Source organism: Trichocoleus sp. ST-U1, from assembly GCF_039961835.1.
In the GTDB taxonomy this organism is placed as follows: domain Bacteria; phylum Cyanobacteriota; class Cyanobacteriia; order Cyanobacteriales; family FACHB-T130; genus FACHB-T130.
The window spans coordinates 1-57,671 of record NZ_JAMPJZ010000021.1; the positions used below are offsets into that span (position 1 = coordinate 1).

A 57,671-nucleotide genomic window follows, 5' to 3' on the forward strand; every position below is an offset into this window, starting at 1 on the left:
ATTGAGTCCTCTGCTTCGCTTAAGATAATCCGAATGGGAGCAGGCATAGATTAATGGAAAACTTCGTTTAGGGGCTTTATGCCATCTTATATTTAATTAGTCCCAGCTACTTAACTGTATTTGGATAGACTGATTGCAGATAAAGAGATGTTAACGATGAGTCAAAATCGCCAGATATTAGATGGCATTGCCGAACGCATCCAAGTACTTGTCAATGCTGAAACAGCCAGCGTGGTGCTAGCTGAGTCCGAAGGGGAAACCGTCTACTATGCGGCAGCAATAGGCAAGCACGCTGAGTGGGTGTTGGACAAAAGGGTTGCGGCAGCGACTTCCGGATTGTGTGGTACGGCATTTCAGAGCGACAAACCCGTGTTAGTTTGTCGTACTGAGGGCGATCTCCGAGTTCGGCAAGATTATGCTAAAGCGTTGGGAATAGAGACAGCTTTAGCCGTGCCTCTCTACTACGAAGGCAAGCTTTTGGGAGCGCTACAAGCTTGGAATCGTACTGACGGCAGCTTATTTGACGAAGAGGCAGAAAGTGTTTTGGCGGCTTACGCCTCTGAAGTTGCTCCACTGGTTTATCAATACCAGACAACTATGAAGTAGAGGATAATTTGCAGGAAAAAGCGATCGCGCTGGCTTGAAATAAGCAACGAATCAAAGATGAGCAAATGACCCAAGATGAACCCATAGAACCAAAGCTTCTACGCCACTCCAATCCCCTCTCTTCTTCCAATCCCCTCTCCCCATCCGATTCCCCCTTCTGCTCCTATCCCCTCTCCTCGCTTGCGGGCTATCCATTATCCGCATCTTTCTTAACAAAGGGACAAACTCCTTAAAATAATACTCAAAGGCTTGATAGGTATAGTTTTGAGGGAACACAAAAGTAGCGGGTGATGGCAACATGGAAAAGTGGGCAGCCAAAGAATTGTCCCAGGCCAACTTAGGAGACGCGCGTCGAAACAAGCGTCTTATACGCATCGTCGAAGATTTGGCAACACAACCAGCAAGTAGCGTCCCCCAAGCCTGTGGAAATATAGCAGCAACCAGCGCCGCATATGATTTTTGGAAATCACCTTATTTTCAGCCGCGTGATATTCGCAAGGCGCATACAGCCAGCACAATTGAAAGAATCAAAGAACATCAAGAAATCTTGGCAATCCAGGACACGACCAACATAGATTTAACAGACCACCCAGCCACCAGAGGGACTGGTTATCTGGACAACCGAAAATCATCGGGATTAAAAGTACATTCAACACTGGCAGCGACAAGTAATGGAGTCCCACTGGGAATTATTGACCAGCAGGTGTGGGTCAGAGAACTCGAAAATCTAGGCATCGCCAAAAAACGTCGTCAACGGGAAACACAACAAAAAGAAAGCCAACGCTGGTTAGATGGATTAGAAATCACCCAAAAGTTGATCCCAGCAGATATTCAAGTGGTGACAGTTGCCGACTCAGAAGCCGATATATTCGACTTATTTAACTAGAAACGTCCGGAAAATTCCCATTTATTAATTCGCGGGACTCATAATCGAAAAGTAGACCATTGTGCCAAATAGCTTCATCTTGCCATTCGTCAAATTCCACCTGGTGGTCAACTCACGGTCGAAGTTAAACGTAGTCCAGAATCTAGAGCAAGAAAGGCCATACTCACACTTCGGTTCACAAGTTTCGATATCCTTGTCCCGTTACATTACATTGGGCGTTCCCGGCTCAAACCTGTGAAGTTACAAGGAATTCTGGCATCAGAAGAAAACCCGCCATCCGGAATTCAGCCAATTAGTTGGTTATTGATGACTAGCCTGGAGATTAATCGGCTAGAGGAGGCAGCCCGTTGCGTTCGCTGGTACACTTACCGTTGGTTGATAGAACGCTATCACTACGCATTAAAAAGTGGTTGTGGAATTGAGAAATTACAACTGGAAACGGTTCGGAGAATTGAGATGGCACTAGCCACCTATACAATTGTAGCGTGGCGTTTGTTATGGCTAACTTATGAAGCCAGATGCAATCCAATGCAGCCCTGTGAGACAGTTTTAGAAACCTATGAATGGCAGTCTTTGTGCGCCACTATTAATAAAAATCCCATTCCACCCACCCAGCCACCTTGTTTGCGAGAAGCCGTGCGAATGATTGCAATGTTGGCTGGCTTTTTAGGACGAAAAAGCGATGGGGAGCCGGGAATTCAAACCATTTGGCGAGGATTGCGGCGATTACATGATATCGCGGCTACCTGGAAATTACTCCATTAAGTTTTCTATTCATGCTTGTTGTCCTCCATTCAAATCTTGTAGCACCATGAATTTCCTGAATTGTCACTATCTCTACCAACTTACTTCTCGGAAATCCCTTCCTATCTTGTTTGTCCCTTTGTTAAGAAAGATGTGACTAATGGATAGCCGTTGACGGAGAGGGGTTGGGGGTGAGGTTCCGAGTTCAAGTCAGAACCGTACTAATTTCTCGATCCCCGCTGTGCAGAAACCGCTGGCACCTTGACGCCCAACTTTTTAAACATCGCTTCTCGCCCCTGCATTGCCAAGATATCATTCAGCGGTTTTAAAGAAATTGGCGTTTGATATTTTTCTGCAAGTGCAGTTTGAATGAGCCAGTCAGCAATCGAGGGATTTTTGGGTAAAAGAGGACCGTGAGAGTAGGTCGCGATCGCATTCCGATAAAATGCTCCTTCCATCCCATCTTCCCCATTATTCCCATAACCGCTAATCACACGTCCCAAGGGTTCCACCTCACCTAAATAAGTGCGTCCGCCGTGATTTTCAAAGCCAATTACTAAAGGCGCATCCTCCGACATCTTTCGCAAATCCTCCGCCAATCGCGACGCCGTGATCTCAAACACGACATTCCCAATACAGCGACGGGCATCTGGCCCCGGATGCTTGCTGACAAAATCCAATAAACCCAATCCCTCGATCCGTTGCCCTAAGGCGGGTTCGTAGTAGTGTCCCAGGAGTTGGGGCGATCCGCAAGTAAATACCCCAGGCGTTCCTGCTTCAATTTTCTGAGCGATCGCTTCTGCTTTGCCTTGGCGCAAATCGCGCATGACGATTTCCTGCTGTCGGTCTTGTGCGCCGCCACCCACGATTACATCGACTTGGCGAAATTGCTCTGCGGGGGCGTCCCGATCTAAGGGCATGACGTTGACTTTGATCCCCCGCCATTGGGCGCGTTGCTGTAAACAGATGACATTACCGCGATCGCCGTAGGTACTCATCAGCGTCGGATAAAGCCAGCCAATTGTGAGTTCAAGTTGTTCGGTCATGGTGACAGTCAAATTTTTTGATTTTTAACGCAAAGTAGCGCCAAGGAAATCGCAGAGGTACGCAAAGGAAGGCTACTTTCTGCGTACCGAGAGCGTTTAACATCTACAGAATTTTTCGTCCAGTCAAAATACCTCGGACTTCTAGCATCGCTGAGTAAGTCGGTAGAATGTGCAGGGTTTCGCCGGTAGCGGTGTGTTCTAAAGCAGTGGCGATCGCTTCTTGTAAATCTTCTTTCACAATCAGTTTGCAGCCATGTTCCTCGTCTGCTTGGCTGTATTGCAGGCGCAGCGCCATATCGTAAACGCGATCGCCGCTGACTACCACCGTTCCTCCCTGTTCTACCAATTTTTCGGTGTCTACATCCCAAATCCAAGAGACATCAGTCCCATCTGGGGTGCGATCGTTTAGCACCATCAGCGTTGTGGAGGAACCGCCGTGGCTTCTTTGCTGATTTACAGCGCGGATGGTTTCATTCAGCGCTACGGGATTTTTTGATAGCAAAATCCGCACCTTTTTCCCGGCGACTTCTAATTCCTCAGCCCGTCCAAACGCTGCATGGAAGTTTTTAATCGTGTCCAGGATATTTGCGGTATCAACGCCAATTTCTTGCGCCGCTAAAATAGCCGCCAGCGTGTTGTATTTGTTGTAAATCCCAATCAGAATCTGAGGCCATTGGCGACTATCGATTGCCAAGGGGCCTTTTTCAAAGCCACAGCTAGGACACCGATAATCGCCCTGATGAGATAAGTAGACGCCCTGATAATCGAGAGAATGTCCGCACCGGGGACAATATATAGAATCTACTGCATGAGGAATTTCGTCAAGATAAGCTTCAGGTTCGCTTAAACCGAAGAATAAAACTCGTTGCGATAACTGCTGACCCAGATGAGACAAGGTGGGGTCATCGCCATTTAAGATCGCTACCGTATCTTTGGATTGGGCGATCGCTTTCTGCCAACGCTGGCTAATCGTATCCACTTCCCCGTACCGATCCAGCTGATCCCGAAATAAATTTAAACACAAAATCAATTTTGGTTGAACTGGCGGCAAAACCTTCGGCAGAATATTTTCATCTACCTCTAAAATTGCATAGTCAGCGTTGAGCTGACCGATTAAATTGGTGTTGGTCAGCAGTGCGGTGATTAATCCATTCATGAGATTGGCACCCGCCGCATTGTGAACAACGCGCCATCCCTGACTTTCTAGCATTGTCCGCAACAGCAGCGATGTCGTTGTCTTCCCATTTGTCCCCGCAATGAAAATCACACCGTGCTTTACTTGACCAGACAGCAGGGACAACAGCTGCGGCTGAATGCGTCCGGCAATTTCTCCCGGTAAAACACTAGCAGCTCCCAAACGCAGCAGGCGCACCAGCCGCGTCACTGTCTTTGCCGTCCCGACTGCTACGCCCAGCCGTAACCTATCTAAAAGCGATATTCTCACCACCACACTCCTGCCCCGGCTACACAAGCCGCACGCTTTCGTCGCGGCTTTACTGCTACTTATTTACTGAGCGCTGCTTTGCTCGTCAGCATTCTACCGTACTTGGCTGTAAATCCCCTGTCAATGATGAGTAATAGTACCCAACAGCTAAGAAAAACAAATTTCTTGTCCGTACCGGCGATACAAACTCTCAGGGGATTTATAAACCGCGTAGGGGCTTTTTGATTGCCATGCCCCTACAAAACGGCAATGATTCCCGGTTATTTAGTCTTAATTCCTAACGAGATGCTTTCCACCCGTCCAAAAGATTTGGTCGCTCTACGGACGTAGGAAAGAGTCCTTTAAAGGCAGCCTGTCTGAGGTCTGGCTTTTCGGGGGTCATATTCCACAAGCTTTCATAGAAGAAGAATGACATCCCGGCAAATCCGCGCTGACGAACCGCTGCAACTTGCTCCTGAATTTGTGCAGCCTTAACCGGGTGAGGTTTCACGCCGCTGAGAATGCCGATGGCGACGGGGATATGGCGCTTTGCTGCTTTGACTTCTGGGCGCTCTAATTCCCCAATGAAGCGGCTCAGATCATCTCGATAGATTTGGACGATCAGTTCCTCAATCAGCCCCTGCTGTTCCCACTTCTGCCAGTCGGCTAGAAAGGAGTTGTAAGAGAATTCTTGGGGATTGGGAGAAAGGGCAAAAATAACGTTGGGTTTGCGGTCTTTGACGGCCTTGAACAACTGTTTCAGATAGGCAGTAATTTTGTCAGCCCGCCAGCGTATCCATTGAGGATCTTGGGCGTTGGCGGGAGGAGATTTCCCACCGTTTTCTTTCTTGTACAGTTCGACGGTAAAGGCGTCGTAGCCAAAATCGGCGGGAAAGCCGAAGTGGTCATCGAATTGAATGCCGTCAACATCGTATTTGCTAACAATTTCGACGACTAAATCTTGGATAAAATTCTGCACTTCGGGACGCATTGGATTCAGCCAAACTCGGTTATGTGTTCCTTCTTTCCAAGTTTGAGAACCGTCGCGTTTTTTGAGTAGCCATTCGGGGTGGCGTTTGGCGAGGTCAGAATCAGCGGGTGCCATGAAGCCGAATTCAAACCAGGGGATGACTCCCATGCCTTTTTGATGTCCCTGGTCTATGATTTCTTTGAGGATATCTCGTCCTTGTAAGCCTGGGGTGGGATCGAGCGATCGCCCGGTGACTTTTTGGGCTACCGCACTGGGATATAGGGTGTAACCCCAATTCCAAACGGTGGGATAAACGGTGTTGAAATTTAGCTCATCAAGGCGTTGCAGGGCTTTGCTCAGGCGATCGCGCTCAAACAACACGTCACTATCAATATTCGTCAGCCACACCCCCCGAATCTCTTCGGACTGCGCGGTTGGCGGCGTCCCAGCGCTAACAATGTATTGGGAAGGGACTAATCCAGCAGTTCCGGTGGCTTGACACAAGAAAGCTGCAACTTCTGCACGACTGGCTAGCTGATTGGGATTGAGTGTCTTGACGTTGGGGTAATTGACCACGATTTGTTTTTCGGTCGCAGCAGCGATCGCATTCCGCGCATAGCTAGGAATTGCCGTTGCATCGGTAAATGCCCCAGACAACGTGCTACTCACCGCCTGAGTAGGTGAATACTTCAAACCACTCGCTAAAGATACCAACGCTTGCGATCGCGGGATTTTTTCGTTCGGTTTGAACACCCCACCCGGATAACCCGACATAAATCCCTTTTGATAGGCTTTACGAATTGCATCTACCGCCCAGGAATTTGCTGGGATATCCGCAAACTGACCGCCGCTACGAACGTCCGCTGTATTGGGGAAAGCTTTGCCAACCATCGCGGCAAACTCACCCCTGGTTACGGGTGCCTTTGGTCGAAAACTTCCATCCGGGTAGCCACTAATAATCTGCTTTTGTGCCAACTGTTCTATACAGGGTTGCGCCCAAAGTCCTTCCACATCGAAAAATTTTGTCTGAGCAAATGCGGCAGGGTTTACGAGCGTCATGGTGAAGCTAAAGGCAACCAGGAAGACAAACCAAGCTTGACGCCCAAAGGCACGGCTAAACCAAACTAGCCCGTCTGCGAAGCTCGTAAAAAGTCGTTTGACAGCGTATTTCAATCTCTACCTCAATCAGGGTGTACGAAAACTTCCCCAAATATTATGGAACCACAAATCATGACTTGGGCATTTCGGCAAAGGTTGCAGCAAGTTGACTGGGTAAAGGTCTTGGTGTCATGGAAATCAGTGGTCATCGAAAATCGCGATCGCTCCCTTTAAGGATGCTGCAAGTGCAACCAGCATACAAGTTTTGAAGTGGCTGATGATTGAAAGGATGGCGGGGTAGGTCTTGTACCTGCCCTTCTCAATACCTGGGTATCCGCAAAATGTACCCTACATCGTCCGGCAATTAGGCAGCGTTAAACTTTTTGACTGGTTAGTAGAAACAAGGGGAAATGTCTTCAGGGACGAGAGTAAAATTGGAGTAATAATCGCACGATACCGGGTTCATTAATAGGATTGGTTTTAGCGATCGCGATCGCATCTTATTTCCATCTCAAGGTGCCCACAATTGGAGCCATTCCCCAATCCTTGCCGATGCCGCAAGGGATTCCCTACTGGAATGATTTTGGATTAATTCGAGAACCGATCGATCCGGCTTTGGTACTCGCAGCACTCGGCAGGATCGAGTCTTTATTATCAGCAGTCGTGGCGGATGGGATGACCGTGAGTGAAAAACACAATAGCGATCGCGAACTCATTGGTCAAGGCTTAGTGAATATCATCGTTCCCTTCTTTGGGGGAATTCCGGCTACCGGCGCGATCGCCCGTACCGTCATCAATGTCCATTCTGGTGGGAAAACCCGTCTTTCAGGGGAACATAAGCCTTCTTGAAGTAGAGGCGCGATCGCTTCGTTGACGTTCAAATGTGGAAGGGCGAACCGACAGGTCGGCGCTTCGCTATCGCTTAATTTACTAACTTTTGCGTATTCGCATCTACTATAAGTCTGGGTTTGGCTAAGAAAGCTGAAGATTACTTAATAAATCCCCCAAAGCTGCTGTCTCCTCTGCTACAGTTTTCATTTATACAGCCAAGAAAAAAGCAGATGTGTTTCTAAATCGCTCAAAAAGAGCCGAGTCTGCTGCTGTTGCTTTGTCAGCAATTTCTCATTCTTTCGGTAGTTTTATCAGGTAGGTGTGCAATGTTTGCATAGCGGCAATCAATCCTTATGGATTTTCTGCATAAAGCTCTTTCACTTAGACACAAGCTGTAGGTGGTTTCAAAAATTAGAGTTGCGGCTTTTCGTAGGATACGCAACGTCTAGGACATTCGGATGTCGCCAGCATCCAGCAAAGCGAGAGCGCTCTTAGCACATCGTGGTGCTGTCCGATCGAGCCGTTGGCATTCCATGTCCAGAGCCAGCACTTGTGACTTTAAGAACTATAGCGATATGTTAAGTTTTATTACATTTTATTCCTTGTTAAGGGAAAAGCCGAATGCCCCTGTGTAGCAAATAACCGGGTGTACGCATACATTCAACAACCCCTATAGGACTCTCAATCCAAGCTCAGCACTGTTCTAGCTACCTTTGGACAGGCAAGCTGAGATCACTTAAATTAAGTGATAGAGATCACGAAGCGAAAAGATAGCAGTCATTGTCCTGTTAGGACGCGATCGACCGAACGCTCCCAAAATCACCCGATATAAGGAAGCAAAAAGAAACTTAGATTGAAAAAATGTTAATTAAACTCCCTTTGGTACTCGCCATGACTGACCTTTATGATTCAGAAGATGTTCAGGCAAACCACAAGCGATCGCTCAGAAGACTCGCCAAGGCGATCGCGCTTTCTCAAGGTGAGTTCTCGCTGATTTTGGTTTCCTGTAACTATCCCCAGTTACAAGAGCAAATGGCAAAGCTGCTAAAAGAAATCTCCACGGTCGAAATTCAAGAACTCGTCCTGCATCCTTCGGTAAAGACGCTTTATACAACGATTCAAAAAACAATTGAAGATCGGCAGCCGCAAGCCTTGATGGTCTTCGGTCTAGAATCTGTGGTGGACATTAATCAAGTACTTACATCGACGAACCTCGTCCGGAATCAGTTCCGCAAGCAGTTCGCTTTTCCGCTAGTGTTGTGGGTGAGCGATGAAATTCTGCAAAAGCTGACTCGGATGGCACCTGATTTTAAAAACTGGGCGACTACTGCTATTCGATTTGAGGTTCCCAACAATCAGTCGATAGAGTGGACAGCCATCACCGCTTGAAAGAGGAGCATCCTGCAAGATGACTAACGCGCTGGCAGTCTCTAGGATGACCTATCTAGTCATAACTGTATAAGCGTCATTAAAGAGTCACTGGTGACTCCACATAAATTGTTGGTTCCTGCATCTTAAACTCTATGCCATACTCAATCAGATGCTTAGAGATTTTTTCGTTCGCCAATTCTAGTAGATGCTTTCGCAGTTGAATCGAGTTTTCACTGGAACCCAGAATAAAAAACGTTACCCTCGCTCTCGTTGTTTGCTTTTCCGCATTATTTATTAAAGTAATATTTGTACTACCTGGATCGATCCCGAATACAGAGTCTGTACTCTGATTAATGACTTGCTGTACTAGCGCCTGTTCCCGATCTTCTAGTAACCCAAAAAAATCTAGATAAAGTAAAACCATTACTTTCTTGCCCATCGTCACATTCTCAATTTCTAAATTTGCCAATGTGGAATTGGGCACAATATATAACGTACTTTTAGCCGCCGTGCGAATCTTAGTAGAGCGCAAACCAATCGATTCAACGCGACCAAACAAACCTCCAGGTACATTGCCAATTGAAGGTAGACGAATATAATCCCCAGGAACAAAAGGGCGATCTAAATACAAAACAATCGTCCCTAAAAGCTGCTCTAGAGTCTTTTGAGCCGCAAACGCCACCGCCAATCCACCAATGCCTAAACTTGCCATCAAGCCAACTAAATTGAATTGCTGACTTTGGGCAAAAGCCAGAATGGCGATGAAGCCGATCGCAACATTTACTAAAGTCTCAATTACCAAAATCAGTTCATCAAAATCTCGACTAAATTTCCCAAGTATATCAATTCCATAAATTCGGATAAACTGCCGAAACAACCGGGATATTAACCAAGCTACGCTAATAATGACAGCTAAATCTACAAAAGGTTTGATTAATTTATAAAGGGATTGATAATCTTCAATCCAGGTTAGAGAAAGAGAGATAAGAATAAATGTACCCGCCACTCTAAACAAGTGTTTGATTGGCTCGATTAAGTCTTCATAAATACTCGTTACTTTCTCCGATGCAAAGCGGCGGACGATTAATTTGCTGATCCCAGGTGTGTATCGTCCCAATAGCAAAGACAGGAGGACAAACAGCAAGAAAATAAGGGGTTTGGAAATATCAATTTGAAGAACCTGATAACGAATATCGGCAAGGTTTAGATTAGATAGTAATGGGTGAATCCACATAAATTGTTGGTTCTTCAATGTCGAAGACAATCCCGTAATATTTCAATTTATCTGTAATATTTTGACTCGCAATATCGAGGAGTTGACGCCGCAATCCCATCGACACTTCGCTAGAACCTAAGATAAAAAAAGTGATTTGTGCTTGCGTTTTGCTCTCGCTATCCTTGTTCAAATCTTTAAATGTAACTTCGGTGTTGCGCGAGTCGATTCCAAAAATATCCTCTGTACTGTCTAAGATGACTTGACGAATTAAGGCACGTTCTTCGTTCTCAATTTTTCGGTCGAAGTTTAAGTAGATGAGAGCCATAACTTTCTTGGCACCCGAAAAATTCTCAATATTCACCTGTGTTAAGGAACTATTCGGTACGATTACCAATGTTCCTTTGCCAGAGGTGCGAATTCTGGTGGAACGCCAGCCAATTGACTCAACTCTGCCAAAAATCCCATCTGGCAAGCCAATATAGTCATCGACAACAAAGGGACGATCGAGATAAATGACAATGCCTCCTAATACTTGTTCCAAAGTTTTTTGAGCAGCAAAGGCAACAGCTAAGCCGCCAATCCCTAAACTGGCTACTAAACCAAAAATATTAATTTTATGAGTTTCGGCAAAAATAACGATAATCAAAAATACAATAATGAAATTAGCAATTAATTTAGCCAGAATTAGCAGTTCGCTATTGATTTTACGTCCGCTGTTGATGGCAGTATCTAAGAGATAGATATCAAAAACCTGCTTAAACAGGCGAGAACCCAACCAACAGGCAGCGATCGCGAGAGATAAACTAACTGCAAATTCGATTAAACCCGACTGAAAAAAAGCCGGGATTAAGTGTATGGCAGTGTCAGCGATCGCTAGCCCAATGACAACTCCCAATAAACCCTCATAAGGCTTAACGACTTTTTGATAGGCTTCAAGAGCCTGGGAAGAAACTAATTGCACATCTTCTGAGAATTCTGGTAATTCTTCCACTTTATTACAGCAGAATGGAAATTGATAAGCTTTTCATTTAACCCGAATCTCAAGGCAAGATGTCTGAAACGTTTGTGCAGGGGGGAACAATCGCCGCGATCGCTACCGCTGTTGTTCCCCAACAGGGGAGTGTGGGGATTGTGCGCGTATCGGGAGCGGAAGCGGTCGCGATCGCGCGTACCCTCTTCCACGCACCAGGGAAGCAGCAGTGGGAATCTCACCGCATCCTCTACGGATATGTGCGCCATCCCCAGACGCATGATGTGGTAGATGAAGCACTGTTGTTGATGATGCAAGCGCCTCGCTCCTACACCCGCGAAGATGTGGTAGAGTTCCACTGCCACGGCGGAATTATGCCAGTGCAGCAGGTATTGCAGCTGTGTTTGGAGGCGGGGGCAAAATTAGCACAGCCGGGAGAGTTTACCCTGCGGGCGTTTCTGAATGGGCGTTTGGATTTGACGCAGGCGGAGAGTATTTCCGATCTCGTGGGAGCGAAATCGCCTCAAGCGGCTCAATCAGCGCTTGCCGGGTTGCAAGGGAAGTTGCAAGAGCCGATTCGCTCCCTGCGTACCACTTGCCTCGACATCTTGGCAGAAATTGAAGCCCGAATCGACTTTGAGGAAGACTTGCCACCGTTGGATGAAGCGGATATCATCGCCCAAATCGAGCAGATATTGGCAGAAACTACAAAAATCTTGGCAACTGCCGCACAAGGCGAACTCCTCCGCACTGGCTTGAAAGTGGCGATTGTCGGGCGTCCCAACGTCGGGAAATCGAGTTTGTTGAATGCCTGGAGTCGGAGCGATCGCGCCATCGTCACCGACCTTCCCGGCACCACTCGCGACGTTGTAGAATCGGCTCTGGTCGTCGGTGGAATTCCCGTGCAAGTGCTAGACACTGCCGGGATTCGGGATACTGCTGATGTGGTGGAAAAGATTGGGGTTGAGCGATCGCGCGATGCCGCTCAAGCCGCTGACTTGGTACTACTCACCATTGATGCCCAAGCCGGTTGGACGCCCGCTGATGGAGAAATCTACGAACAGGTACAACACCGCCCCCTCATTTTAGTGATTAACAAAGTTGACCTGGTTGGGGAGATTCCAGAATTTTCCCTCCCAGACACTATTCACCGGGTTGTACCCACCGCAGCCGCCCATAACCAAGGCATTGACGCCCTAGAAGAAGCCATTTTGGATGCCGTACACACCAGCAACCTCAAGGCAGCCGACTTGGATTTAGCGATTAACCAGCGGCAAGCAGCGGCGCTAACGAGGGCTAAAACTTCTTTGGAACAAGTGCTGGCTACGATTACCGATCAACTCCCTCTCGACTTCTGGACAATTGACTTGCGGGGTGCCATTCAAGCTTTAGGAGAAATCACCGGAGAGGAAGTCACAGAATCGGTTCTCGATCGCATTTTTAGCCGATTTTGTATTGGGAAATAGGTAATGAGTTTTTCAGAAGTCTCTATTACCAAAATGCATTATTCTGTAGCCCCCGTAGGTAGGGCTAATTGTTTGTATAGCCCCATTCAAGCTGAGGGCATAATCACAATACAAACAATTTAATATTATGCACAAGCACAAGCAAAACTCAGGAAAATCTACCTCTTCTAACCAGCGCCAAGCGATTCGGAAAGGATACGAACAATATAGCGTCCAAGGTTTCTACGAACAATTTGGAGATGAATACCGAAATCCTCAAGAATCCGCCATTCAAAAAGTTTTGCAACTTGCAGCCAGTCAGTGGCAGCTAGATTTTCACAAAGTATTAGACTTAGCTTGTGGCAGCGGCGAAGTAACTTTAGCGCTGCAAAGTTTAGGATGTACCAACATTGATGGCATCGATCCCTATACCTACAACGCCTATTTAAATCGCACGGGTAAAGAAGCTGAACCCTATACTTTTGAGGACATTGCCTCTGGAATTCTCAACAACCGGCATTATAGTTTGATTGTGTGCAGCTTTGCGATGCATTTGCTGCCAGAGTCACGTTTGCCGATCGTCGTTTACCAACTAGGTCTAATTGCCCATTCAATGATAATTATTACCCCAAACAAGCGACCTCACTTGAAGCCAGAATGGGGATGGCTTTGCTTAGACGAAATTATGTGTAACCGCGTGCGATCGCGGCTTTATCAGCGAACTTATGGACGAGGAGAGTAAGGCATTGCTCACCCTCTGCCCAACTTAGTTCCTCACACTTGTTTCTCGCAGCAATTGTTTAACGGTTCCGACTAGCTCGTGGGGTTCAAAAGGTTTAGAAATATAGGCATCTGCGCCTTGCTTCATTCCCCAGTAGCGATCGAATTCTTCCCGTTTGGCTGAACACATCACCACAGCTACCTTCTGGGTTTTGGAGTCGGCTCTAATTTTACGGCAAACTTCGTAGCCATTCATCCGGGGTAGCACAATATCTAGCACCACTAAATCCGGACAATTGCCCTCCATTTGCTCCAGCGCTTCGACACCGTCACAAGCCACAGTAACACTCAGCCCGCTCTCTTGAAGGAGGCGTGAGATCATCTCCCGTTGCGTGTGACTGTCTTCCACCACCAGAACTGTAGTCATAACTCCTACCTACTTACGAGGTTCAAATGTTCGCGGGAAAAAAATCAGCGCACCCCAAGTCGAATTGCCTTTGGTTAGATAAAACTTATCTACTTCCGCTCATTTTCGCTTATGAGTCTAAAAATTGTTTACGTAAATACACGTAATTTTTCCGGTTTCTTTCCGTTATATTTTAAGCGATCGCTCTGAAATCCGATGATCAATCAACGGACATCTTTGCTTAATCTTCAAAGTTCCTCCGAGTTTTTCCAGAAAAGCTGTAAAGATTATGTAAATATCCGTCTAAATACGGAGAAGCCAAATTCCGGTCAACATCCTTATACGTAAGCATACAGAGTCGTGTTTGGGTTCCGATTTTTATTCAACTCTATGTATCGGTTATAACTAATAATTTTCAATTCATGGAAGGAAAACTGCGATCGCGGCTGAACCGTCGTCGGTTTCTACTTGGCTGTACCCTGACTGGAGGCGGGATCGTTGCCGCAGATTTATTATCAAAATCTGGACAAGCACAAGTCGCTGCCCCTGCTATTGTGACATCGGATAAGATGCGTCCGCAAATCCCGTTTGGGGTTGCTAGCGGCGACATCACAGGTAACAGCGCCGTCGTATGGAGCCGTTGTAATCGCCCTGGACGCATGATTGTGAAATATTCGATATACCGAGTCATTCCGGAATGTGCAGCGGGTCCCACAACCCGCTGCCCTGGAAAACAGCGATTTCACAGCACGGATTTACCTGGCTGACTTGCCATTAGGTCAGCAGATATTCTACCGAGTCCCCTTCTAAGATTATCTGATATCAACATCTACAGCGCCCCCGCACAAGGCAGTTTCCGCACTACAAAAGTCGTATATCCGCTCTATATTTTCTCTTCCAGACTGCTCCTGGAACAGAGAATAAGTCGATCAGTCCGCAAGTACGCCGCTACGCTAACAGTATCTAGCACTTTTAGGACTTACGCAAAAACTCTCTCAAACTCTTATTCCTTCGTGCCTAAGCGCTAACGCGCAGGCTCCGCAAACGCGGTTCATTTTTCCGTTACTCGTGCGTAAGTCCTGACTTTTTAAGAAACTTCCCGCTCCATCAGCTGATTAAAGCGTTCTACGCCTTCTTTGTATCGCTGACCTTCATATCCCATGACTTTCTTGATAATCCACTCCTTGTGTTTTCCGTCTTCCAGAAGTAACGGGATCGCCAGAAGAAAAACTTCATCTTCTTGGATAAAGCGCTTAAACCAATTACACGTATCAGAGAAGCTACGTTCATGGTAATTGTAGACTTCCCCTAATATTGCCTTGAACGATAAACTGCCAATTTTTTCCGACTCTCGCCCTAGTAAAATTGAGTCTTCCGACCTCAGATGAGACTTCAATTGAGCTAACTTGTGAGAGTTGATCAGCTGCTTTCGCAAAGTGGAGAGAATGCCTGTACGAATGTGGGGAAATTTGCGATACAGGTAATCGGAGACAGCAGCATTGATGATCCCGTCGCCCAAAAATTCTAACTGTTTATTCGGCTGCTTACGCTCCTTCAAGTTCTGAAGATGATGCTCCAGAACCGGAGCGATTAAGTGCTTGACGATCCATTTCTGCGTCTGCGAGAAACGACGATCGAGGTACATTGCACCTAATAACGCTTCACATGCATCTTTAAAGGGGTTATTCACCTTCTGGCGCAGCAGGTTCCAGTCTTCACCCAAACCCAGCAACAGGTCTTCTCCTAACCCTAATTGGAACCAAAGCTTGGTCAGCCTTTCTCCCTCAACGAGCTTGTCTTGCAAAACTGAAAATTTGCTGACCTCTAGATAGGGGCAGCGTTCGTAAAGGTAGTCAGCAACCACGAAGTTGAGAATCGCCTTGCCGAGGAATTCTAACCGCTGATTGTCTTGCCCAGATTCGCCGATTTGGGTGGCAAAGGAGGTGTGGGTTAGGGCGAGGCGGAGTAGGTTCTTGTCTTTGAAACGGAGGCCAATTTTATTTTCGACCGTTTCCGGGTTCCATGCCATCTTCTTTTTCCTCTATGAAATGCCTAATTAACGAAGGCAAAAGGAAAAAGAAATTTTAGATTTGAGATTGAAAAAATCAATGGGCAATCTTAAAATTTACAACGATTTTTTCTTTTTCCTTTTGCCTTTTACTTGCCTTTATCTCGGACGCCCTAAGGTGGTGATGTACACAACCGCTTCATCAGCAGGGATACCCAAGACTTCATTCACCTGGTTATCAAAGAAGCCGCCGATGCCGCTGACGCCTAGACCAAGGTGAATGGCGGCTAAATTCAGCCGTTGCCCTAAATGACCGGCATCCATGTGTAAATAACGATAAACGCGATCGCCATACTGCGCCACAGCTGTTTTCAAATCTGCTGTGTGGAATAGCACCGCTCCCGCATCTCTACCCAAATCTTGCCCCAGGCACAGATAGTGCAATTCCTGGCGGAAATTTTTAAAGCGGATTTGCCGCAATTCCTGAGCTTTCGGTGCGTAATAGTAGCAGCCTTCCTCCAGTCCTTCTACCCCAGACACGGCGATAAAGGTTTCGATTAAATTTAAATCAAAATAGTCTGGAGAGCTATCTAAACCTTGGTCGATGTAGTGCTGGGGTTGGTAGGTGAAATCTAGTAAAGCTTTCAGTTCCTCTAGAGTTAGATCTTCACCCGTGTAGGCACGAGTCGAGCGCCGCTTGAGAATGGTTGTTTCCAAGTCGTGCAAATTTGCTGCCCAATCAATTGGCGTCGTGACGGTTGAAACCTTGAGACAGAAGGGAAAGTTGTATTTATCATCGGGAGTTGGCGGTTGCAGGACATCTTGTGAGATGGGCGTCTTGCCCGTTATCTGCTGGGTTTCCTCAATCTGCGTCGCTTGGTGACAGTAGCCGAGCAATTCACCATCGGGGATATTAGGATAGTCCGTTTGGGTGACAGAGGGCAATGCAGTTGGGCTGAGGGGCAAGTTTTGTTTCACATCCAGCAAGTCTGCCAGAGCGATCGCGCAAATTGCTCCTTCCTCCTTTGGATCGAGGTAAAGTAACTCATTCACTGCCCGATCCGCAAACCCCCCAATTAAGTGAGGGCGGTAGTCATTGAGGGCACTCGCCAGCTCAATATTGCCCAGCAGATGCCCCGTATCCAAAAAAATCCGCCGATAAGCTCGGTCTTGATAGCGCCAAGCAGAACGGTAGAAGACGGCTGTGGTGACGAGGCACAATTGGGTACTATCTAACACCGGATGCCAAAAACAAGCTGTTTGCAGCGCTTTCCAGGCATCACTTTCCCAAAAATGAATTAAAGAATGGCTCTGAGGCTGATAGTTATAGAGTCCGGGTGGTAAAAGCGGCGTCCCACGGGAAATTAAATAAATCTCCGCTGGGTACAATCCCCCGGCGGAGGGGGATGCCCGCAGATACATCGGATTTCCCATTGTCATTACTTTAGCCGTCAAGCCATAGCTGCAAAACAGCAGCCGCGACAGGCGACGCCATGCTTGGGTTTTTTCGCCCTCATCGACTAACGCCTCTGGTATTTCTGTTAAATAGGGCTTCAGGTCATAGGTTGAGCCAATTTTGTAGTCTTTAAAAGGCACTGGTTGACGCTCCCAGTCCAGCCCCTGGCTCTTAGAGGCGAGCGTCTGGGGATCGTATTTAGTCCGCTCGTGATAGTGCTGAGCAATTGATACTCGCAATTCTGGCATACAGCTGTCTAGCAACGCTTCCGCTTCGCCTTCCATCTTGCCATCCCCAGCAGCAAACGTGTCGTACCGTTAAGTACAAATAAATCTGTGTCGTTCTGGATTCGTCCTGTTTTAACGGTCTTTCGGGGCGAATAGCAGTTTCCCCAATTCTTAAAATTAAGATTGACAAACCCGCAGATTAACCGGCGTGCGGGGGTTCGGACGGTTGAGGGGCTGATTGCGATCGCTGCTGTTTGAAGCGGTGATAGCCAACGGGAACCGCCACTAACACCAGCAAAAACGGGCTGAAAACTGCTAACCAAATCGCCAACCGGATCAAGCTGGTGGTGAGTTCGCCCAAAGAGTGAGTTGCTTGGTTCCAAGTTTCCCGAACATCTGAACCCAAAGGTCGCGCTGGGGGGATACCTGCGATCGCTTCTTCTAAAGTTAGGGTAATGGTAGAGTAGGCGACTCGGCTGCGTAAGCTTTTCAATTGTGCATCCAGCTGTTCGATATTTTGCCGCACGTTGCTGAGTTCGTTAGCAACTTTCAAGACATCCCCCACTGAGCCGGAGCGTTCCATAATTTTGAGTAAGGTGCTTTCCTGTTTCCGCAGGTTCCGCAGTCGGGCTTCGTTATCCACGAGTTGATCGGTAACATCTTCAGCGGTGAGGGTGCGGCGCTGTACGGTTCCCAGTTTTGCTAAGAAATCGAGACTGGTTTCGAGCTGCTCTTGAGGAACCCGAATTTGCATGGATGCAGTGTGACGGGCGTTTTCGTCTTTGGGTTTTTGATCTTGGAATCCTAGCAAGTCGCCCTGCTGTTGTTTAACAATTTTTGAGGCGATTTCAATACTTTTTTCGATGGAGTTGACACTCACCGATAGTTCGGCGTTTTTGATCAATTGGGGGCGCTGTCTCGGCAGCTGAGCCTTCGCCATAGCCGAGCTTGCCGTGTCTTGGGAGCGAACGGCTCCAGCTTCGGCTGCCGGATTTGCCATTGGCGCTGAATTTGGGGCGGTGGGAGCGAGTTGCGCCAGTTGTGTCTTTTGTTCAAAAGAAGAGGCACAACTGGTTAAAACGATGCCTCCCAGCAAGGCGCTTAAGAATAAAGAAGGTTTTAGCTTTGGATGAAGTGAGCCGTTCATTGCATAACCCCCAATTTAGTTATTGCCAGTATGCCTTACTGAAAAAAAGGGCACGCTGATTGTTGCGGTTTATGCAACACAGGGTGTTGCGGTGATAGGAAAGGGCGACGATACTTTCTCTAATCCGATGAGCGCGATCGCATCTAACGGCTTCCCTAAGCTAGATACGTGCTTTGTTAATTTACTTCACACTAGATCGAGAATTCGAGGAAAAAAGGACAGTTTTTCGTGATTGCTAACTTAGTTGAAAATGGTTGGGAAGTAATTTATCATCGCGCCCATGCCTTGCTAGCTGCTCAAATAGCGGGTCACTGGCACCAGAAAGATCGCCCAGAACGCTTGATCGAGACGGTGGCGGCAATTTCCCATCACGACGACTTAGAACGCGAGTGGGAAGGAAATCACCTCACTGAAGCGGGGGCACCCTTGGACTTTACCCTCGACAAGAAAACGGATCTCAAAAAGCTGGCTACACTGACGCAGAATTCCCGCTACCGAGGACGCTGGGTAGCTTTGTTGATTTCGATGCATACCAGCTTTCTCAATGAAGGGAAACGGGGAGAGTCTCAGGAATTGGACAAATTTCTGGATGAGCAAAAAGAGCATCAAAAGCAATGGATTAAGGGGTTGAAGATTACCCAAAAGGAAGCCGATAAAGCTTATGCATTTATGCAATGGTGCGATCGCTTCTCACTCATCCTCTGCAACCACGAGTTGCCTGCTGGTGAGCGGGCTTTGGAAATTAGCAAGGGGCCAGACGGAAAGCGCTATGATGTGGTGCAACGTAGCGATGGGAATCTCACCGTGAAGCCTTGGCCTTTTGAAGAGGAAAAGTTTACGGTAAATGTGGAAGCGTGCTATCTCAGCCAAGTGAAATTCGACTCAAATGATGAACTCACGCACGCACTTCAAGAAGCACCGATCGACCTTTTAGAGTGGACGTTAGTGAAGTCTTGACGAATGGATAATGGGTAATTGGTCATGGGTCAGTCGCAACAAACCAAGGACTCGCGACTACTAACAATTACCCATTACCAATTTTCTAAGCCTAGGGTGATCTTGACGTAGTTTGATAGAATTAAGAGTTTGCACTACTCAAGATGCTTGCTCCAAGGAGTTGCCCCTATGGCCCGGATGTATTATGACAACGATGCCAACTTAGATTTATTAAGCGGAAAAACCATTGCTATCATCGGCTATGGCTCTCAAGGTCACGCCCACGCCCTCAATCTCAAAGATAGTGGCATGAATGTCATTGTCGGGCTGTATCCGGGTAGTAAGTCGGCTCAAAAAGCGAAAGAAGCTGGTTTAGCTGTCCACACGGTCGCTGATGCTGCCGCAGCGGCTGATTTCATTATGATTCTGCTGCCTGATGAGGCACAAAGAACAGTTTATACCAATGAAATTGCGCCTCACTTAACCGAAGGAAAGGTATTAGCCTTTGCCCACGGCTTCAATATTCACTTTGGTCAGGTTGTCCCGCCTGAGAATGTAGATGTGGTGATGGTAGCACCGAAGGGGCCAGGACATTTGGTGCGACGCACTTACGAACAGGGTGAAGGTGTGCCTTGTTTATTTGCAGTGTATCAAGACGCCACTGGACAAGCACGCGATCGCGCGATGGCTTACGCGAAAGGTGTCGGCGGTACTCGTGCCGGAATCTTAGAAACGACTTTCCGGGAAGAAACTGAAACCGATCTATTTGGCGAACAAGTTGTGCTTTGCGGCGGCTTAAGTGCGCTGATTAAAGCGGGTTTTGAAACGCTTGTTGCTGCTGGCTATCAGCCGGAATTGGCTTATTTTGAATGTCTCCATGAAGTCAAACTGATTGTTGACTTGGTTGTGGAAGGCGGTTTAGCCAAAATGCGCGATAGTATCTCCAATACTGCTGAGTATGGCGATTTGACCCGTGGCCCTCGGATTGTCACCGACCAAACCCGCACTGAGATGCGGAAAATTCTCCAAGAAATTCAATCGGGTCAATTTGCTCGTGAATTTGTGCTAGAAAATCAATCTGGAAAAGCCGGATTTACAGCGATGCGGCGTCAGGAAGCCGAACATCCTATTGAGGAAGTTGGCAAAGATTTACGGGCAATGTTTAGCTGGTTGAAGAAAGTATAAGCCGTTAGACAGGAAAATAACCCTGATTAAAAACCCGTTTTCTTTAAAGAAAACGGGTTTTTAAGTTTGTGCAATACCAATTCATTCTTTATGATGCCTCATTTAAGATTCCCCCAACGATTACAGCACTAACCGGGAAGGATTGCTGCTTATTTATTATGTGTAAAGTTTTATATGGAGAAAAACCGGCTCCCTGACAACTTTCCTTTTTCTTTATAAATGCGCTCGGAAGTACCAGTCATCGGTAATGGATAATGGGAATGAACATTTTCCACTAACCCATTACCGATTAACTATTTGGTTCCTTTTTCCTCTTGTTCAATCGCTTTTTCGGTTCGCTCGTAAACATTTCTGGGTTTCTTGGTAGGAAATAATCCCAGTAAAGAATTATTCAAAGCGGTTCGGGTGTTGAAACTAGCTGTACTTAAGGGTTTTGGCAGAACGCGATCGCCAAAACCAATAAACATCAAAGCTAAAATAATCACCAATGGCGTAACTGTCTTTTTATCCACAATCGTATGAAAATTTTCCTAAGGTACTTTCTTCTATTGTTCCCTCAAAAACAGGAAAAGTTAAACAGTCAAAAGGGATTTTATCTGTTTTGGGCGGCTGTCTTGTCTTTACTCGCGCCTTTCTATTTATTACCCCCCTTATCAGCAGCATCGGAACAAGAAAATATCCTGAAGAATTCCCAGGCGCAAGGAGACGAGGATTTTATCAGTGGTGTCAGGGCAAGTGTCAGGAAAAGCTTACAAACCGCCCGTACAGAGAAAGCAGCCATAACGAAACAGGTTGTTAAACCAGATCCCGTCACCATTGATAATCGATCCCAGACATCTGACAGGCAAAGCGCTAGCGAATTCAACGCAGACAAACTGCTGCAACTCGGAATTCGGCAGCATCAAACGGGACAATTTCAAGAAGCCTTAAAATCTTTGCAAAGGTCACTCAGACTCTACCAAGAGATCGGTTCGCGCCCGGGTGAAGCAAATGTTCTGTTGAATATTGGCGAAACTTACTTCACGTTAGGGCAATATTTGCGATCGCTTGCATTCTACTACCAGAGCTTAGATATTCTGCAAGGCATCGGCGATCAACCGGGCGCGGCTAAGGTGTTGGATAATTTGGGCAATGCTTACTTTTATCTGGGGGATGAAAAACAAGCAAAAGATTTTCGCGATGCAGCACAAAAGCTGAGACAAGAAATCGGCAACCCAAAACGAGAAGCCGCTTTTTTAGGGAATGTGGGAATCGCTCACGAATCAGAGGGAGAATATCCAGAAGCGATCGCACTTTACCAAGAACAGCTTGCGACAGCACGAGAAAGCCGCAATCCGAATGCAGTGCTGGATTCTCTCAATAACCTGGCAGAAGCTTATCGCACCTTGGGACAATACCCGGAAGCCATTGACTTTTATCAGCAGCAGTTGCTAATTGCTCGGAAAAGCGGCAATGTCACCGAAGAAGGGTATTTTCTCAACAGTATTGCGGACGCTTTCGAGGCCCAGGGGCAATATCCAGAAGCGATTGAAGTCAGAAGACAGCAAGTTGCGATCGCTCAAAAAAGTGGTGATGCGGCTTTGCAACTCATTGCCTTAAACAATTTGGCAAAAACTTACCAAAATGCGGGGCAATTTGAGCAAGCGATCGCACTGTATCAAGAACCCCTGGAGGCGGCGAGGAAAACAGGCGATCGCTTGGCAGAAGGGACGGCGCTGAATAATTTGGCATTCGCGCTTCTCAAATCAGGTAAACCAGAAGAAGCCAAAGAAACCCTACTCAATTCAGTGAAAACTTGGGACGCTATCCGCGCCAACTTAGGCAGCACTAATCGCTATCTAGACGCGCAAACAACGACTTATCAGCGTTTGCAACAAGTTTTAATTGCTCAAAAACAGCCGATTGCCGCCTTAGAAATGGCTGAACAAGGGCGGATCAGGTCGATTGTCGATTTACTGCGGCTGCGGTTATCTACCGAACCCGTAGGATCGGGTTTAAAACCTGCGCCGAAGAAACTGACTTTCCCGACGATTGAAGAAATTAAAAAAATCGCCAAACAAGAAAACGCCACACTTGTTGAATATTCAATTATTCCCGATGAAGGACTTTATGTTTGGGTGATTCCGCCTAGTGGGGAAGTGACGTTTCGGCGCATCGAACTGGGTGCCCAAAATACAATTTTCCCCGTCTCTTCCATCGAAAATGTAATTGCCAAGATTCCTGAATCTCTAGGATTGCAAGCGCCTGGAAATCCTCCGAAACCCAGAGCAACAGAACCAGCGCCAGCCGGAAATGCAACTTCCTCACCGGCGAAAGCGCCAATCATTCAGCCGAAACCGTTGCTGCAACTGCATCAACTATTAATTAAACCGATTGCCGATTTATTGCCAGAAGACCCAAACGCCCGTGTTATCTTCATTCCGCAAAAAGAAATGTTTCGGATTCCGTTTGCGGCTTTAGTGGATGTTTATGGCAACTCCCTGATCGATAAACATACGATCTTGACAGCACCGGCAATTCAGGTACTTGCTTTAACCAAAGAACAACGAGGAAAAACTTCTGGGGGCAATCGTCTGGTAGTCGGAAATCCCGTGATGCCGCGAATTGCACCAGCACTGGGGCAAGCACCGAAAGCGTTACCGCCGCTAGCCAATGCAGAACAGCAAGCCTTAGAAATCGCTGATTTTCTCAAGACAAAATCCTTGCTAATTGGCAACCAGGCGACAAAGGCGGCGGTTTTGGAACAGATGCGGAAAGCGAAAAGCGTTCATCTAGGAACTTATGCAATTTTGGATGATGTGAAGCGCCAAGGTGTCCCCGGTGCGATCGCACTTTCTCCCGGTGGTTCCGATAATGGCTTACTTACTTCTGCTGAAATTCTGGAATCCTTTGCCCAACCCAAAGGGCAACACCTGCGTCCTGAATTAGTCGTTTTCACTGCTGTTGAAAACGGTAAGGGTAAAACAACTGGCGATGGAGTAATTGGTTTGTCTACTTCTCTGATTGCAGCGGGTGTTCCGACTGCGATCGTGCCTTTGTGGTCTGCGCCAGATGCTCCCACAGGTGCGTTAATGAGTGAATTTTACAAGCAGTTGAAGCAGAACGACGATAAAGCCAAAGCCTTGCGCCAAGCCATGCTCAAAATTAAGCAACAAAATCCCAATCCCAAAGACTGGGCAGGATTCACCTTAATTGGGGAACCCAGATAACTATCGCGGTTAGTATATACAAATATTTTTCGCGCGAAGGCGCAAAGGCGCAAAGACGAGACAGCGCCTTTGCGGGGAGGGGTTCTTCCCAGATTGCTGAATGAGGGTCGATATGGCTATGCTTCCTTATCTTTGAGCTGGAAGGTTTTCCGAAACACCCACTGCATAAAGCCGGGAAACATATTGTAAGAGGCTTTCGATAGATTGGCGGAACCGACCAACACCTCAGCCCGCTGATGCTTCACCGCCTCCCAAATTGCCTTTGCCACATCCTCCGGCTTCTCCACCACTGGGGTACTCAGCACCAGATCGAGCTGATCTCGACGCGCTTGGGCATCTTCTACATTCTTACCTCCAAAGATTGCCCGTTCCATCAAACTACTCTTGATTAGATTCGGGTAAATTCCACAAACATGAATGCCTTTGGGTGCGAGTTCTGAGTGCAGCGCTTCGGTCAATCCAGTTACCGCAAACTTGCTGGTATTGTAAGGCACAAGATAAGGAACGGGGACTTTGCCGCCGATAGAACTCAGATTAACAATCGTGCCCTGTTTTCGCTCTAGAAAATGAGGTAATAGGGCGTGAATCGTATGAATATATCCCCACAGGTTGAGGTCTATCGTCTGGTGCCAATCGTCTAGGGAAAACGAGTCTGCTGGCCCGGATATATAACGACCTGCATTATTGATCAGCACATCGATAGCGCCATATTCTTCCAGCGCCTTCTGAACGAGGGTTTTCACCTGTTCTGGGTCTCTCACATCAGTGGGAACAGCTAGGGCTTTTCGACCGAGCGATCGCACTTCCTGTGCTGCCGCTTCCAAGCGGTCAGCCTGACGCGCCGCCATTACTAAGTCATATCCTTTCTGGGCAAACAAGAGAGCAGTTGCTTTGCCGATGCCTTGAGAAGCACCTGTAATTATTACTGTGGAAGCCATACGGTTATTTCAAATAATAGTGCTTTGCTCTCTAAGTTTGTTCAACAAAAACTGGGAAATCCTCTAGCTTTCGTCAGAGTTTTTAATAAAAACTGCTGTAGTTCTGCTCACATAAATCCGATGAACTTTGTGATATAAATTACTTTGTCTAAAACCCCTTACATCTTCCTTGAGAATTAAATGCAGTTTGGGACTATAGACAGAGAGCAGAGATTAATGGGGTAGTTAGGATGTATGCGTAATCAATTTGTTAAGGAATGTAAACGATGCAGACTCGCCCTACTGATTTACCACCTGTTGCTAGCGCGTACAATGGCAAAGACCGCAATGCCTTTCTGTTTGGCTGGAATCCTCAAGCTGAGCTATGGAACGGACGCTTGGCGATGATCGGCTTTTTAGCTTACCTACTTTGGGATTTTGCAGGCTACAGCGTCGTTCGGGACGTGCTGCACCTGGTTTCCTATACCCGCTAATGTCTGTACCCGCTAATGATTGACTTGCAAGACTCGTCTGGCTGGCAGTTGTAGATAAAAACTTCATCTGCGAGCCGGACGGTCAAGCACTCGATGAGCTTGCGACTGATGTGCAGTCAGAGGCAGCGGTTAAACGTCTCTGGTTCGGATCGCAGTACCAGCTATCCTTTACAATAGTTATATTATTTTTACAGTATTTAACAAAAAGGAAGCGCTATCTCATCCAGACACCGAGCATCAACAGAGTTTTCTTCCCAGAGGGACTTGCACTCGATCGATTTTTGAAGGATGAGTATCGTGTAAACCGAGCGCGATCGCGGGTTCTTCAGGATAAGGTAGCGATCGCTTCGCTATTAGCTCCTAAATTTTTGCTCGAAAGGAAAGCTACAAATTTATACAAGCATGATTCAGCTCGAACACGCACCTCTGCAACAAGCGAAACTTCCGCGAATACAAAGAAGTGAAAATCCAATTATTGGACTTGTAATTGCTTTTACTATTATTGGCATCTGGGCAAGCAGTCTGGTTTTCTTGATGTCTCTTGACTGGTCGCAAATTCCTACAGTGTGGAGAATCCCCGCGATCGTTTGGCAAATGTTTCTTTATACAGGATTATTCATTACCGCCCATGATGCAATGCATGGAGTGGTATTTCCTGAAAACCGTAAGATTAATAACTTGATAGGTTCATTGGTATTATTGTTGTATGGATTCTTTTCTTTTGACGAGTTATTGAAAAAGCATGGGGTACACCACCAGCACCCAGCAAGCGAATTCGATCCGGATTTTCATAACAGTCAGCATAAAAACTTTTTTGCCTGGTACTTTCACTTTATGAAAGGTTATTGGAGCTGGAAACGCTTGTTTGCTTTAATGGCTTTCTATAACCTGATTGCTTTCACCCTGCCGATCCCAGAATTGAATTTGACTTTATTTTGGGTGATTCCTTCAATTTTAAGTTCGGTACAGTTATTCTTTTTCGGTACTTTCCTGCCTCATCGAGAGCCACAAGAGGGTTATAAAGACCCTCATCGCGCCAAAACTAATGCTCTGCCCGTTTTCTGGTCATTTATCACCTGTTATCATTTTGGCTACCACGAGGAACATCACGAACATCCTCATCTTCCTTGGTGGCAGCTACCAGAAGCTTACAGAATGAATCAGACCGCTTCTAGTTGACAAATCACCGTTTGTACTGCCAATTGCCATTGTAAATAGATAGAAGGGGCGTATCTAATACGCCCCTTTTTTATTACTTCTTAATCGGTAATTTTTTAGGTGGCGGGAGACTATTTTTCTTTTTCTCTTCCAATTTTTGTTCTTCCAACTTCTTTTCTTCCAATTTTTGGGTTGCTAGGGTTTTGTTTTCCAACGCTAAAGTGTTTTTTGGATCGAGTTTCAAAACTTCATCAAAGACAGCGATCGCTTCTTCTAACCGATCTAACAGCAACAGGGCGACGCCTCGACCGGCAAGACTATTCGCATCATTGGGCGTAATGCGAATTGCCTGGGCGTAAGCGGCGATCGCTTCTTCATACCGTTCTAAAGCGACTAACACGACGCCTCGGTTGTACCAAGCTTGTGATAATTCAGGATTAAGGCTAATCGCGCGATCGCTAGAGGCGAGGGCTTCGGGGTTTCTTCCCAAATGCCATAGCACCACCGTTCGGTTCGCCCAGATATCGGCAAGCAGCGATTGATTGAAGTTCGGATCGCTACTTTTAATCGCTCGATCGTAAGCGGCGAGTGCCTTGGGATAATCTTTTACTGTCCTCAGTATCCTGCCTTTGTTGAACCAAGCTTGGGCATAGTTAGGATTGAGGGTGGTAGCGCGATCGCTCGAAACGATGGCTTCGGAGTATCTTCCCAAAAACCACAGGGTAACGCTGCGGTTGTTCCAAGCTTCCGGGTAATCAGGGTTAAGACCGATGGCGCGATCGTGAGAGGCTAATGCTTCTTCGTACTTGCCTTGTCCAGCTAAAGCATTCCCCCGCTGATCCCAGGCTAATGAAGGACTCACCTCACCCCATCTCCCATCTCCTTGCAATGCTTTATCGCAGGCGGCGGCGGCGTCTTCGTACTTGCTGACTTTGTTTAGCGTCGCGCACTGGTTCGCCAGCGCCACAGAGTACGTGGGACTCAATTTCACCGCCATTTCCTGAGAGGGGAGTGCTTGGGCGTACTTACCCACCAGGGACAGCAAAACGCCATGTTCAGTCCAAGCGGTGGCGTCTGTGGGATTCAGCGCCAAAGCTTGATCGTAAGAAGCGATCGCTTCTTGGTACTGACTTAATTTTTTCAGCGCCACGCCTCGGTTGTACCAGGCGACGGCTGGAGTCCCAGCGCCCCAATCAGCATCACTTTTCAGCGCCAAATCGCAAGCCGCGATCGCTTGAGAATATTGCCCAGACGCAGAAAGTGCGGCGCATCGATCCGCTAAAGCTAAGGAATAATCCGATTTAATTTCTAAGGCTTGGTCAAAAGAAGCAATCGCTTCGGCGTTCTGTCCCAGCTTCCTTTGTGCTAATCCTTTGTTGTACCAAGCGATCAGCGGCGTATTATTCTCCCAATTTCCATCGCCTCTGAGTGCTTTGTCGCAAGAAGCGATCGCGTCTTCATATTTGCCTAAGTTGGCGAGGGCGATACATCGATCCGCCAAAGCTAGGGAATAATCGGGTTTGAGACGGATAGCCTTATCAGCAGAAACCAGGGCTTCGGTGTATTTTGCTTGTCCTAGCAGCCCATCCACTCGGTCAGTCCAGATTTTCGGTTTTTTGGGATCGAGAGCGATCGCTTGGTCGCAAGCCGCGACGGCTTCTGCATATTTCTTCTCGTCCCCCAATAAGTCACACAAACTCCCCCAGTAATCAATGTCCTTCAACTCCAGGGGTGGCTGCGGCGCTGGCTGCGCCAGTATCTGGGAGCCGTAAAAACTAACACTTACACAATAAAAACTTAACAGAAATAAACTAAAAGTAAAAAATCTTTGCTTCGCCTTTTTCTCTCTGCGGGATTGCCCTAGCAATGCGATCGCCTTCTTTAAATTGCCGTAGTCTGCCATAGCGAGAGCTGAATTTTAGACTTCAAGAATAGCATAAGCGCGACCATTTATTACCTTGCCAAAATTAATATTTAACACTTTATCTGTAAAGTAAAATAAACTCTTGCCAGGTTTAAAAAAATTAGAAAAGTATGATTATCTTATCCTTTCGGGAGCTGGCAATAAATGTCCGGATTTTTATAAAAAACGCTTGAATATACTCTGTCAACGCCCTCATCTATTAACGTAATCTTACGGGTTCTTACCTTAACAATTATGCAACGTAATTTTTTTTTTAGTTTAGGCGCAAGCCCAATGCTTAGAATTGCCATTTTCTTGCTCGGAATCATTCCGCTACTATCAATCGATGCTGCTTACGCTCAAGTCCCGCCCTCTGGAACTTTCACCGCTACACGCACTTGTGTAGCACCACGAGCAATTAACGGGATAAATCCGGGTAATATCCAAGTCTCAAACGGTCAGCGTTATCAAGCAATTGGCTTCAATTCTCCAAAGCGAAAGTTTATTCAGCTTGCAGTCCCTGGTGCTAAGCCAGAACGTCGCTGGGTTAGTGCTGATTGCGGTAATTTTTCCCCCACAACAGATGCAAGTCCTGAACCGAACTCTGGCACCGTAACGCAGCCATCGACATCGGTACTACCCTTTTTTGATAATGTTAATAATCCAGAGCTTCATGGCTTTCCACGCGGGCAAAAAGCAGACATCACACCGCCATTACCCCAACTCAATGCTTTTGACCAAGCAGTGTTGAGAACCTGCGGAGCGATTGGCACCAAAGTGACGCCAAGTGCTTTCAAAAGATTGATGTTAGAAAATCGAGATGTACTGCGTGAAATTCAACAAGCAGTGGGTGGGGAACTGCGTGCCGTCCGCAGTACAGAAGCAGAATTTCTCGACGATTTAACGGCTGCTTGGTCTGCAAGAGGCGGCTTTGAACATATATTTTGTGGTGAACTCGAAGGGGCAACGAAGATTGGCGGGCTACACTTTTTTGGCAGATACCGGGAACTGCAAGAGCAAGGAATTGGCGGACGACTTGCGAATAATTTGAACAGAGAAGAAGTCGTTCCAGGGTTAGTTTATACCTTAGGAGTATTCATCAAAAAGGATGGTCAAACTTGGAGAGATAATATCAAAGGATATGCTCTCGTCAGCGATGCCAAAGAAATGTTATTAGATGCGACAAAAGCATTGAAAGCACAGGGAAATGCTCAGGGAGCTTGCATTTTAACAGTGCAGGATGATGAGACGAATAAATCTTATAAGGCGGTTTTTGTCAAGAGTCGAGATGCAATCGTTACTTTTTATCCTGATGCGACTCCTGGGGGAAAAGCTTGCAGAAATTAATTGAATAACCCCATCCCCGCCCCGTTGTTCGTACCGTATACACACACGTCTTCTAGAACCTATTTGTCCGGTTTTACTCTCCGTAAATCCCCCAACTTATCGGAGGGATTTACGGGGAGAATCAATATTCTGCAACTGATACCTCAGATGGAAGGTGGGCGGAAATAGCACCAGTAGGATTTGAGGAGGATAGTGAATGGAATGCAGACATTATTGAAGCTTGGAAAAACGAATTGATTGCTTGGACTTGAGTGGAAGGGGCAGACATTGCTAACCCTGATTCTGTTCGTTTCCATCTAGCACCTAGCCATTATTGATACTTGTCCAGTACCTCTGAAGTAAAGACGCGATCGCTCTTTTAGCGCTTGAACCACCACGATTGGCAGTTAATCCCCCTGCGTCATCGTTTGTTGAGAGGAATATGCCATGACTCTGAAAATAAAAGTTTTCTCCGACTACGTTTGTCCATACTGTTTTCTAGCCGAATTCCCCCTAGAAGCAGCGATTAAGGGAAAAGACGTTGAAGCTGAGTGGATACCCTTTGAGCTTCGACCATCACCACAGGCGACGCTGAAACCGGAAGACGATTATCTTCAAACGGTTTGGAAGCAGTCAGTCTATCCACTAGCGAGAAAAATGGGTGTTGAGATCAAGCTACCAACTATCTCGCCGCAACCACATACACATCTAGCGTTCGAGGGTTATCAGTACGCGAGAGAACATGGTAAAGCTAACGAATACAATGACCGTCTTCTCCGAGCGTTTTTTCAAGAAGATCGGGATATTGGCAATATCGAGATTTTGACGCAGTTAGCGGGAGAAATTGGGCTGGATGAAAAAGAGTTTAGAGAATCCTTGGAAACTCGAAGGTATAAAACAGCTCATCAGCAGGCATTAGAACAGACTCGCAAAGAAGTCGGTATTACCTCAGTCCCGACATTTATGATTGGCGATCGCATTTTGCCGGGTTTGTTAAGTCAAGAAAGCTTGGAACGAGCCATTGATCAGGCATTGGAGGGCAATCTTAGTCAAAAATAGCGATCGCCTAAACTGCCCATTTTTCTAACCATTGGCGTGAATTCCCTAACCGACAAATTCATCCCCATCGGGATGGGTAAAGTACAACTCTAGTCATTACAGGAGATAAAATATGGCAATCCTTTCAGGACGAGCTTGGATTACGGGTGCGAGTAGCGGCATCGGCGCAGCGACCGCCAAAATATTGGCTCAGAACGGAGCGAAAGTCGTTTTGTCGGCACGCCGCACCGAGCAACTCGAACAGCTTTCCCAGGAAATTGAACGTGCAGGCGGTCAGGCGATGATCAAACCGTTGGACGTAACGAATCGGGAAGCTGTGGCACAGCTTGGGGAGGAACTGGAAACAATGGGTGGCGTGGACATCCTGATCAATAACGCTGGTTTAATGCCTCTGGCACCGATGCTGGAAGGGCGTGTGGATGAGTGGGAGCGGATGATTGATGTGAACCTGAAGGGACTCCTCTACACCATTCATGCTGTCCTTCCCGGCATGGCTAAGCGCAAGCACGGTCATATTGTGAATCTTGGATCGGTGGCTGGACGCTTTGCCTTTAAAGGGGGGGCTGTCTATTGCGGAACCAAATTTGCGGTGCGCGCCATCTCTGATAGTTTGCGCCAAGAGGCAATTGAATATGGCGTGCGGGTGACAGACATTGAACCAGGAGCAGTAGCGACTGAACTTGCCGATTCAATTAAGCATGAGGCAACGAAAGAAGCTGTGACCGGGCAAGGCGGTTTTTATGCTCCGGGTGCGGATATTCTACAAGCGGAAGATATTGCCAACGCGATTCTTTACGTGGTAAGCCAACCTGAACACGTCAATATCGGTGAGTTGTTGATTCGTCCGCGTATTCAGGAACTCTAACGAATTTAACCAGTAGGATAATCCCAAAGCATAAACTGTCTTGGGGCTAATTAGCCTCGTTCCCCAGCTGAGCCGGGGAACGAGAAACAGATATCGCTTTTATTGCGCGGCAAAGTCAGGACGGCGATCGCTCCAAAGTTTTGCAGCTTCTAGTTGTGCGGCGAGGGCAATCAACGTGGTTTCGTCAGCGGGGCGTCCCACCAACTGCACGCCGATTGGCAACCCGTTGGCGTCAAAACCAGTCGGAAGTGCGATTGCAGGCTGTCCGGTGGCATTGAATGGGGGACACGGAGCGATCCACTGAATGATTTTCTGCAATCTTTCCTCCGGATTCAGGTGCGCCCACTCCCCAACCCGAATTGGCTGATGCATATAAATGGGCACTACCAAAACGTCATAGTTGTCAAAAAAGGCAACAATGCGCCGCGCCATAATTTGCATCTGAGCAACCGCTTGCAGATATTCACCCGCAGAACCGGATTTCTCTAGCATCCAGCGATTCATCGGTTCCAAGTAGTCGCCGGGAATCCCCGTCGCCGCCACACCAGCTTGCCAAACTTTGGAAAAAGGTTTGATCAAATCGGTAAAGTCTGGACAACCGGGTTCAACGGTATGACCCATTTCTTCTAGCAATTGCACAGTTTTTTGGACGGCTTGCCCAGATGCCGAATCGGCTTCGCCTATCGGGGGAATTGTTGTAGAAAAAGCAATCCGCAAAGACCCCAATTTTTGGGCAGTTGCGGCAAGAAAAGTCGTTCCTGGGTCGGGCAACCAGTAGGGATCGCCCGCGACATAACCAGACATGACATCCAGAAGGGCGGCAGCATCGGCAACGTTACGCGCCAAGCAGCCATTGGTTGCAATGCCATTTAGATGATCGCCCACAGGTGCATAAGACACCCGACCCCTGGAGGGTTTAATGCCGACTAAACCACAACAAGCAGCGGGACCGCGCACCGAACCGCCGCCATCAGAACCTTGAGCGATCGCGCACAACCCCGCCGCCGTAGCCGCCGCAGCGCCCCCACTCGATCCCCCTGGTGTATAGTCAAGATTCCAGGGGTTCCGGGCGGGTGGAAACGCCGGAGGTTCTGTATAAGGGAAAGAACCCAGTTCAGAAGTCGCTGTCTTACCGAGAATCGTAAACCCCGCCAGCTTAATCCGCGTCACCACCGCATCATCATAAGCGGCAATTTTGTCCATCAGCGCGGCTGTTCCGTAGGTACAGCGAACACCAGCAACGGGGTTGAGGTCTTTAATTGAAATGGGTACTCCAAAAAAGGGCGGAAATTCTTCTGTGTTGCCTGCCAATGCTTCCGTCTTCGCCTGGGCATCGGCAAGCGCCATATCTGCCATGACGGTAAAATAACTCCCCAGTTGGGAATCCAGTCTCTGAATGCGTTCCAGGTAAAGTTCCACCAACTCTAGCGGTGATACTTGTTTGCTGCGGATGAGCCGCGCCTGTTCTATCGCTGGGGTAAAAGCTAAATCTGTTTGATTCATGGGAACTTTGGGCGATCGCTATTTAATCTTGAACGCCTGAGCGCGTCTAGGCAATAAAATCCTAGCTTGCCAATAAACATTGTTTCACGCTAAAGACATGACCGACTATTAGCCAACAGGCGATATTTTGTGGTGAGGAAGGCCGATCGCACTTTCCGGAAGTCTTTAATTACTGGCATTTCAGCAGGTTTTCGGATTTACGGATATTTATTGCTGTTCATTTTGGATTTGATGAGTATTTTTAGGTTCGGTTATCCTGTTGTTTTGGATTGTACCGCTGGTAAGCAATGCAATCAGCGCCACAATCACAAAAATCATTAAAAAAAACTCCCACCCATTGGCTTGATTAATCTGGCGCTCTTGTTGGCACTTTAAACAAATGTAATGATTCTCATCCCGTGAATCTTGAATCCAAGGGCAATATAATTCTTGACATTTCTGCATAACATAACTCCCCTTTTGTCAATAGATAAATGTTGGCAGTAGGTACTAAATTTTTCCCTGGTGACTACTGGATGCGCTTTTGCTCTTGACTTAGGTTTTTCAATTACTTGTGAAAAGCGACAGTATTAGAAAAACCTGAAAATTCTAGGATGAAGCCTATATATAGCGTTTGTCAGTTGGATGAAATCTATTGCGGTTCTAACCTTTGGTAAGGGCATGGCAATGCCATGCCCTTACAGATTTACCGCACCAAATCGAGAATTGCTATATATAGGCTTGGCTAGTCGTTATTCAATCAGACCGGGGCTGTGAAAATGCAGGGATACGACTTTAGAGCTGCTTTTATTGATAATAGAGTGGTACTCGTAACGCTCCGTAGACAGAATACCTCCGGCTGATATCTCAACTTCTCGGTCTAGCTTTAGTTCTTGTTCGTCGGACATTTTAAAAAATTGCGATGTCAGAGTTCCTTGGAGGACGATGGCAACTTCTAGAGATTGACCGTGACGATGAATTATCGAGCGCTGCTGGGGCAAGGAAGCAACAACTAGAATAGAGATAAACTCATTCCCTAGAAGATTTTTCAAGCCAACTCGATCTGGTTTAAATAAAGTGTTTTTCTTCACCAGATTAAGTAAGCTATCGCTCCAATCCAGATTTTCTACGAGGGCTTTGAGTTGTTGCACAGTCATCAAATGCGGCGGGGTATCTGCCACTCGACAGTAAAATTGAGTTAAGGAATCTTTGGGCTGCAAATCATTTTCATGGTTAACGATTGAGTGGCGAGAATTGAGAATTTTTAGACTCACGATCTTAATTACTCCGATTGTAAAGGGGAAAGGCAACACTACTTTAGCTGTATGACCATCAAGCAAACAAAATAAGCTAGTAGTCGTTATTTACAACTTTAATTAAATATTTGAGATGTTAGGAAGATAAATATAGATACAAATAGAAGAATGTCGCAAGTAGATTCATGTAGATAAATGTAGAAATAGGTGAATTTATCATTGCCATATCTTAACGAAAAAACTAGAATGGTTGATTATTCTCTACCAGAAACCTAGGCAATGAATATACCAAAATACAAAGATTATGAAAAGGATTTTCTCAACGCAATGGTCACGAGGTTTTGCTTCTCTGGTAAGAGAGAAGTTGCGTTTGTGGAACGCCTGCTGGAAGTTCATATCAATTTAGATGATCAGGAATTAGCAAAGGATTTAGAACCAAATTTGATTAAAGGAACTAAGGCAGAAAATGCGGTTACTATTTTCCGAGATCATTGGATAGCAATTTGTCACAAGTTGGCTGAGGAGGGATGTGACTTTAATGGAACCACTAAATATCGCTGGAGAATAGCCAAGCGGTGGCTGCGTGAAGATATATTTCCCCAATGGGCAAGAGAGCAAGGCTTAGTAGAAAACTTAGTGATTACTGCCGATGAATTTTGGCGGCAAATACTGGAAAAAGCTGTTCCTACTAACAAAATGGGACCAGTGCTGGCTGGCGTTGGCGTGCTGGATATAGGCAGCGGTTATGAAGAATGCGTGCGTTTGGGGAGTTATATTCGCTTTGAAGTGAATCTGGAAAAGGCTGGTTACTTGCTGCTGTTGGAGAAAGGAACTACAGGCAGATTTTGGTGCCTTTGTCCGTCAGGTTATGCCCCTCAGCAATATTTGCCTGCTGGAGTAGCGGTTTTACCTCAGCCAAATTCGCCAAAAAAATCCTTTAAGGTAACTGGCGATATTGGTTTAGAGCAGATTGTAGCGGTAATTAGTAAGGATAAGCCAATTCTAGATTGGTTTCCAGAGGGAATTAATGCACCATTGCAACTGCAAGAAAATCATTTGAAACAATTAATAGAATATCTGGATCGCAGCCGAGATTGTCAGGTTCTCTACACAGAATATACCGTGACAGCATAGATAGCACACTACCTACCAGAGGATCAAGAAATGTTTAAATGGCTAATCGTACTTATTATTGGAATTTTAGGGATTATCGCTGCCTTCTATCGATCAATTCGGCGCAAAGTCAGGATTAACAAGAAGATTCAGCAGCTAAACCAAAGAGTTATTCAGCTTTATGAGCAGGGTGAGTACATTGAAGCAGTAATTTTTGCCGAGAAAGCTTTGAAGTTAACGCGACAAATTTGGGGAGCAGAACACTCTGATGTGGCTACCAGGTTGAATAATTTGGCGTTACTTTACAAGTCTCAAGGGCGGTTTGGGGAAGCTGAACCGTTGTTGGTAGAAGCTTTGGCGATGAGCAAGCGCTTGTTGGGAGCAGAACACCCTGATGTTGCTCTTAGCTTGAATAATTTGGCAGGACTGTACGAGTCCCAAGGGCGGTTGAGCGAAGCGGAACCTTTGTACCTAGAAGCTTTGGCGATGAGCAAGCGCTTGTTGGGAGCAGAACACCCTGATGTTGCTCTTAGCTTGAATAATTTGGCAGAACTTTACCGTAATCAAGGGCGGTTGAGTGAAGCTGAACCCCTATTTCGAGAAGCATTAGCGATGCGGCAGCGCTGGCTGGGAGCAGAACATCCTGATGTTGCTACCAGTTTGAATAATTTGGCGGCACTTTACCTTACTCAAGGGCGGTTGAGTGAAGCAGAACCGTTGTTAGTAGAAGCTTTGGCGATGCGGCAGCGCTGGCTGGGAGCAGAACACCCTGATGTTGCTCTTAGCTTGAATAATTTGGCAGAACTTTACCGTAATCAAGGGCAGCTGAGTGAAGCAGAACCGTTGTTGGTAGAAGCTTTGGCGATGAGCAAGCGCTGGCTGGGAGCAGAACATCCTCGTGTGGCTACCAGCTTAAACAATTTGGCAGAACTTTACCGTAATCAAGGGCGGTTGAGTGAAGCAGAACCCCTATTTCGAGAAGCATCGGCGATGAGCAAGCGCTTATTCGGAGTAGAAAACCCTCGTATGGCTACCAATTTGAACAATTTGGCAGGCCTTTACCACTCTCAAGGGCGCTTGAGCGAAGCGGAACCTTTGTACCTAGAAGGGTTGGAGGTGTGGAAGCGCTTATTAGGAGCAGAACACCCTGATGTTGCTACCAGTTTAAGTAATTTGGGGGAACTTTACCGTACTCAAGGGCGATTCAGCGAAGCGGAACCGCTATTGGTAGAAGCTTTGGCAATCAGCAAGCGCTTGTTGGGAAAGGAACATCCCAATATTGCTCTCAGTTTGAATAATTTAGCGTTACTTTACGAGTCTCAAGGGAGATTCAGCGAAGCGGAAACGTTGTACCTAAAAGCATTGGCAATGAGGCAGCGCTTGTTGGGAGCAGAACATCCCGATGTTGCTGGGAGTTTGAACAATTTGGCGGGACTATTGACAGCCACTAACCACTTTACTGAGGCACTGGCACTGATGCGCCAAGCTACCGAAATCGAAGATAGTATGATTAGCCAAATCTTTGCTGTCAGTTCGGAAAGCGATCGCCTCGCCTATCTGCAAACTATCAGACGTGATTTTTATGGGTTTCTCTCCCTAGTTCATCGCCACCTGTCGGACTATGGGGAAGCGAAGCAGGCAGCATTGGATTTAGTGTTGAAACGCAAAGCTTTGACTGCCACTGCCCTAGCTACTTTCAACTCTGCCGTATACAGCGGGCGCTATCCCCACCTTGCCACCCAGTTCCAGCAATGGCAATCTTTCCTGGCTGAGGAACTCCACCTCATATATTCTCCACCTTTACCCGACCCAGAAATTCCCCCCGCAGCGTTTCGCACTGAACAAGCAGCTTATCAACAGCGCCTAACCCAGTTAGAAGCAGAATGCAAAAAGTTAGAAAAGCTACTGGCATCGCAGGTGCCAGAAATCCAACTCCAGCAGGAACTACAAACTGCTAACTGTCGCGCTGTCGCTTTGGAGTTGCCCGCAGGCTCAATCTTAGTAGAATTTGTGCGATTTGATGTCTGGGATTTTCAAGCAGTTTCGGCGCGTGGGGATGCACGATGGCAACCCGCCCGTTACCTGGCTTTTGTTTTGCCAGCGCAACAGCCAAACTCTGTAGAAATGATTGACTTAGGGGAAGCAGAACACATCGACCGACTGATTCGAGTGTTTCGGTCGTCGGTGTCTCTGAGAGGTGACACGCTGGAGATGGGAGACTGGGACGGTGACGATTCAACATTCCTAAAATCCGATTCCACCCCTGCGATTGCCCTGCGGCAAGCAGTGTTTGACAAAATTAGTGCTGTATTAAGTGGTAGCAAACATCTGCTACTTTCTCCTGATGGGGGACTGAACCTGGTGCCATTTCAGATTCTCCCCAGCGACGATACGGGTAAGCAACTGCTGATGGACAATTACACCATCAGTTACCTCACCGTCGGGCGGGATATCCTGCGCTCAAAAGTTCAGCCGACCCGCCCTGCTTCGCCGCCTCTTATCATCGCCGACCCTAAGTTTAACTGGGCAGGGGAGCCAGAAACTAAAACACTTCCCCAGGACAGCCAGAAAGTAAAATCACTCAGCATCCTATCAGACTACCCGTTTCGCCCCGCCCCAGGTACTCGCTTTCTAGGCGAAGCTGTTGCCCAGAAACTAAGGGTAAAGACCTATGTGCAACAAGAGGCACTAGAATCTCTCCTTACCAACCATCAGTCGCCCCGCATCCTGCTAATTGCTACTCACGGCTACTTTTGTGGTGAGAAAGACTATCTGAATTTAATTGAACAATTACTAAATTGTCCCAGCACAGAGGAATCAGAGATATTGGAGAATAACTCCAAACTAATAGATCGAGAGTTATTGGCATTGATGGAAGAAATATCAACAAAGTTGGTAGAGAATGGAAATCAGAATGCAGCAGATTGGTTGCGAAACTTCGCGGTACAAGTAACTGAGAGAGTTGACATTACCCAAGCATCCTCAAGCCAAAATTGCGATCGCCTCGCCACCACAAAAGTAGAAAACCCGATGCTGCGTTCGGGGCTTGCCCTCGCAGGTGCTAACACTTGGATCGCAGGTGGCACTCTCCCCCCAGAGGCAGGCAAAGGCATTCTGTTTGCCCAGGATGTAGCGGGACTAGATTTGTGGGCGAATGAAGTTACCGTCCTGTCTGCCTGCAATACGGCAATTGGCGATATCAAAATCGGCGAAGGAGTATTTGGCTTGCGTCGCGCCTTTGCCGTCGCCGGTTCAAAAACTCTAGTAATGAGCCTATGGCCTGTACCAGATAAAGTAACGGCGCTCCTAATGCAGCGTTTCTTTGACAACTTGCAGTGCGGTCTGGGTCGTGCCGATGCCTTACAGAAAGCCCAAAATTACATCCGAACGATTACCGTCAAAGAATTGCGCCAGTCTACCTTGGGTGCTGAGGTGCTATCAGAACTGCCGTGTCCAGAAAAATTACCAACACAAACCAGTATCTCTTGTCAAGAGGAAGATAGACTGCTAGAGCATCCTTTCTTCTGGGGAGCATGGGTTTGCCAGGGAGACACCACAGCTTTAGCGTCAGCGACACTTCTAACCTAAAGTATCCGGCTCGACACCAAGCGATCGCAGTTGTTCTGCCAGTCGTTCTGCCCGTCTTCGTTCCTGTTCTGCTGCCTCTTCTGGGGTGGGAACCAAAACACCTTCTGGGGTAAAGTAGCGCAATTTTCCAGCTTCTATACCCAAATACAAATCCATAACCTCACTCCACAGCCAACCTTGAGCATTAGGCACAATGGCTTGATACTGTTCTCCTACCAGCCGAAAACCTGCAAACTCTAAATCCTCCGGGTCGAACCAAAAGTATTCTGGCGTGCGAAAGCGGTTTTGATACAACTCTTTTTTGAGATTTCGGTCAATGCTAGCAGTCGTATTGGACAGTAATTCGATAATTAAATCGGGATATTTGCCTTCTTCCTCCCACACTACCCAAGATGGTCGCTCTTTTTTTTCTGTGTTTTTCACCAGAAAAAAATCTGGCCCTCTAAAGTCTCGATTTCGCAGTTGTTGCCGACTAAAATAAACTGTCAGATTAGCGCCAATAAAAAAATCATTCCGCTTGCGCCAAAACCATTCTAAGCAACTCACCAATAAAGCTAGTTGCTTGTAGTGCAAAGAACTTTCCATTTCTGGTTCATCGCTCAAAAGTTTTGTAGCATCTGGCATTTGTGCTTCTAATTCTTGCGCTGTTTGGTACATATTGCCACCTGCTCATAGCTATTTTAAATTTCAAATTTTAGAGATGAGAATAGAATTTGTATCAAGATGCGATCGCTTTATGAACTTATTCTATAAAAATAAACAAAGCCCGCATAGGCGAGCTTTGTTTGTATAGTCCCAGCATTTTATGCTGCGGGTCAATCAATGTAACGATGCGTTAAACTTTCGAGCGGTCGGTCAAAATTTCATATCCATCTTCCGTTACCAGCACGGTATGCTCAAACTGAGCTGACAGGGCATTATCCACCGTCACTGCCGTCCACTTGTCGGATAAGATGCGGGTGAACTTTGAACCAGCATTTAAAATCGGCTCAATTGCCAAAGTCATTCCAGCCCGAAGCTTGACATTTGGCATCTCGCGGGTGCGGAAATTAAAAACAGACGGTTCTTCGTGCAAATTCCGCCCAACACCGTGTCCGGTGAAGTCTTCCACAATACTAAAACCATTGCTTAGCACATGGTCTTGAATGGCACCAGCAAGGTCGAGCAGGTAGGCTCCAGCTTTAACTTGTTCAATTCCTTTAAAGAGTGCTTCTTCTGCTACGCGGATTAACTTAGCCGCTTCTGGTGTCACTTCACCAACGGCGATAGTGATGCAGGAATCACCGTGATAGCCCTGGAAATAAGCACCTGTATCAACTTTCAAGACATCGCCAGTCCGAATCACTTTTTTGGCGTTGGGAATGCCATGTACGACTTCGTTGTTGATGCTGGAGCAAATGGAAGCAGGGAAGCCGTGATATCCCTTAAAACTGGGTGTTGCCCCCATTTCGCGGATGCGCTTTTCGGCATAAGCATCTAAATCCGCTGTTGTCATACCAGGCTGCACCATCTCTTGAATTTCTTTGAGTACGGTTGCCACAATCTTCGCCGCCTGTCGCATGATTTCAATTTCACGCTGTGACTTAATTTCAACGCCACGACGTTGTTTTTTCTCGCGGGGAGGTTGAGCGGGTTGGAAAAGCAGATTGTTCAGGATGTTCATTTGACAGATGGCGAGTGGTGGGATGTCAACAGGGTAAAGCGATCGCTCCTCCCGCCTGCTTCTGGGGTGATTGACGATTGAGGAAGCACTCTCCCTGTTAATTTGTCAGGTATTTATTATCTTAAGTTAACTTTGTTGAAACCATTCCTAGGGCGGGAGGCTCCACGGTTGTTCTCGCATCTAAATCGGTTCACGATTACAGCTACCAACTGGTATTAAGACTGGTTCTGCCGTGCTGCCATCAACTCTTTGAATCGAGGCTTAAAGGCTTCGATTGCCTCCTGAGTGGGCTGGGTTTTTTGCCATGCAGGACGCTGCACCAAGTTCTCACACCAGGCACTCAGTTTGGGATGGTTATCCAGCGATACGCCTAGCATAGGCAACAACGGCACCATCGTTCCGGCGACAATCTCAGCGAGGGTGAGACTAGCGCTACCTGCAAAGTATCGATCGTCGCCCAGTAGACTCTCAAAAAAGTTCAGCACTGTCAGAATTTTCTGCTTTGACTGCTCCAACTGCTGTGCGTCTGCATCCAAGCCCATCATTTGATTGGCGAATGGGTTTATGGCAGGCAACAGTTCGTTGACAGTCACCATTTCCACCATCCGCACGGTTGCTAGCGCCTTGGCATCCGTAGGTAGTAAGGCAGGCGTGGGATATTTTGCCTCTAGATAGTCAAGGATGGCTAAGGATTCTATAACGTTAAAGCCATCATCCACTAAAACTGGAATGTGGTGGAAGGGATTCATCGCTAGAAATTCTGGGTGAAATTGATCGCCATCCATATTCAGCGATACCAGCTCAAAGGGAATTTCTTTCTCCAGTAGCGCCACCCATACGCGCCTTGAGTTAGCGGAAAGGGGAGTGTGATAAAGCTTCAGCATGAGGATACCTCTCCAGAACTTATTTCCCAGGATACTCCGCTCCCTGGTCTGGCAACGAGCGCGATCGCGCCTGTAACTTTACCGCAGACTTCCCTCTCCCTATTCCATCTTGCTGCTAAGAAACACTAGCGAACCGTCTTTAAGCCTTCAACTTTATCCATAAATAAATCAGTGAAAATGCTCATGATTGTGCGTTTACGTACCTTCAGGTTGACACTTACCGACATCCCTGATTGCAGCGGGACTTCTCGACCCTTAATTAAAAGAGACTGATTATTTAAGCTAACTTTGGCAGGAAATGTATAATAAGGGCGGATTTGTTCGGGTGGTAGAGCATCCGATCCAATCCAGGTTAAACGACCTTTCGTATCGCCAAATTCTCGGAATGGAAAAGAGTCAATTCTAATATCTGCTTCCATTCCTTCTTTAACAAAGCCAATATCTTTATTGGTGATAAAAACTTTAGCAACTAGGCTGTCACTTGGAACGATTTTTAAAACGGGTTCGGTAGAATTAGTAACAAAACCTGGCCCATGAGGTTTTAGCTCAAAGATAGTTCCATCTACCGGAGCTTTAATTTCTTGATATTTTAAATTTTGTTCCGCTTGACTCATTTGGCTGTCAATTTCTGCAAGACGCTTGTTGTTTTCTACAATTGCCTTGTTTAGCTGATCGTCAATTTCTGCCAAACGTTTTTCATTCTCAGCAATTTTGGTTTGCAAATCTTGTTTCGTCAAAGCGATGGTATTTTGCAGCTTTTCATTCGCTTGCGCGATCGCTAGCTGTAACCGCTTCTGTTCCTGAGTCAGTTGATCCACCTCAGCTTGGCGAGTACGTACATCCTGCTTCTGCTTCAGGTATTGCACGCGGGAAACTGCTCCTTGCTTCATGATCGGTTCTATATCGTCGAGAATTCCCTGATTCACCTCTAATAGGTCTTTGGAACTCGCTATCTCTACCTGAGTTTGACTTAATTGCTTTTCTAATTGTTCAGCTTCTAACCTAGCAGTCGCAACGCGAGAATTTAGTTCTGCTATACTCGATTGAAAACGTTGCTGTTGATCTAAGCTAAGACTTGTTCCTTTGGCAGAACCTCTTAGTTGAGCGCGATACAGTTGATTTTCTGAGGCTAAAGAGGAGCGCACTTTAGTCAGAGAGACTAACTCTAATGGTAGTTTTAGTTGAGCAGTCTCTCCATCTATTGCAGCGGGGAAACCTGCGCCTTTTATTTGCGATCGATAAAACTGATTTTCTTGCTTTAATGCTGTCTGAATTTTATTCAGAGAAGTTAACTGAGCCTGAGCTGTTTCTGAGTCTAAACTCAGCAGTTTATCTCCTTTTTTTACTCGTTGTCCATCCTTGACATAAATTTCTTTCACTACCCCTGCTATTGGAGCTTGAACTTCCTTAACAGCACCTTGAGGTTCCAGTTTGCCAGTCGCAGGGATGGCTTCTTCAATTTGGAATACAGAAGCCCAAACTATCACAAAAGTTGTCATTCCCATGATTCCCCAAACAATCGCGCGAGACCAAGTCGGGGATTGTTGAAGAATAACGGCTTGATCGAAGTTGTTTGAGGTAGAGGCGGGTGGCGTTACTTCCTTATTAGGATTAGGACTTGGAACTGTATTAAGGCTAGGACTTGGGACTGCTTGGGGTACTAAAGATAGGTGTTCGTTAGACTGTTTTCCATTTTGTTGGAGCATAGCTGACAATAGTGCTGAGTGCTAGGACTGGGGACTGTGGACTGAGGACTAAGGACTGAAGAGTGTTAGCGAAGCGGCGCTGTGTTCGCGGACTGAATAATAGAGGGTGAGAGGGGGATTTATTAATTACCCATTAGCCATTAGCAATTCCCATTCAGTTTTCTATAGTTGCGCTTCTTGTTGTTGATACAGGCAGTAGTAGCGACCTCTGAGAGCCATTAATTCATCATGAGTGCCCTGTTCAACGACTGCACCTTGATCCATCATCAAAATCAGACTGGCATTTCTAATTGTAGTTAAACGATGGGTAATAAAAAACACAGTGCGATCGCGGAATGTCGAGGCTAGATTTAAACACACTTGTCGCTCTGCGTTGTAGTCCAAAGCGCTGGTTGCTTCGTCTAAAATCAGTAACTGAGGATTTTGTAAAACGGTACGCGCGATCGCAATTCGCTGTCTTTGTCCCCCAGATAAGGCAGAACCCCGTTCTCCGACGCGAGTGTTGTAGCCGTTCGGCAAAGCCATGATAAAGTCATGGGCAAAAGCTACTTTGGCAGCTTCAATGATTTCCTCATCGCTCGCATCTGGATTGGTTAGCGCGATATTTTCTTGCACCGTCCCATCAAACAAGAGAGTATCTTGAAGCACCATTCCAATCTGACGCCGCAGGGAATAAAGTTCTACCTTACTAATATCGTAGTCATCAATGATAATCCGCCCCGATCTTGGCTCATAGAGTCTGGGTAAAAGTTTTGTTAGGGTACTTTTACCCGATCCACTTTGTCCTACGATGCCGATAAATAGCCCTGCTGGAAAGTCTAGATTAATGTTACTTAGCTGAAGAGCGCCGCTAGGATTGAAGCTAAAAGAAACATTTTCAAACTTCACGCTTCCTTGAATGGCTGGCATGAGAATGTTGTGGCGCTCGGTTTCATCTGCTTCGAGATTTGCGTCGAGAACATCGCCCAGTCGCTCAAGAGATAAAGCGGTTTCTTGAAAGTTTTGCCACAGTTGTACTAATCGCAATAACGGACTTGTTACATAACCGGAAAGGATGCGGAAAGCAATTAATTGTCCTAATGTTAATTCTCCTTTTAGGACTAAATAAGCTCCCGCCCATAACACTAACAAACTGGAGAGTTTATTTAGGAAACTGCTAATTGAACTGGCAGTCGTAGAGGTGGAAACTGTTTTAAATCCAGCACTGATATAACGACCATAACGCTCTTGCCATTGCCAGCGCGATCGCAATTCTAAATTTTGCGCTTTAACTGTTTGGATTCCTGACAGAACTTCCACTAAATAAGAGTGAGTTTCGGCGTTGCGCTCTGCTTTCACCCGCGACTGCTGCCGAATGATCGGTGACACTCCAAGTGTTAGCAAAGCAAACAGTGGCACTGTTGCCAATGCGACTAGCGTTAGCACTCCGCTGTAAATCAACATCACCGCAATGTAGATGACTGAAAAGATGGCATCTAACACTACAGTTAAGGCAGTTCCGGTTAAGAAGGAGCGAATATTTTCTAGTTCATTAACGCGAGTAGCGAGTTCCCCAACAGGTCGCCGTTCAAAATAGGACAAGGGCAGGCGTAGAAGGTGGCTGATGACCTCTGAGCCTAAAGCCAAGTCCATCCGGTTGGTGGTATCAACAAATAAATGCGTGCGTAAACTGGTCAGAACTGCTTCGACAGCAGCGACGACTACTAAGAAAATGCCTAAAACAGATAAAGTATCGATACTATTTTGTACAAGAACTTTGTCAATAATCACCTGAGTCATCAGGGGATTTACTAGACCAAAGATTTGTACAAAAATGGAAGCAATTAAAACTTCTATTAAAACTTTGCGGTAGCGATAGATAGAAGGTAAAAACCAACGCAGACTAAACCGCTCTTTAGAAGCTTCTTTTGTGGGTCGGAGCAGCAAAACTTCCCCTTCTGGCCCCCACGTTTCCATAAATTGGGCGGGTTTTTTGCGTAAAATGCCAATTTCTGGCACCGCCAGCACTAACTCGCGATCGCTAATTTTGTAAAGAATCGCAAAACTATCTTGCCAGCTAATCATGGCGGGAGCTTGCAGGCGACACACCGCAGCCGCAGGCACTTTAATTAATTGCGTATTTAACCCGGTTAACTCAGCCACCGCACCGCAAAATTGCAGAGATAAGTTCTCGGTGTGCTTGAGGTGATTGACTAAGACTCTCTTGATGACATCCCGTCGGAAAGGTATCCCCAAGTGCTGAGACAGCATTTGGAAGCAAGCTAATGTTGCATCCAAACGACCTCTCCCGTAGATGTAGGGGTGTTTCTCCTGTTTAAAGGGCGTCGCCGTTTCACCGGCGGGAGGCTGTTCCGGCGCGTAGGGAATCGCTTCCCAGTCGGTTGTAGGGGCAAGGGACGCCGATGCCAATGCGATCGCGTCTTTCGATTCCGAGGGAAACAGGATTGACTTCTGCAAGCCCAATAAACGAACCCCTCTCGCGCCTTCTACGTGTAAATTTCCTGGTGTACTCGGTATTAAGCGGCTTCCTACGGGGAAATCAGCGGCGGTTCCGCCACTCACCAGCCATACCCAGTTAGGATCTATCTTGCTGAGGGGAGTTTTTCCGGGGGGTAAGTTGAGAATCGTTGCTTCTGAAACCGCTTTTAAAGCGAGTTCCTTGAGATTGGTTGTCCCATCAGCTTGACGCGCCAATTCTTCCCCAATCAGATCGAAGACTTCAATCAAAGAACAACGGTTTTCAAAAGCAGCCGCAAATGAGCGTTCCTGGTTTAATAAAGCTAAAAAATCGGTGTCTGGGAGGATTAAACAAATAGTTTCTGTCGAAGCGATCGCTGTCTCGCAAGCCGTTCCCCGAATTAAGCTAACCCATCCGAGAATTTCGCCAGGTTCTAATAATTTCAGGGTGACAGGTGCTTGGCTCCGGGGGTCATAACCTAAAAGGCGGGCTTGCCCTTGATAGATAATGGCAATTTGCGCTGGCATTGTTTCCCGCACAAACATTGCTTGTCCCATGCGGTAGCGCAAAAATTGAAATTTTGCTGCCACTTTTTCTAAGACGACGGATGGCAGTTGATTAAACGGAGATATACCAGCGAGAATTTCTTTGATACTAATTGTCGTGTGGGTCATCCCGTCTTACGGCTGCACCCTCCATCCAAGCTGTAACTTGATGGGAAAGAACGCCGTCCTCCTTATTCAAATATTTACAATCTATTACAGTTAAAACCGATGCTTTTGCTGAAAAAAACAGAATATTTTAATAAGTGATGCCTCAGATCTGTTTGAATCATTTTGACAGGTTTAGCACCACTCTTCTGTAGTTTATCAGAATAGTTCAATGCAAGAAAAATGCGTATTCTTGAAGTTGTTTTTAACACCTAAATAGAGCGATGCTCTACTTAGCGATCGCTCGTTTACGCCGCTGCCAGTTGACCGCTTGGTTCAACTTTACGATTTGTTGCAGCTCCCAGCCAAATTTTGTCTGCTTCGGGTAGATTCCCGATTTGCTCTTGCACCCACGATTCAAAAAGTTCTCGCAGCAATCGTTGACGCATGAATTCATTTAATTGGGCGGGAACTAACTTTTCTAGGCGCACAATGACCATCCATTCACCTAAAGGTCTGGGCGACCAAAGTTGATTCTTTTGACTAACCGATAGCAGTCTCGCCAGATGCGGGTGGAGAGTTCCGATCTCTACCGGGCCGATGGTTCCACCCGTTTGTGCTTCAGGCCCTTGGGAATACTCAGCCGCCAGTTCGCTAAAAGACTGCTCTTGTTCGGAAAGGCGGAAATAAAGTTCTTGGGCAATGCCTGGATCTTTCGTCCGAATCAACGAATAAATGGCTTGATCCAATTGACCTTTGCGCTTGAGAAAATAAGATTCTAGTTTGTTCCCCCAAGTCGCTTGTTTAAATTTTTCAATTCTTAACTTCCGGGTTGTCAAGGCTTCTAAATGCTCTTGGCTCATCCCGTAGCGCTCTAGCCAAGCTTGCTGTTCGGCTTCAGAAGTCAGTTGATTTTGCTGGTAGAAATTCCCGCAGGCATGAGCAATTTCTTCAGGCGTACAGTTAAAAGAAGCGATCGCACTGTCAATAATGCTCTCACGCAGCAATTGAGGAAACATTTGGTAGCTAGCCAGTAGGGGAATGATTTCCTCAGCGGTGATGGTGCGATTCCCGATTTGTAAAGCTGTAGTCATACCTGAGTCCCTTTGAATTTCTGGTTTGCGACTGATATTTTGAGCGCGATTGCACGGACAAAATCTGCAAATCTCTAAGGATGTATCAGCCTAAAAATCAGGAATTATGCAGTATGTTACAAAACTTTACTTGTACCCCTCTCTAGGAGCCAGCGCAGGAAGTGGCGTGAGGCACCCCTGTGGGCGATCGCGCGGTGAGAATGACCTCGCCAAAGTTATTCCTCACCCATCCTTGGGCTTCCATCAACTGCCTGGAACTCTCCCCGGTAGCCGGACGGCTGGGAACAACCGCAGGATTCGGAAGATTTCCGACTTGCTGAGTTATCAGGCGCAAATCGCTCCAAACGAGGTTGCTGCTGAGGGTTTCGCCGGGATTGGGTGGAATTCCACCGCGTCCGGTAACGACCAATTCGCTTTTTTGTTGCCCGACCGTGGTTCCACAACTTGATGCAATCAGTCCAGAGGCATCCACCAAGTCCGTCGGTAAAGCGACTACACCGCGACTGGGGTCAACATCCGGCGTATTGATTTCCACCACACCGTTCACGCCAAACTCAGAACTGGCGGTGATGTCGCTCAAGAGAGTTTCGTCTTCCCGAAACTGAATTCCAAAGATGCCTTGAGTCGTAATTTGGATATTCCCCCCATTGCCAGTAAAAGCATTGGCAGTAATGTCGCTATTTTCCCCAGGGACGGCGACGATAAATGAGCTGTTAATCGTGATGTTGCCACCATTGCCACCCGCACCTGCAATGCCAGCGGTACTTGAGATTCTACTGTTGTGGCGCAGCAGTAACAAATCCTGCACTAACACCATATTTCCCCCATTACCGGATGCAGTTGCTGCCGTAATCGTTGCCTGGTTATCTAAACTCAGGCTTTGAGCAGTCAGCTCAAGGTTGCCAGCACCTTTGGCATCGTTCGCTGGATTAAAACTGCTCGCGGCTACGGCTGCTCCATCCCGGAGCGTCAACTTTCCAGTATTAACCCTCAGACTTCCCCCGCGACCTGTGGCGTCAAAAACACCTGGAAAGCCGGGAATTCCTCCAGAAACAGCAAGCAAGCTACTGGGAAACTGACTGCCTTTAGCAGTACCTGCTAATTCCACAAACTCGGAAGCTTGAACGGTTAAATTTCCCGCATCCCCTGCACCTAAAGTAGAAGTCTGGATGACGGCTCCATCGCGGACGCGCAATCGTTCAGTCTCAACGCTTAAGGCTCCTCCATCTGCCTGGGAACCGATACCGCTTCCAGAAAATAAGCCGCTCGGAAAAGGCAAACCGAGCTGATTTGTCAGCAATTGACCGTCTGCGGAAACCGCAACCCCCGCCAGTTCAACGTCTGAAGCTCGAACTATCAAAGTGCCTGCCTTGGCTTGGCTAAACTTGCTAAGCGTCGTCACTGCAACTTGTGCCCCATTTTGAACGCTCAAGCGATCGCTCTCTATAGTTAAATTTCCTCCAGTTCCGGTGGCGTTTTGTTCTACTTGGGCACGCAAACTGCTTTGCCTGAGCGTATTGTTTTCATCGAAACCATAACCCATCGCTTCCACTTGGGTCGCTCTCACGGTTAAATCTCCGGCTTTCCCTTGCCCAAAAGTAGAAGTTGTTACTTCGGCTCCATCTCGGACAATCAATTGTCCAGTTTCAACAGTTAGATTTCCCCCATCCCCTTTTGCTCCCCCTTGGACTGTAGCCCGCAATCCACTCCCAATTTCGCGATCGCTCGATCTGCCACTGACTTCTACCGAATCGGTCGCACGCACCGTTAAATTCCCGCCCTGCCCTTGACCGAAAGTAGAAGTGGAGACTTGCGCCCCATCCCGGACAATGAATTTTCCGGTTTCAACGGTCAGATTTCCCCCAGATCCGGTGGCTGTTTTTGAATTAACCCTGGCAAATAAACCACTGCGATCGCCACTAAGCGAACTGCCACTAATTTCCACCCACTCCGAGCCAGTGACCGCTAAAGCCCCTCCAGGTGCTGAACCCAAGGTATTCGCCAGCATCTGAGAACCCTCTGTAAGCGCGATCCGCCTACCTTGGACGTGGATATCGCCTCCCCCATTGCCGCTGGTCGTTACCGTCGTTTGCTGGGACTGGATGTCTTGGAAGTTCTGGATATTCGGATACCCCAGAGCATAGCCTTGGGCAGTTGGGGTGAGGTTAACTTGTACGGGGGAAGCGGGTGTGATTGCTCCAGCCACGCCGCCTAATTCAATCCGTCCTCCCGCCGCCTGTAATCTTCCTCCCACGAGCGTCAAGTTACCACCCACTAGCCCCAAGGTTTTCCCAGACGGCACTTGCAGCTTCGCCCCCTGTACTTGAATGCTGGCTGCTGCTTTTCCAAATTGCAAACCAATCGGGACGCTGAGAGTCAGCAGGGGTGTCGTTTGGGGATTCGTGGCGCTGAACGAAGTTCCATCCGCCAAGCTGAGGCTAGTCGCCGTACTCGCCAAAAAAGATCCGCCAATCTTCAGCGCCGCATTTGAGCCAAAAGTAATCCCGTTCGAGTTAATTAGAAATAGGTTGGCTGTCCCGTTGGCTCGAATCAAGCCGTCAATCTTAGACTCCGAGGAACCCGTGACGCGGCTGATAATGTTTTGAATATTGGCAGCATTGTTAAAGTAAGCACTGCCGTTAGTAGGAATCGAAAATTCCTCAAAGCTGTGGAACAAGTTGGAGTTAGCTTGCGTACCTCCGGTAATTATTCTGCTGTTGCCACTTTGAGTAACGATGGAGGGCTGGGGTAGGGTTGAATCCTCGACAATTTGCGCCTGCATGGGGCTGGTTGTCACCAGACAGAACCCGGAAAGACTGCCAAAAAGCCAAAATGACAGAGAACGCAGTTTCATACACAAACCCCACCACTGGGTCGGATTCAACCATTTGCCTGAGTAAAAACGTATCCAGACGTCTGTCAGGATGAAAAAGGCGATCGCTTCCCAGAATAGCGTGCCATTTTGCACGCACGATATTTAAACAATAATCATGTCTGAGGCAAGGACAAAACCCGAATCGATTTGCACAGACGCCAACTGTGTCTGCTCAAAGAACAAAGCACCTGTGCTGCTGTCGTAGCTGAACTTATCGGATTGACCTTTCCCAATGCCGAAACCACTAGCAGAAATCTGAATCTTATCCCCCTCTAGGGAATTGAAGTCCAGGATGTTATCAATTCCCTCCCCCGGAGAATTAAAGACAAATTTATCCGCCCCCTCACCACCCGTCAGCCGGTCATTGCCAAAACCGCCGACGAGAGTGTCCTTGCCAACCTGACCCTTGAGGACATCATTCCCGTCGCCGCCAGATAACCAATCGTTACCAGACCAGCCCATCAGAAGGTCATCGCCAGCATCCCCATAAAGGCTGTCATTCCCATTTAAACCATCTAAAATATCATTTCCGGCTTCGCCGTACAGCTTGTCTTTACCGTAGCCCCCATTCAGATAGTCGTTGCCAAAACCACCCAGTAGCGTGTCCTTCCCGGCTTCACCGTAAAGGCTATCGTTGCCGTTCCAGCCATTGACGTAGTCTTTCCCGGCTTTCGCATAAACAACGTCATCCCCCTGATCGCCATATAGAGAGTTGTTGGCGGCATTACCGAAGATGGGAGTAACAATATTGTTAGCGTCTTCGATGGTAATAACGGCAGTTTTAATATTCGAGTTGAGGCTTAGCTGAATTGGAACAACGCCGTTGTTCGGATTGTTAGCATCGTTTTCCTTAAATGTATAGGTTTCCTGCGTAAACCCAAAAGGAGCTGAGTCCTTAATGGTCCATACTAGGGTGTCATTTCCATCAACGACATTATCGTTCAAGATTTGCAGGGGAATAGACGCTTGCCCGTCCACAAACTTGACATCAGCCTTAGCAAACCAGGGTTCGTCGAAGTTCTGTTCCCACTCGTTGAAGTTCCCTTGTCCTCCTGGAAGATCGTAGTCACCGCTGCCTTCGGTAGCTAGAAATATAGGAATCCCTGTCCCTTCTTGCTCGTCAACGATCGCATCTTCAAATTCCATAACTTCATCCCTCCAGAACAGGTAGATATGAAAGTAAGTTTTGATTCAGAGCGGCTGTTTGCCGAGAGCAAAAAATTTTGAAGATTGCTGTAAAGACAAGAAACGCGATCGCCTCAACAACTCAGTGAACTGATTTTTATCGCAGCAGCTTGAGGAAACCTCAATAAAACGGGTTTATTCGTGCCATCATTTCAGCCTTCCCTTAACATGGATAAATTAGAGGGACAGCTACTCTCTCGTAAAACTAAAATTTAGGCATCAAGCCAAAGCTACCCTGTCTCCAAAAAAACAAAACATTGAGCAAAGTGCAATCAATCACGGGAAATCACCGATTCCTTTCTATAGCAACCCGATTTGATTGGTCAGATATTTTTTAACGAACCGTCAAGGACGCGCCAGTCCTTAGGCGATGCAAAGCATTAGAAATCGAAAGCATAACAGCTCAAAATCCTTTAAAATTACTCTACCCTAATTACTAACAATATAAAGTATTTATTTTAGCTATTGATACCTTCTTAGCTTATTTTTACAACTGAATTTTGCCTGCAATTGACCAACCGCTCTACCTTTAGATTGGTAGTATAATTTCTATAAATCAATGGCACTCGTTAACCCAAAATTTACTCTCAAAATGTAGAATTGCCTAATATTCTTAACTTCTATTGTCTTTAGGTTCCTTAGAATTTAGGTGCTAAGCCCAGTGGCATCTGGAACGCAGAGTCACAATCAAGCCAATAGAGGCAAAGTTTATTAGTGAGAGTTGGCGCAAATAAATGGTTCATTGCCATTATTTTCTTTTGCTCAAGAATAAATTCGTTGTAATCAGCTAGGTTATCGAGTCCCAAGAGGTTCAGGATGATCTCAGTAACTAGCCAAACTGTTGTTTTAACGAATACTCTTTTCCACTGCGCCTTCATTGGTTTATACCTTCCGGGAAGATCGAGGTTTGTACCCTGGTTGCGGTCTCAATAAGATTGGGTTCTAGATGAACCGCTATAGACTTGTCAGATACAGGTGCAGTAGTTTTGCAAAGCTTTACAAACGTTTACAATGATTCTGCTAATCGGCAGGTACAGCAATATATTTGGGCACTTTACCTGTGCAATCCCGCCCTCTTTAGGGTCATTTGATGTCCCTTTCATATTGTTCAGCTAGGGGTAGTCATTGCCTCAGCAGAAAAAAAAGCCCCTCAGAGACATGAATCTCTGGGGGGAGGTGAAGTTATCGAGTCAAGTTATCCCGATGTGTCAACCTAAACGCTGACAAAGTCAGCAGAAGCGTAAACATTGGTCGTATCCTGAACCACCGCAATCAAGTCATTGCCCTTATAGATTGCTGTATCCAGCGCCGTGGTGCCTCCGAAGTCATAGCTCTTACTCAGGGTGTAGTCAGTGTAGCTGCCCTTGACCTGAATCTTGTCGCCCTCATTCCACTTGAAGTCAGTGATGGTTGCGTAGCCAGTACCTAGGTAGGAGACACTACTAGCGGTACCCAGAACGAAGGTGTCACCTTCGCTGCCACCACTCAAGGTATCGTATTCACCAACCGTGCCGCCATAACCATTCAGGTAGTCCTTACCGGCTTCGCCATAGAGTTTGTCACTGCCAGTGCCACCATACAGGCTGTCGTTGCCATAGTAGCCCAGCATCGTGTCGTTGCCTGCACCACCGGATAGGTAGTCATCCCCATACCAGCCATCCATGTGGTCGTTGCCTACTTCACCATAGAGGCTGTCGTTGCCGTAGCCGCCATTGATGTAGTCATCGCCGTAGTAACCGAGGATAGTGTCATTACCATCTTGACCATAGAGGTTGTCGTTGCCAGTCCAACCATCTACGTAGTCATTGCCTGCGCCAGCTTTCACAATATCGTCACCGGCTCCAGCATAGATAGAATCGTCGTAGGCAGTGCCGATGATCTGACCGTGATAGTTGAAAGGATAGCCGGGGCCGTTGTAGGTGTTGTTGTCGTTGTAAGCGGTGCCGTTAATAATCGCCATAATCTTTGCTCTTTAGGATTGCTTAGGATTGGTGTTGGTCGGGGTGTTGGAATCAATCAATCGCTTGAATCGGTTGATTGGTGGTCAGTGATGTCCAAAAGGTTTGTATTCTCAGGAAATGTTATTGTTCGCCGTTGCACTTCTAGAGAGCTTTTGAATCTCGCTGGTTGCTCTATCGACTGGAGGCGGTTGATGCTGCTGGGAAAACCAGAATTTACTTTGTTTTTTCCCTGGTGCATTTTGTTGACCTCTATGCACTTGTCAGCCTGAGTAGCGCTAGTTATGCAAGTTGTTACAAACGTTTACATGAAATTGTGCAACCATACAGTTTAAGTAAGGGTAGCGATCGCGTAAACAGAAAAGAAAAAAGCCCCCAGAGAAACAGGTCTCTGAGGGGAGGTGAAGTTATCGAGTCAAGTTATCCCGATGTGTCAACCTAGACGCTGACAAAGTCAGCAGAAGCGTAAACATTGGTCGTATCCTGAACCACCGCAATCAAGTCATTGCCCTTATAGATTGCTGTATCCAGCGCCGTGGTGCCTCCGAAGTCATAGCTCTTACTCAGGGTGTAGTCAGTGTAGCTGCCCTTGACCTGAATCTTGTCGCCCTCATTCCACTTGAAGTCAGTGATGGTTGCGTAGCCAGTACCTAGGTAGGAGACACTACTAGCGGTACCCAGAACGAAGGTGTCACCTTCGCTGCCACCACTCAAGGTATCGTATTCACCAACCGTGCCGCCATAACCATTCAGGTAGTCCTTACCGGCTTCGCCATAGAGTTTGTCACTGCCAGTGCCGCCATACAGGCTGTCGTTGCCATAGTAGCCCAGCATGGTGTCGTTGCCTGCACCACCGGATAGGTAGTCATCCCCATACCAGCCATCCATGTGGTCGTTGCCTACTTCGCCATAGAGACTGTCGTTGCCGTAGCCGCCATTGATGTAGTCATCGCCGTAGTAACCGAGGATGGTGTCATTGCCATCTTGACCATAGAGGTTGTCGTTGCCATACCAGCCATCAATGTAGTCATTGCCACTTCCGCCATAAACTGTATCGTTCCCGTCTTTGGCGTAAATGGAATCGTTGTAAGCGGTGCCGGAGAGTGTGTCGTTGTAAATGGTGCCGTTGATAATCGCCATAATCTTTGCTGTTTAGGATTGGTGTTGTTTGGTGTGTTGTCATCAATCAATCGCTTGAATCGGTTGATTGGTGGTCAGCGATGTCCAAAAGGTTTGTATTCTCAGGAAATGTTTTTGTTCGCCGTTGCACTTCTAGAGAGCTTTCGGACATCGCTCGTTGCTCTGTTGACTGGAGGCTGGTGATGATGCGTGGGAAACCAGAAGTTGGGTTGTTAATCTCCCCGTTGCATTTCGTTGACCTCTATGCACTTGTCAGCCTGAGTAGAGCCAATTATGCAGGTCGTTACAAACGTTTACATAAAATTGGCAAATATGGGTGGTTGTGCCTCAGCTCAGTGGGGAGAGAGGAAATGAAAAACCTTCCTACATAGGCTTTTCAGCTTTGGCACTGTAGATAAATGTTGTTCAAAGCGGCGTTAACAATTGCTTTTGACGTTGAAACATATCTTGGATCGCTCAAATGAGTGTCACTGAATCGTGCGACAGTTGGGCTATTTACTTTCAACCAGAGCGATCGCTATCCTTGAAGAACGCATAATTACGCGCCTAGTTCTTCCTTGCCACCTGCCGGAATCCTGATTCATCAGCTATCGAGAATCCGTAATCTCTAACTGTATGGAGTAGACATCAAGGGGAAAGTTATCTTAAATAGATACGCTTCCAGACAAAATTGGCGCTGTATCAACCGAAGGGGCGATCGCAAATTATGGATGGACTAGAGTCAAAGCTTCGCTATCTGGTGAAAGAAGCCTGTATGCACCCGCATGGAAGTGCCCAGCGCCAGAAAAACTTAACTAGGGTGATCCGCTTAATCGCACACAAGCTTTGGAAAGAATATACGCCTTACTATGAAGATGCACTGCAACAGACCTGGGTGTATTTCTGTCAAAACATCTGTGAAGGAAATACTGGCGAAGCTTATGACCCGAATCGCAGCAGTGTCATCACCTGGCTGAATACCTACCTGAAACGGCGGCTTCAAGATTTCTATATTGACGGTAAAAAACAAGAATCGAGAACCGTTACAGGTCAAGCCAAAAGGTCAAAGTCGGGCGATATCGGTGAAACGACTGACCCGGTGGATAGTCTGGAAGCCACTCCGGATGTTCCCCCCTTGTTGGACGACATCATAAAGTGGGTGGAAGCCGATTCTCAAGGTGAGTTGCGCCGCACGCACATTGCCGGTCGTCCCGAAGTGAATGCTCAAGCGTTAATCTTGCGACGCTTACCCCCAGAAGCTGGTTGGAAAGAGCTTTCAGCGGAATTTAACCTCCCCATTTCCACATTGAGCAGTTTTTATCAGCGCCAATGTATCCCTCGCTTGCGTAAATTTGGTGAATCGGAGGGATATCTATAAATAAAGAACGGAGCCGCCCAACCATGACTTTTAACCCCCACGAACTAGAAGATTTTGCCCTACCGTTGCCGATTACCCAAGCCGCACGCACGATAGCACAGCAGTTTGCCACTCAGCAGCCGACACCACACAAAGCAGAGCAAGTTCTCTTGAATACCTTATCTGTCTGTGTGGTTAATGATTACTTGCAGATGATGGGGATTCCCACCAATCTTGCAGCCAGTGATAGCTGGAATCCCATCGTGCGCTTATGTTCTGATGTAGCTGACTTAGAAGTGCGGGGAATTGGTCGCTTAGAATGTCGTCCGTTGAGAAGCACCGAACAAATCTGCCACATTCCCCCCGAAGTTTGGTCAGATCGAATTGGCTATGTGATGGTTCAAATCGATGAATCGATGCGAGAGGCAAGTGTGTTGGGATTTACCCCCAGCGTCACTACCTCAGAGTTGTCGATCGGTCAATTGCGATCGCCTGAAGATTTACTCGATCGCTTGCAGGAATTAATGCATCCGATTACAGCGGCTGCATCGTCCCTCACCCCTGCCTTCCGCAGAACCCAAGCCAACTTGAGCCAATGGTTCAACAATGTTTTTGAAGCCGGTTGGCAAACCGTTGAAACTTTGTTAACGCCAACATCAAATCTAGCCTTTAGTTTTAGAGGCGATGTACTTGCTCCCAGTTTGGAACAGCCAGAAGCTGCCGTTCGCAAAGCAAAATTGATAGACTTAGGGGTAGAGATTGCCGACCTTTTTGTTGCTTTAGTTGTTGAAATCAATCCAGAATCTGAAGAAAAAACGAATATTCTTCTTCAGGTGCATCCTATGGGTAATCAAGTTTATTTACCCCCTTCTCTCCAATTGATTGTCCTTGATGAATCTGGCTCTAATTTTCTAGAAGCTGAGTCAAGAGATGCAGATGATTACATTCAATTAGAGTTTAGTGGCAATTCTGGAGAACAGTTTAGCGTTAGAGTCGCTTTGGGGAATGCCAGCATTCAAGAAGACTTTGTTATTTAGCGATTATTTGTAAACTTGAGACACCTCTTGTAATCCAAGAGCAATTTTTCCAGTTATCTGGAAACAACCCTTACATTTAATTACTGAAAACTAATCGTCCTACCGTCAAAATGGTTAAATTAGTTGTTATAAAACTATGGAGTGGTTCTTTTGAAGAAGGTTTCCCAGTCTCATTACAAATTGGGAACGATGGTGAACGCCCTTCGATAGAAAGCGTTGGAATGTTACCTCCCGCTCCAGACATTCCCCAACACTACACCATCTGGACAACCGCTTATCGTCGCTTGGGAGTGCCCTACAGACTAGAAGCAAAAATTAGTCAACCGACTAATGTTGCCAAGATTGATGACTGTAGTTTGGCAGCCAATGTATTGCGCGATCGCTTAAATGTCTGGCTAAATTCAGAGCCGTTTCGGGCAATTCGAGAAAAACTCTTAGAACAATTAGTTCCTGCCGATGAAATTCGGTTCATTATCCAAACCGAAGACGTTCAGCTACGGAAATTACCTTGGCATCTTTGGGAATTATGCGATCGCTACCCAAAAGCCGAAATTGCTTTAAGCGCTCCAGTCTACGAACGTGTAGAACAACTCTCATCGCCTATCGAGAAGGTGAGAATTTTGG

General features: G+C 46.9%; 46 protein-coding genes and 2 pseudogenes (1 of these 48 running past the window's edge). 21 read left to right on the forward strand and 27 right to left on the reverse strand.

The annotated features are described in order from the left end of the window. The first annotated feature begins 156 nt into the window (after positions 1-156). Positions 157-606, forward strand: coding sequence for a GAF domain-containing protein (locus tag NDA06_RS10275; RefSeq protein WP_190986601.1), 450 nt, complete (start codon positions 157-159; stop codon positions 604-606). Between the two features lie 298 nt (positions 607-904). Next, positions 905-2,257: pseudogene (locus NDA06_RS10280) on the forward strand (IS4 family transposase). A gap of 200 nt (positions 2,258-2,457) precedes the next feature. Here the strand turns inward: NDA06_RS10280 and NDA06_RS10285 are convergent. From NDA06_RS10285 to NDA06_RS10295, 3 genes are all read right to left on the reverse strand, one after another. Next, a complete protein-coding gene (locus NDA06_RS10285) occupies positions 2,458-3,282 on the reverse strand; it encodes a type 1 glutamine amidotransferase (protein ID WP_190986602.1) in 825 nt (274 codons plus the stop codon). Positions 3,283-3,385: 103 nt separating this feature from the next. After that, positions 3,386-4,726: a MurT ligase domain-containing protein gene (locus tag NDA06_RS10290; RefSeq protein WP_190986603.1), complete on the reverse strand. Its 1,341-nt coding sequence runs from the start codon at positions 4,724-4,726 to the stop codon at positions 3,386-3,388. Between the two features lie 277 nt (positions 4,727-5,003). Further along, positions 5,004-6,848, reverse strand: a complete 1,845-nt coding sequence (locus NDA06_RS10295; protein ID WP_190986604.1) for a family 10 glycosylhydrolase — start codon at positions 6,846-6,848, stop codon at positions 5,004-5,006. A gap of 375 nt (positions 6,849-7,223) precedes the next feature. Between NDA06_RS10295 and NDA06_RS10300 the strand changes: the two are divergent. Both NDA06_RS10300 and NDA06_RS10305 read left to right on the forward strand, forming a co-directional pair. Next, positions 7,224-7,604 (forward strand): annotated as a pseudogene (locus NDA06_RS10300) (SulP family inorganic anion transporter); the annotation flags it as partial. 861 nt (positions 7,605-8,465) lie between these two features. Then, complete coding sequence (locus NDA06_RS10305) at positions 8,466-8,993, forward strand: hypothetical protein (RefSeq protein WP_242028965.1); 528 nt, start codon at positions 8,466-8,468, stop codon at positions 8,991-8,993. A 79-nt stretch (positions 8,994-9,072) separates the two neighbouring features. Here NDA06_RS10305 and NDA06_RS10310 read toward each other — a convergent pair whose 3' ends face one another. After that, positions 9,073-10,209: a mechanosensitive ion channel domain-containing protein gene (locus NDA06_RS10310; RefSeq protein WP_190986605.1), complete on the reverse strand. Its 1,137-nt coding sequence runs from the start codon at positions 10,207-10,209 to the stop codon at positions 9,073-9,075. Beyond that, on the reverse strand, positions 10,184-11,182 hold the full coding sequence (locus NDA06_RS10315; RefSeq protein ID WP_190986606.1) for a mechanosensitive ion channel domain-containing protein: 999 nt from the start codon (positions 11,180-11,182) through the stop codon (positions 10,184-10,186). Before NDA06_RS10315 ends, NDA06_RS10310 begins: the two co-directional genes overlap by 26 nt. 59 nt (positions 11,183-11,241) lie before the next feature. Between NDA06_RS10315 and mnmE the strand changes: the two genes are divergently transcribed. Together mnmE and NDA06_RS10325 are read left to right on the forward strand one after the other, a co-directional pair. Then, complete coding sequence (gene mnmE, locus NDA06_RS10320) at positions 11,242-12,627, forward strand: tRNA uridine-5-carboxymethylaminomethyl(34) synthesis GTPase MnmE (RefSeq protein ID WP_190986607.1); 1,386 nt, start codon at positions 11,242-11,244, stop codon at positions 12,625-12,627. A gap of 127 nt (positions 12,628-12,754) precedes the next feature. Beyond that, positions 12,755-13,348, forward strand: a complete 594-nt coding sequence (locus NDA06_RS10325) for a class I SAM-dependent methyltransferase (protein WP_190686783.1) — start codon at positions 12,755-12,757, stop codon at positions 13,346-13,348. 24 nt (positions 13,349-13,372) lie between these two features. Here NDA06_RS10325 and NDA06_RS10330 read toward each other — a convergent pair whose 3' ends face one another. Both NDA06_RS10330 and NDA06_RS10335 read right to left on the reverse strand, forming a co-directional pair. Next, positions 13,373-13,753 carry a response regulator gene (locus tag NDA06_RS10330; protein WP_190410155.1) on the reverse strand — a complete coding sequence of 127 codons (381 nt, stop codon included), beginning with the start codon at positions 13,751-13,753 and terminating at the stop codon, positions 13,373-13,375. 394 nt (positions 13,754-14,147) lie between these two features. Beyond that, positions 14,148-14,423 carry a hypothetical protein gene (locus NDA06_RS10335; protein WP_347277048.1) on the reverse strand — a complete coding sequence of 92 codons (276 nt, stop codon included), beginning with the start codon at positions 14,421-14,423 and terminating at the stop codon, positions 14,148-14,150. Between the two features lie 8 nt (positions 14,424-14,431). Here NDA06_RS10335 and NDA06_RS10340 point away from each other — a divergent pair, with 8 nt between their 5' ends. Then, the gene (locus NDA06_RS10340; RefSeq protein ID WP_347277049.1) at positions 14,432-14,542 is read left to right on the forward strand and encodes a hypothetical protein; all 111 of its coding nucleotides are present in this window, start codon (positions 14,432-14,434) and stop codon (positions 14,540-14,542) included. A 277-nt stretch (positions 14,543-14,819) separates the two neighbouring features. Here the strand turns inward: NDA06_RS10340 and NDA06_RS10345 are convergent, their stop codons facing one another. The 3 genes from NDA06_RS10345 to NDA06_RS10355 all read right to left on the reverse strand — a co-directional run bounded on the left by NDA06_RS10345 (position 14,820) and on the right by NDA06_RS10355 (position 18,570). After that, positions 14,820-15,761: a ribonuclease III domain-containing protein gene (locus tag NDA06_RS10345; protein ID WP_190986608.1), complete on the reverse strand. Its 942-nt coding sequence runs from the start codon at positions 15,759-15,761 to the stop codon at positions 14,820-14,822. Positions 15,762-15,899: 138 nt separating this feature from the next. After that, positions 15,900-17,444 carry a SagB/ThcOx family dehydrogenase gene (locus NDA06_RS10350; protein WP_190986615.1) on the reverse strand — a complete coding sequence of 515 codons (1,545 nt, stop codon included), beginning with the start codon at positions 17,442-17,444 and terminating at the stop codon, positions 15,900-15,902. 178 nt (positions 17,445-17,622) lie between these two features. Continuing rightward, a complete protein-coding gene (locus NDA06_RS10355) occupies positions 17,623-18,570 on the reverse strand; it encodes a DUF4349 domain-containing protein (protein WP_190986609.1) in 948 nt (315 codons plus the stop codon). A gap of 228 nt (positions 18,571-18,798) precedes the next feature. Here NDA06_RS10355 and NDA06_RS10360 point away from each other — a divergent pair, with 228 nt between their 5' ends. Together NDA06_RS10360 and ilvC are read left to right on the forward strand one after the other, a co-directional pair. Beyond that, positions 18,799-19,527, forward strand: a complete 729-nt coding sequence (locus NDA06_RS10360) for a DUF3891 family protein (RefSeq protein WP_190986610.1) — start codon at positions 18,799-18,801, stop codon at positions 19,525-19,527. 168 nt (positions 19,528-19,695) lie between these two features. Then, positions 19,696-20,691, forward strand: coding sequence for a ketol-acid reductoisomerase (gene ilvC, locus NDA06_RS10365; RefSeq protein WP_190410160.1), 996 nt, complete (start codon positions 19,696-19,698; stop codon positions 20,689-20,691). A 293-nt stretch (positions 20,692-20,984) separates the two neighbouring features. Here ilvC and NDA06_RS10370 read toward each other — a convergent pair whose 3' ends face one another. Beyond that, positions 20,985-21,203 carry a hypothetical protein gene (locus tag NDA06_RS10370; RefSeq protein WP_190528860.1) on the reverse strand — a complete coding sequence of 73 codons (219 nt, stop codon included), beginning with the start codon at positions 21,201-21,203 and terminating at the stop codon, positions 20,985-20,987. 102 nt (positions 21,204-21,305) lie between these two features. On the opposite strand from NDA06_RS10370, the gene NDA06_RS10375 reads away from it, so the two are divergent. Beyond that, positions 21,306-23,900 (forward strand): CHAT domain-containing tetratricopeptide repeat protein, encoded by a 2,595-nt coding sequence (locus NDA06_RS10375; protein ID WP_348251720.1) that lies wholly within the window; start codon positions 21,306-21,308, stop codon positions 23,898-23,900. A gap of 116 nt (positions 23,901-24,016) precedes the next feature. Here NDA06_RS10375 and NDA06_RS10380 read toward each other — a convergent pair whose 3' ends face one another. Then, positions 24,017-24,838: an SDR family oxidoreductase gene (locus NDA06_RS10380; protein WP_190986612.1), complete on the reverse strand. Its 822-nt coding sequence runs from the start codon at positions 24,836-24,838 to the stop codon at positions 24,017-24,019. A 266-nt stretch (positions 24,839-25,104) separates the two neighbouring features. Here NDA06_RS10380 and NDA06_RS10385 point away from each other — a divergent pair, with 266 nt between their 5' ends. Further along, positions 25,105-25,311 carry a chlorophyll a/b-binding protein gene (locus NDA06_RS10385; RefSeq protein ID WP_190410163.1) on the forward strand — a complete coding sequence of 69 codons (207 nt, stop codon included), beginning with the start codon at positions 25,105-25,107 and terminating at the stop codon, positions 25,309-25,311. Positions 25,312-25,713: 402 nt separating this feature from the next. Then, the gene (gene crtW / locus NDA06_RS10390) at positions 25,714-26,490 is read left to right on the forward strand and encodes a beta-carotene ketolase CrtW (protein WP_190986613.1); all 777 of its coding nucleotides are present in this window, start codon (positions 25,714-25,716) and stop codon (positions 26,488-26,490) included. Between the two features lie 73 nt (positions 26,491-26,563). Here the strand turns inward: crtW and NDA06_RS10395 are convergent, their stop codons facing one another. Beyond that, positions 26,564-28,372 (reverse strand): tetratricopeptide repeat protein, encoded by a 1,809-nt coding sequence (locus NDA06_RS10395; RefSeq protein ID WP_190986614.1) that lies wholly within the window; start codon positions 28,370-28,372, stop codon positions 26,564-26,566. A gap of 294 nt (positions 28,373-28,666) precedes the next feature. Here NDA06_RS10395 and NDA06_RS10400 point away from each other — a divergent pair, with 294 nt between their 5' ends. The 3 genes from NDA06_RS10400 (at position 28,667) to NDA06_RS10410 (ending at position 31,622) form a co-directional block, all read left to right on the forward strand. Beyond that, positions 28,667-29,719 (forward strand): EndoU domain-containing protein, encoded by a 1,053-nt coding sequence (locus NDA06_RS10400; RefSeq protein ID WP_348251721.1) that lies wholly within the window; start codon positions 28,667-28,669, stop codon positions 29,717-29,719. 426 nt (positions 29,720-30,145) lie between these two features. After that, positions 30,146-30,757, forward strand: a complete 612-nt coding sequence (locus NDA06_RS10405; protein WP_190428051.1) for a DsbA family oxidoreductase — start codon at positions 30,146-30,148, stop codon at positions 30,755-30,757. Between the two features lie 112 nt (positions 30,758-30,869). Next, positions 30,870-31,622, forward strand: a complete 753-nt coding sequence (locus tag NDA06_RS10410) for an SDR family oxidoreductase (RefSeq protein WP_190986095.1) — start codon at positions 30,870-30,872, stop codon at positions 31,620-31,622. 99 nt (positions 31,623-31,721) lie between these two features. Here the strand turns inward: NDA06_RS10410 and NDA06_RS10415 are convergent, their stop codons facing one another. From NDA06_RS10415 to NDA06_RS10425, 3 genes are all read right to left on the reverse strand, one after another. Next, positions 31,722-33,125, reverse strand: a complete 1,404-nt coding sequence (locus NDA06_RS10415) for an amidase (protein ID WP_190410168.1) — start codon at positions 33,123-33,125, stop codon at positions 31,722-31,724. A gap of 207 nt (positions 33,126-33,332) precedes the next feature. Then, the gene (locus tag NDA06_RS10420) at positions 33,333-33,569 is read right to left on the reverse strand and encodes a hypothetical protein (RefSeq protein ID WP_190986096.1); all 237 of its coding nucleotides are present in this window, start codon (positions 33,567-33,569) and stop codon (positions 33,333-33,335) included. 287 nt (positions 33,570-33,856) lie between these two features. Further along, a complete protein-coding gene (locus NDA06_RS10425) occupies positions 33,857-34,378 on the reverse strand; it encodes a hypothetical protein (protein WP_190986097.1) in 522 nt (173 codons plus the stop codon). 261 nt (positions 34,379-34,639) lie between these two features. Between NDA06_RS10425 and NDA06_RS10430 the strand changes: the two genes are divergently transcribed. Then, complete coding sequence (locus tag NDA06_RS10430) at positions 34,640-35,494, forward strand: DUF4384 domain-containing protein (protein ID WP_190986098.1); 855 nt, start codon at positions 34,640-34,642, stop codon at positions 35,492-35,494. Positions 35,495-35,524: 30 nt separating this feature from the next. Further along, positions 35,525-39,061 (forward strand): CHAT domain-containing tetratricopeptide repeat protein, encoded by a 3,537-nt coding sequence (locus tag NDA06_RS10435; RefSeq protein ID WP_348251722.1) that lies wholly within the window; start codon positions 35,525-35,527, stop codon positions 39,059-39,061. Here NDA06_RS10435 and NDA06_RS10440 read toward each other — a convergent pair. From NDA06_RS10440 to NDA06_RS10490, 11 genes are all read right to left on the reverse strand, one after another. Further along, a complete protein-coding gene (locus tag NDA06_RS10440) occupies positions 39,053-39,718 on the reverse strand; it encodes a Uma2 family endonuclease (RefSeq protein WP_190986099.1) in 666 nt (221 codons plus the stop codon). The two genes, NDA06_RS10435 and NDA06_RS10440, sit on opposite strands and share 9 nt — an antisense overlap. 178 nt (positions 39,719-39,896) lie before the next feature. Next, on the reverse strand, positions 39,897-40,724 hold the full coding sequence (gene map, locus NDA06_RS10445; protein WP_190678420.1) for a type I methionyl aminopeptidase: 828 nt from the start codon (positions 40,722-40,724) through the stop codon (positions 39,897-39,899). A 215-nt stretch (positions 40,725-40,939) separates the two neighbouring features. Next, complete coding sequence (locus tag NDA06_RS10450; RefSeq protein ID WP_190428560.1) at positions 40,940-41,608, reverse strand: glutathione S-transferase family protein; 669 nt, start codon at positions 41,606-41,608, stop codon at positions 40,940-40,942. A gap of 125 nt (positions 41,609-41,733) precedes the next feature. Further along, positions 41,734-43,314, reverse strand: coding sequence for an HlyD family efflux transporter periplasmic adaptor subunit (locus tag NDA06_RS10455; RefSeq protein ID WP_190986100.1), 1,581 nt, complete (start codon positions 43,312-43,314; stop codon positions 41,734-41,736). A gap of 162 nt (positions 43,315-43,476) precedes the next feature. After that, on the reverse strand, positions 43,477-46,446 hold the full coding sequence (locus NDA06_RS10460) for a peptidase domain-containing ABC transporter (RefSeq protein ID WP_190986101.1): 2,970 nt from the start codon (positions 46,444-46,446) through the stop codon (positions 43,477-43,479). Positions 46,447-46,730: 284 nt separating this feature from the next. Further along, positions 46,731-47,516, reverse strand: a complete 786-nt coding sequence (locus NDA06_RS10465; protein ID WP_190986102.1) for a peptidylprolyl isomerase — start codon at positions 47,514-47,516, stop codon at positions 46,731-46,733. 142 nt (positions 47,517-47,658) lie between these two features. After that, entirely contained in the window at positions 47,659-50,484 is a 2,826-nt protein-coding gene (locus NDA06_RS10470) for an S-layer family protein (protein WP_190986103.1), read from the reverse strand. A gap of 9 nt (positions 50,485-50,493) precedes the next feature. Continuing rightward, complete coding sequence (locus NDA06_RS10475; RefSeq protein WP_190986104.1) at positions 50,494-51,537, reverse strand: calcium-binding protein; 1,044 nt, start codon at positions 51,535-51,537, stop codon at positions 50,494-50,496. Positions 51,538-52,214: 677 nt separating this feature from the next. Further along, positions 52,215-52,454: a hypothetical protein gene (locus tag NDA06_RS10480; protein WP_190411057.1), complete on the reverse strand. Its 240-nt coding sequence runs from the start codon at positions 52,452-52,454 to the stop codon at positions 52,215-52,217. Between the two features lie 335 nt (positions 52,455-52,789). Beyond that, positions 52,790-53,536, reverse strand: a complete 747-nt coding sequence (locus tag NDA06_RS10485) for a calcium-binding protein (protein WP_190986105.1) — start codon at positions 53,534-53,536, stop codon at positions 52,790-52,792. Between the two features lie 436 nt (positions 53,537-53,972). Further along, positions 53,973-54,674: a calcium-binding protein gene (locus NDA06_RS10490; protein WP_190986106.1), complete on the reverse strand. Its 702-nt coding sequence runs from the start codon at positions 54,672-54,674 to the stop codon at positions 53,973-53,975. Positions 54,675-54,856: 182 nt separating this feature from the next. Between NDA06_RS10490 and NDA06_RS10495 the strand changes: the two genes are divergently transcribed. The 4 genes from NDA06_RS10495 to NDA06_RS10510 form a co-directional block, all read left to right on the forward strand. Next, entirely contained in the window at positions 54,857-55,045 is a 189-nt protein-coding gene (locus NDA06_RS10495) for a hypothetical protein (protein WP_348251723.1), read from the forward strand. Between the two features lie 335 nt (positions 55,046-55,380). Further along, positions 55,381-56,031 carry a sigma-70 family RNA polymerase sigma factor gene (locus tag NDA06_RS10500; RefSeq protein ID WP_190426806.1) on the forward strand — a complete coding sequence of 217 codons (651 nt, stop codon included), beginning with the start codon at positions 55,381-55,383 and terminating at the stop codon, positions 56,029-56,031. 23 nt (positions 56,032-56,054) lie between these two features. Then, a complete protein-coding gene (locus NDA06_RS10505) occupies positions 56,055-57,047 on the forward strand; it encodes a DUF1822 family protein (protein WP_190986108.1) in 993 nt (330 codons plus the stop codon). Positions 57,048-57,157: 110 nt separating this feature from the next. Continuing rightward, on the forward strand, positions 57,158-57,671 hold the beginning of the coding sequence (locus tag NDA06_RS10510; protein ID WP_190986109.1) for a CHASE2 domain-containing protein. Its footprint extends 1,859 nt past the window's final position; only the first 514 of its 2,373 coding nucleotides appear in the window; it begins with the start codon at positions 57,158-57,160; its stop codon lies beyond the right edge, outside the window.

What these genes read in the sequence shown, in the direction of transcription:
- NDA06_RS10275 (WP_190986601.1), top strand. Translation starts at nt 157, where the DNA reads ATGAGTCAAAATCGCCAGATATTAGATGGCATTGCCGAACGCATCCAA.
- NDA06_RS10285 (WP_190986602.1), bottom strand. Translation starts at nt 3,282, where the DNA reads ATGACCGAACAACTTGAACTCACAATTGGCTGGCTTTATCCGACGCTG.
- NDA06_RS10305 (WP_242028965.1), top strand. Translation starts at nt 8,466, where the DNA reads ATGTTAATTAAACTCCCTTTGGTACTCGCCATGACTGACCTTTATGAT.
- NDA06_RS10310 (WP_190986605.1), bottom strand. Translation starts at nt 10,209, where the DNA reads ATGTGGATTCACCCATTACTATCTAATCTAAACCTTGCCGATATTCGT.
- mnmE (WP_190986607.1), top strand. Translation starts at nt 11,242, where the DNA reads ATGTCTGAAACGTTTGTGCAGGGGGGAACAATCGCCGCGATCGCTACC.
- NDA06_RS10325 (WP_190686783.1), top strand. Translation starts at nt 12,755, where the DNA reads ATGCACAAGCACAAGCAAAACTCAGGAAAATCTACCTCTTCTAACCAG.
- NDA06_RS10330 (WP_190410155.1), bottom strand. Translation starts at nt 13,753, where the DNA reads ATGACTACAGTTCTGGTGGTGGAAGACAGTCACACGCAACGGGAGATG.
- NDA06_RS10335 (WP_347277048.1), bottom strand. Translation starts at nt 14,423, where the DNA reads ATGACTCGGTATATCGAATATTTCACAATCATGCGTCCAGGGCGATTA.
- NDA06_RS10345 (WP_190986608.1), bottom strand. Translation starts at nt 15,761, where the DNA reads ATGGCATGGAACCCGGAAACGGTCGAAAATAAAATTGGCCTCCGTTTC.
- NDA06_RS10350 (WP_190986615.1), bottom strand. Translation starts at nt 17,444, where the DNA reads ATGCCAGAATTGCGAGTATCAATTGCTCAGCACTATCACGAGCGGACT.
- NDA06_RS10355 (WP_190986609.1), bottom strand. Translation starts at nt 18,570, where the DNA reads ATGAACGGCTCACTTCATCCAAAGCTAAAACCTTCTTTATTCTTAAGC.
- ilvC (WP_190410160.1), top strand. Translation starts at nt 19,696, where the DNA reads ATGGCCCGGATGTATTATGACAACGATGCCAACTTAGATTTATTAAGC.
- NDA06_RS10380 (WP_190986612.1), bottom strand. Translation starts at nt 24,838, where the DNA reads ATGGCTTCCACAGTAATAATTACAGGTGCTTCTCAAGGCATCGGCAAA.
- NDA06_RS10385 (WP_190410163.1), top strand. Translation starts at nt 25,105, where the DNA reads ATGCAGACTCGCCCTACTGATTTACCACCTGTTGCTAGCGCGTACAAT.
- crtW (WP_190986613.1), top strand. Translation starts at nt 25,714, where the DNA reads ATGATTCAGCTCGAACACGCACCTCTGCAACAAGCGAAACTTCCGCGA.
- NDA06_RS10395 (WP_190986614.1), bottom strand. Translation starts at nt 28,372, where the DNA reads ATGGCAGACTACGGCAATTTAAAGAAGGCGATCGCATTGCTAGGGCAA.
- NDA06_RS10400 (WP_348251721.1), top strand. Translation starts at nt 28,667, where the DNA reads ATGCTTAGAATTGCCATTTTCTTGCTCGGAATCATTCCGCTACTATCA.
- NDA06_RS10405 (WP_190428051.1), top strand. Translation starts at nt 30,146, where the DNA reads ATGACTCTGAAAATAAAAGTTTTCTCCGACTACGTTTGTCCATACTGT.
- NDA06_RS10410 (WP_190986095.1), top strand. Translation starts at nt 30,870, where the DNA reads ATGGCAATCCTTTCAGGACGAGCTTGGATTACGGGTGCGAGTAGCGGC.
- NDA06_RS10415 (WP_190410168.1), bottom strand. Translation starts at nt 33,125, where the DNA reads ATGAATCAAACAGATTTAGCTTTTACCCCAGCGATAGAACAGGCGCGG.
- NDA06_RS10420 (WP_190986096.1), bottom strand. Translation starts at nt 33,569, where the DNA reads ATGCAGAAATGTCAAGAATTATATTGCCCTTGGATTCAAGATTCACGG.
- NDA06_RS10430 (WP_190986098.1), top strand. Translation starts at nt 34,640, where the DNA reads ATGAATATACCAAAATACAAAGATTATGAAAAGGATTTTCTCAACGCA.
- NDA06_RS10435 (WP_348251722.1), top strand. Translation starts at nt 35,525, where the DNA reads ATGTTTAAATGGCTAATCGTACTTATTATTGGAATTTTAGGGATTATC.
- NDA06_RS10440 (WP_190986099.1), bottom strand. Translation starts at nt 39,718, where the DNA reads ATGTACCAAACAGCGCAAGAATTAGAAGCACAAATGCCAGATGCTACA.
- map (WP_190678420.1), bottom strand. Translation starts at nt 40,724, where the DNA reads ATGAACATCCTGAACAATCTGCTTTTCCAACCCGCTCAACCTCCCCGC.
- NDA06_RS10450 (WP_190428560.1), bottom strand. Translation starts at nt 41,608, where the DNA reads ATGCTGAAGCTTTATCACACTCCCCTTTCCGCTAACTCAAGGCGCGTA.
- NDA06_RS10455 (WP_190986100.1), bottom strand. Translation starts at nt 43,314, where the DNA reads ATGCTCCAACAAAATGGAAAACAGTCTAACGAACACCTATCTTTAGTA.
- NDA06_RS10460 (WP_190986101.1), bottom strand. Translation starts at nt 46,446, where the DNA reads ATGACCCACACGACAATTAGTATCAAAGAAATTCTCGCTGGTATATCT.
- NDA06_RS10465 (WP_190986102.1), bottom strand. Translation starts at nt 47,516, where the DNA reads ATGACTACAGCTTTACAAATCGGGAATCGCACCATCACCGCTGAGGAA.
- NDA06_RS10475 (WP_190986104.1), bottom strand. Translation starts at nt 51,537, where the DNA reads ATGGAATTTGAAGATGCGATCGTTGACGAGCAAGAAGGGACAGGGATT.
- NDA06_RS10480 (WP_190411057.1), bottom strand. Translation starts at nt 52,454, where the DNA reads ATGAAGGCGCAGTGGAAAAGAGTATTCGTTAAAACAACAGTTTGGCTA.
- NDA06_RS10485 (WP_190986105.1), bottom strand. Translation starts at nt 53,536, where the DNA reads ATGGCGATTATTAACGGCACCGCTTACAACGACAACAACACCTACAAC.
- NDA06_RS10490 (WP_190986106.1), bottom strand. Translation starts at nt 54,674, where the DNA reads ATGGCGATTATCAACGGCACCATTTACAACGACACACTCTCCGGCACC.
- NDA06_RS10495 (WP_348251723.1), top strand. Translation starts at nt 54,857, where the DNA reads ATGATGCGTGGGAAACCAGAAGTTGGGTTGTTAATCTCCCCGTTGCAT.
- NDA06_RS10500 (WP_190426806.1), top strand. Translation starts at nt 55,381, where the DNA reads ATGGATGGACTAGAGTCAAAGCTTCGCTATCTGGTGAAAGAAGCCTGT.
- NDA06_RS10505 (WP_190986108.1), top strand. Translation starts at nt 56,055, where the DNA reads ATGACTTTTAACCCCCACGAACTAGAAGATTTTGCCCTACCGTTGCCG.